The sequence below is a fragment of the Variovorax sp. GW821-FHT10D07 genome, assembly GCF_059415325.1.
In genome coordinates, this window is the sequence record NZ_JBWKMZ010000003.1 from 229493 (window position 1) to 284950 (window position 55458).

The 55458-nt window shown below is 69.4% G+C and carries 51 protein-coding genes and 1 tRNA gene (2 of these 52 only partly in view); 25 read left to right on the forward strand and 27 right to left on the reverse strand.

Annotated elements, in window-relative coordinates; translation table 11 throughout:
- Together AC07PU_RS11460 and AC07PU_RS11465 are read left to right on the forward strand one after the other, a co-directional pair.
- Positions 1-433, forward strand: the 3' end of a protein-coding gene (locus AC07PU_RS11460; RefSeq protein WP_208510735.1) for an MFS transporter. The gene continues 797 nt to the left of window position 1, outside the view; the window shows 433 of its 1230 coding nt (coding positions 798-1230); the start codon falls outside the window, past its left edge; its stop codon occupies positions 431-433.
- A 51-nt stretch (positions 434-484) separates the two neighbouring features.
- Positions 485-1786, forward strand: a complete 1302-nt coding sequence (locus AC07PU_RS11465) for a UDP-N-acetylglucosamine 1-carboxyvinyltransferase (protein ID WP_093344681.1) — start codon at positions 485-487, stop codon at positions 1784-1786.
- A 143-nt stretch (positions 1787-1929) separates the two neighbouring features.
- Here the strand turns inward: AC07PU_RS11465 and AC07PU_RS11470 are convergent, their stop codons facing one another.
- The 4 genes from AC07PU_RS11470 to AC07PU_RS11485 form a co-directional block, all read right to left on the reverse strand.
- Positions 1930-2373 carry an ester cyclase gene (locus AC07PU_RS11470; protein WP_495317564.1) on the reverse strand — a complete coding sequence of 148 codons (444 nt, stop codon included), beginning with the start codon at positions 2371-2373 and terminating at the stop codon, positions 1930-1932.
- 107 nt (positions 2374-2480) lie between these two features.
- Entirely contained in the window at positions 2481-3101 is a 621-nt protein-coding gene (gene trhA / locus AC07PU_RS11475) for a PAQR family membrane homeostasis protein TrhA (RefSeq protein WP_208510737.1), read from the reverse strand.
- A gap of 43 nt (positions 3102-3144) precedes the next feature.
- Positions 3145-4578: a glycerophosphodiester phosphodiesterase family protein gene (locus AC07PU_RS11480; protein ID WP_495317566.1), complete on the reverse strand. Its 1434-nt coding sequence runs from the start codon at positions 4576-4578 to the stop codon at positions 3145-3147.
- Between the two features lie 167 nt (positions 4579-4745).
- Positions 4746-5120: a winged helix-turn-helix transcriptional regulator gene (locus AC07PU_RS11485; RefSeq protein WP_093344671.1), complete on the reverse strand. Its 375-nt coding sequence runs from the start codon at positions 5118-5120 to the stop codon at positions 4746-4748.
- Positions 5121-5170: 50 nt separating this feature from the next.
- On the opposite strand from AC07PU_RS11485, the gene AC07PU_RS11490 reads away from it, so the two are divergent.
- On the forward strand, positions 5171-5995 hold the full coding sequence (locus AC07PU_RS11490; RefSeq protein WP_495317569.1) for an SDR family oxidoreductase: 825 nt from the start codon (positions 5171-5173) through the stop codon (positions 5993-5995).
- Positions 5996-6011: 16 nt separating this feature from the next.
- Here AC07PU_RS11490 and AC07PU_RS11495 read toward each other — a convergent pair whose 3' ends face one another.
- Positions 6012-6926 carry a LysR family transcriptional regulator gene (locus AC07PU_RS11495; RefSeq protein WP_296798490.1) on the reverse strand — a complete coding sequence of 305 codons (915 nt, stop codon included), beginning with the start codon at positions 6924-6926 and terminating at the stop codon, positions 6012-6014.
- A gap of 145 nt (positions 6927-7071) precedes the next feature.
- Between AC07PU_RS11495 and AC07PU_RS11500 the strand changes: the two genes are divergently transcribed.
- From AC07PU_RS11500 to AC07PU_RS11515, 4 genes are read left to right on the forward strand one after another with little or no spacing between them, the layout of a single operon-like run.
- Positions 7072-7527 carry a DoxX family protein gene (locus AC07PU_RS11500; protein WP_495317571.1) on the forward strand — a complete coding sequence of 152 codons (456 nt, stop codon included), beginning with the start codon at positions 7072-7074 and terminating at the stop codon, positions 7525-7527.
- 30 nt (positions 7528-7557) lie between these two features.
- Entirely contained in the window at positions 7558-8199 is a 642-nt protein-coding gene (locus AC07PU_RS11505; protein WP_495317573.1) for a (2Fe-2S)-binding protein, read from the forward strand.
- Entirely contained in the window at positions 8192-9187 is a 996-nt protein-coding gene (locus tag AC07PU_RS11510; protein WP_495317575.1) for an FAD binding domain-containing protein, read from the forward strand. The genes AC07PU_RS11505 and AC07PU_RS11510 overlap by 8 nt, the downstream gene beginning before the upstream one ends.
- A gap of 3 nt (positions 9188-9190) precedes the next feature.
- Entirely contained in the window at positions 9191-11413 is a 2223-nt protein-coding gene (locus AC07PU_RS11515; RefSeq protein WP_495317577.1) for a xanthine dehydrogenase family protein molybdopterin-binding subunit, read from the forward strand.
- On the opposite strand, the gene AC07PU_RS11520 is transcribed toward AC07PU_RS11515, so the two are convergent.
- The 4 genes from AC07PU_RS11520 to AC07PU_RS11535 form a co-directional block, all read right to left on the reverse strand.
- Complete coding sequence (locus tag AC07PU_RS11520; RefSeq protein ID WP_495317579.1) at positions 11410-11766, reverse strand: hypothetical protein; 357 nt, start codon at positions 11764-11766, stop codon at positions 11410-11412. The two genes, AC07PU_RS11515 and AC07PU_RS11520, sit on opposite strands and share 4 nt — an antisense overlap.
- Positions 11767-11858: 92 nt before the next feature.
- Positions 11859-13286 carry a GTPase/DUF3482 domain-containing protein gene (locus AC07PU_RS11525; protein ID WP_495317581.1) on the reverse strand — a complete coding sequence of 476 codons (1428 nt, stop codon included), beginning with the start codon at positions 13284-13286 and terminating at the stop codon, positions 11859-11861.
- The gene (locus AC07PU_RS11530) at positions 13283-14683 is read right to left on the reverse strand and encodes a DUF2868 domain-containing protein (protein ID WP_495317583.1); all 1401 of its coding nucleotides are present in this window, start codon (positions 14681-14683) and stop codon (positions 13283-13285) included. Before AC07PU_RS11530 ends, AC07PU_RS11525 begins: the two co-directional genes overlap by 4 nt.
- A gap of 379 nt (positions 14684-15062) precedes the next feature.
- Entirely contained in the window at positions 15063-15683 is a 621-nt protein-coding gene (locus tag AC07PU_RS11535) for a TetR/AcrR family transcriptional regulator (RefSeq protein ID WP_431509309.1), read from the reverse strand.
- A gap of 79 nt (positions 15684-15762) precedes the next feature.
- On the opposite strand from AC07PU_RS11535, the gene AC07PU_RS11540 reads away from it, so the two are divergent.
- Positions 15763-16191, forward strand: coding sequence for a VOC family protein (locus AC07PU_RS11540; RefSeq protein ID WP_296798507.1), 429 nt, complete (start codon positions 15763-15765; stop codon positions 16189-16191).
- 26 nt (positions 16192-16217) lie between these two features.
- Here AC07PU_RS11540 and AC07PU_RS11545 read toward each other — a convergent pair whose 3' ends face one another.
- A complete protein-coding gene (locus AC07PU_RS11545; RefSeq protein ID WP_093344647.1) occupies positions 16218-18077 on the reverse strand; it encodes an ABC transporter ATP-binding protein in 1860 nt (619 codons plus the stop codon).
- 72 nt (positions 18078-18149) lie between these two features.
- Positions 18150-19094, reverse strand: coding sequence for a LysR family transcriptional regulator (locus AC07PU_RS11550; protein ID WP_495317586.1), 945 nt, complete (start codon positions 19092-19094; stop codon positions 18150-18152).
- Positions 19095-19195: 101 nt separating this feature from the next.
- Here AC07PU_RS11550 and AC07PU_RS11555 point away from each other — a divergent pair, with 101 nt between their 5' ends.
- Complete coding sequence (locus AC07PU_RS11555; protein WP_495317588.1) at positions 19196-20026, forward strand: DODA-type extradiol aromatic ring-opening family dioxygenase; 831 nt, start codon at positions 19196-19198, stop codon at positions 20024-20026.
- Here the strand turns inward: AC07PU_RS11555 and AC07PU_RS11560 are convergent.
- The gene (locus AC07PU_RS11560) at positions 20017-21507 is read right to left on the reverse strand and encodes a glycosyltransferase family 2 protein (RefSeq protein ID WP_495317590.1); all 1491 of its coding nucleotides are present in this window, start codon (positions 21505-21507) and stop codon (positions 20017-20019) included. The two genes, AC07PU_RS11555 and AC07PU_RS11560, sit on opposite strands and share 10 nt — an antisense overlap.
- Before the next feature lie 128 nt (positions 21508-21635).
- On the opposite strand from AC07PU_RS11560, the gene AC07PU_RS11565 reads away from it, so the two are divergent.
- Together AC07PU_RS11565 and AC07PU_RS11570 are read left to right on the forward strand one after the other, a co-directional pair.
- Positions 21636-22196: a cytochrome b gene (locus AC07PU_RS11565; protein ID WP_495317592.1), complete on the forward strand. Its 561-nt coding sequence runs from the start codon at positions 21636-21638 to the stop codon at positions 22194-22196.
- Entirely contained in the window at positions 22193-23083 is an 891-nt protein-coding gene (locus AC07PU_RS11570) for an alpha/beta fold hydrolase (protein WP_495317594.1), read from the forward strand. Before AC07PU_RS11565 ends, AC07PU_RS11570 begins: the two co-directional genes overlap by 4 nt.
- 6 nt (positions 23084-23089) lie before the next feature.
- On the opposite strand, the gene AC07PU_RS11575 is transcribed toward AC07PU_RS11570, so the two are convergent.
- Positions 23090-24022 carry an aldo/keto reductase gene (locus tag AC07PU_RS11575; RefSeq protein WP_495318282.1) on the reverse strand — a complete coding sequence of 311 codons (933 nt, stop codon included), beginning with the start codon at positions 24020-24022 and terminating at the stop codon, positions 23090-23092.
- Between the two features lie 272 nt (positions 24023-24294).
- Between AC07PU_RS11575 and AC07PU_RS11580 the strand changes: the two genes are divergently transcribed.
- Positions 24295-25833 (forward strand): WD40/YVTN/BNR-like repeat-containing protein, encoded by a 1539-nt coding sequence (locus AC07PU_RS11580; protein ID WP_495317596.1) that lies wholly within the window; start codon positions 24295-24297, stop codon positions 25831-25833.
- A 15-nt stretch (positions 25834-25848) separates the two neighbouring features.
- On the opposite strand, the gene AC07PU_RS11585 is transcribed toward AC07PU_RS11580, so the two are convergent.
- Entirely contained in the window at positions 25849-27216 is a 1368-nt protein-coding gene (locus AC07PU_RS11585) for a M20 metallopeptidase family protein (protein WP_398493761.1), read from the reverse strand.
- 134 nt (positions 27217-27350) lie between these two features.
- Here AC07PU_RS11585 and AC07PU_RS11590 point away from each other — a divergent pair, with 134 nt between their 5' ends.
- Both AC07PU_RS11590 and AC07PU_RS11595 read left to right on the forward strand, forming a co-directional pair.
- Positions 27351-28250: a LysR family transcriptional regulator gene (locus AC07PU_RS11590; protein WP_296782006.1), complete on the forward strand. Its 900-nt coding sequence runs from the start codon at positions 27351-27353 to the stop codon at positions 28248-28250.
- A 90-nt stretch (positions 28251-28340) separates the two neighbouring features.
- Positions 28341-29255, forward strand: coding sequence for a LysR substrate-binding domain-containing protein (locus tag AC07PU_RS11595; RefSeq protein ID WP_495318284.1), 915 nt, complete (start codon positions 28341-28343; stop codon positions 29253-29255).
- Between the two features lie 10 nt (positions 29256-29265).
- On the opposite strand, the gene AC07PU_RS11600 is transcribed toward AC07PU_RS11595, so the two are convergent.
- Together AC07PU_RS11600 and AC07PU_RS11605 are read right to left on the reverse strand one after the other, a co-directional pair.
- Positions 29266-29874 (reverse strand): 2-hydroxychromene-2-carboxylate isomerase, encoded by a 609-nt coding sequence (locus tag AC07PU_RS11600; protein ID WP_495317599.1) that lies wholly within the window; start codon positions 29872-29874, stop codon positions 29266-29268.
- Positions 29875-29888: 14 nt separating this feature from the next.
- Entirely contained in the window at positions 29889-30776 is an 888-nt protein-coding gene (locus AC07PU_RS11605) for a CmcJ/NvfI family oxidoreductase (protein ID WP_495317602.1), read from the reverse strand.
- 232 nt (positions 30777-31008) lie between these two features.
- Here AC07PU_RS11605 and imuA point away from each other — a divergent pair, with 232 nt between their 5' ends.
- From imuA to AC07PU_RS11625, 4 genes are all read left to right on the forward strand, one after another.
- On the forward strand, positions 31009-31827 hold the full coding sequence (gene imuA, locus AC07PU_RS11610) for a translesion DNA synthesis-associated protein ImuA (RefSeq protein ID WP_495317604.1): 819 nt from the start codon (positions 31009-31011) through the stop codon (positions 31825-31827).
- Positions 31796-33175 (forward strand): Y-family DNA polymerase, encoded by a 1380-nt coding sequence (locus AC07PU_RS11615; RefSeq protein WP_495317606.1) that lies wholly within the window; start codon positions 31796-31798, stop codon positions 33173-33175. Before imuA ends, AC07PU_RS11615 begins: the two co-directional genes overlap by 32 nt.
- Positions 33168-36524, forward strand: coding sequence for an error-prone DNA polymerase (locus tag AC07PU_RS11620; protein ID WP_495317608.1), 3357 nt, complete (start codon positions 33168-33170; stop codon positions 36522-36524). Before AC07PU_RS11615 ends, AC07PU_RS11620 begins: the two co-directional genes overlap by 8 nt.
- Before the next feature lie 104 nt (positions 36525-36628).
- Positions 36629-37585 (forward strand): hypothetical protein, encoded by a 957-nt coding sequence (locus AC07PU_RS11625; RefSeq protein WP_495317610.1) that lies wholly within the window; start codon positions 36629-36631, stop codon positions 37583-37585.
- Positions 37586-37616: 31 nt separating this feature from the next.
- Here the strand turns inward: AC07PU_RS11625 and AC07PU_RS11630 are convergent, their stop codons facing one another.
- The 3 genes from AC07PU_RS11630 to AC07PU_RS11640 all read right to left on the reverse strand — a co-directional run bounded on the left by AC07PU_RS11630 (position 37617) and on the right by AC07PU_RS11640 (position 40868).
- Entirely contained in the window at positions 37617-38195 is a 579-nt protein-coding gene (locus AC07PU_RS11630) for a 2'-5' RNA ligase family protein (protein WP_431509296.1), read from the reverse strand.
- Between the two features lie 25 nt (positions 38196-38220).
- The gene (locus AC07PU_RS11635; RefSeq protein WP_296781998.1) at positions 38221-38442 is read right to left on the reverse strand and encodes a hypothetical protein; all 222 of its coding nucleotides are present in this window, start codon (positions 38440-38442) and stop codon (positions 38221-38223) included.
- A gap of 179 nt (positions 38443-38621) precedes the next feature.
- On the reverse strand, positions 38622-40868 hold the full coding sequence (locus AC07PU_RS11640) for a DUF6351 family protein (RefSeq protein WP_495317613.1): 2247 nt from the start codon (positions 40866-40868) through the stop codon (positions 38622-38624).
- Between the two features lie 139 nt (positions 40869-41007).
- Here AC07PU_RS11640 and AC07PU_RS11645 point away from each other — a divergent pair, with 139 nt between their 5' ends.
- Both AC07PU_RS11645 and AC07PU_RS11650 read left to right on the forward strand, forming a co-directional pair.
- A complete protein-coding gene (locus AC07PU_RS11645) occupies positions 41008-41715 on the forward strand; it encodes a Crp/Fnr family transcriptional regulator (RefSeq protein WP_281078366.1) in 708 nt (235 codons plus the stop codon).
- A 69-nt stretch (positions 41716-41784) separates the two neighbouring features.
- On the forward strand, positions 41785-42279 hold the full coding sequence (locus AC07PU_RS11650) for a guanylate cyclase (RefSeq protein WP_398493777.1): 495 nt from the start codon (positions 41785-41787) through the stop codon (positions 42277-42279).
- A 46-nt stretch (positions 42280-42325) separates the two neighbouring features.
- Here the strand turns inward: AC07PU_RS11650 and AC07PU_RS11655 are convergent, their stop codons facing one another.
- Positions 42326-44521 (reverse strand): DUF6351 family protein, encoded by a 2196-nt coding sequence (locus tag AC07PU_RS11655; RefSeq protein ID WP_495317616.1) that lies wholly within the window; start codon positions 44519-44521, stop codon positions 42326-42328.
- Between the two features lie 152 nt (positions 44522-44673).
- On the opposite strand from AC07PU_RS11655, the gene AC07PU_RS11660 reads away from it, so the two are divergent.
- The gene (locus AC07PU_RS11660; RefSeq protein WP_495317618.1) at positions 44674-45795 is read left to right on the forward strand and encodes an AraC family transcriptional regulator; all 1122 of its coding nucleotides are present in this window, start codon (positions 44674-44676) and stop codon (positions 45793-45795) included.
- Between the two features lie 24 nt (positions 45796-45819).
- Here AC07PU_RS11660 and AC07PU_RS11665 read toward each other — a convergent pair whose 3' ends face one another.
- The 4 genes from AC07PU_RS11665 to AC07PU_RS11680 form a co-directional block, all read right to left on the reverse strand.
- Positions 45820-48171 carry a hypothetical protein gene (locus AC07PU_RS11665; RefSeq protein ID WP_495317620.1) on the reverse strand — a complete coding sequence of 784 codons (2352 nt, stop codon included), beginning with the start codon at positions 48169-48171 and terminating at the stop codon, positions 45820-45822.
- Positions 48172-48336: 165 nt separating this feature from the next.
- On the reverse strand, positions 48337-49620 hold the full coding sequence (locus AC07PU_RS11670; RefSeq protein WP_093344594.1) for a PucR family transcriptional regulator: 1284 nt from the start codon (positions 49618-49620) through the stop codon (positions 48337-48339).
- Between the two features lie 144 nt (positions 49621-49764).
- Positions 49765-49838: transfer RNA gene (locus tag AC07PU_RS11675), tRNA-Gly, on the reverse strand.
- Positions 49839-50579: 741 nt separating this feature from the next.
- Entirely contained in the window at positions 50580-51089 is a 510-nt protein-coding gene (locus AC07PU_RS11680) for a hypothetical protein (protein WP_495317623.1), read from the reverse strand.
- Positions 51090-51094: 5 nt separating this feature from the next.
- On the opposite strand from AC07PU_RS11680, the gene AC07PU_RS11685 reads away from it, so the two are divergent.
- Both AC07PU_RS11685 and AC07PU_RS11690 read left to right on the forward strand, forming a co-directional pair.
- Positions 51095-51745 carry a hypothetical protein gene (locus AC07PU_RS11685; RefSeq protein ID WP_495317625.1) on the forward strand — a complete coding sequence of 217 codons (651 nt, stop codon included), beginning with the start codon at positions 51095-51097 and terminating at the stop codon, positions 51743-51745.
- A 16-nt stretch (positions 51746-51761) separates the two neighbouring features.
- Positions 51762-52394 carry a hypothetical protein gene (locus AC07PU_RS11690; RefSeq protein ID WP_495317627.1) on the forward strand — a complete coding sequence of 211 codons (633 nt, stop codon included), beginning with the start codon at positions 51762-51764 and terminating at the stop codon, positions 52392-52394.
- A 433-nt stretch (positions 52395-52827) separates the two neighbouring features.
- Here AC07PU_RS11690 and AC07PU_RS11695 read toward each other — a convergent pair whose 3' ends face one another.
- Complete coding sequence (locus AC07PU_RS11695) at positions 52828-53451, reverse strand: FMN-binding negative transcriptional regulator (protein WP_296793304.1); 624 nt, start codon at positions 53449-53451, stop codon at positions 52828-52830.
- 8 nt (positions 53452-53459) lie between these two features.
- Positions 53460-54218 (reverse strand): hypothetical protein, encoded by a 759-nt coding sequence (locus AC07PU_RS11700; RefSeq protein ID WP_495317630.1) that lies wholly within the window; start codon positions 54216-54218, stop codon positions 53460-53462.
- Between the two features lie 138 nt (positions 54219-54356).
- Between AC07PU_RS11700 and AC07PU_RS11705 the strand changes: the two genes are divergently transcribed.
- Complete coding sequence (locus tag AC07PU_RS11705) at positions 54357-54734, forward strand: VanZ family protein (RefSeq protein ID WP_495317633.1); 378 nt, start codon at positions 54357-54359, stop codon at positions 54732-54734.
- A 298-nt stretch (positions 54735-55032) separates the two neighbouring features.
- Positions 55033-55317, forward strand: a complete 285-nt coding sequence (locus AC07PU_RS11710; protein ID WP_208511940.1) for a hypothetical protein — start codon at positions 55033-55035, stop codon at positions 55315-55317.
- Positions 55318-55381: 64 nt separating this feature from the next.
- Here the strand turns inward: AC07PU_RS11710 and oxlT are convergent, their stop codons facing one another.
- On the reverse strand, positions 55382-55458 hold the end of the coding sequence (gene oxlT / locus AC07PU_RS11715; RefSeq protein ID WP_495317636.1) for an oxalate/formate MFS antiporter. Its footprint extends 1249 nt past the window's final position; the window shows 77 of its 1326 coding nt (coding positions 1250-1326); its start codon lies beyond the right edge, outside the window; it ends in the stop codon at positions 55382-55384.

The window sequence follows — 55458 nt, forward strand, 5'->3', positions numbered from 1 at the left end:
CGGCATGGCCGGCGGCATCGACATGCTGGTGTTCTACCCGGCCGGCAAGGTGATGGACCAGAAGGGCCGGCGCTGGGTCGCGGTGCCCTCGATGCTGATCATGGGGCTCGCGATGCTGCTGATGCCGCTGACCACGGGTGCCGCCACGCTGCTGGTCGCGGCGCTGGCGATCGGCTTCGGCAACGGCATCGGCTCGGGAATGATCATGACCCTGGGCGCCGACCATTCGCCGCGCCATGGCCGTGCGCACTTCCTCGGCGTGTGGCGGCTGATGTCCGACATCGGCGCCTCCTGCGGGCCGGCGCTGCTGTCCTTCCTCGCGGGCAGCCTCTCGCTGGCCGCGGGCATTGCCGTCACGGGCGGCCTCGCCTTCGCCGCGGCCGGCGTGCTGGCCCACTGGATTCCGCGCCGCACGCCGGGCCACGAGGCCTAGCGAAGGCTGTCGCCGCCTATCATTCACCCCACACAGGGGTCCCACACACACATGTCCAATCTCATCGTCCACGGCGGCACGCCGCTGCGCGGCCGCATCACGCCGTCGGCCAACAAGAACGCGGTGCTGCCGATCCTCTGCGCCACCCTGCTCACGCGCGAGCCGCTGCGTCTGCACGGCGTGCCCGACATCACCGACGTGCGCAAGATCCTCGACATCTTCCGCACGCTGGGCAGCGAGGTGCAGCTCGACCACGCCACCGGCACGCTCGCGCTGCACCACCGCGACACCGTGTTCGACGCCGCCGCCCACCGGCTGCCCGAGGAGATGCGCTCCTCGATCATGCTGGTGCCGCCTCTGCTGGCGCGCTTCGGCGTGGCGCGGCTCGAGGACAACGTCAAGGGCTGCACCCTGGGCGTGCGCGAGATCGATCCGCACGTGGAGGTGTTCCGCAGCTTCGGCGGCCAGGTCGAGCGCGCCGAGGGCTCGCTGCTGGTGCGCACCGACGGGCGCCTGGTGCCCACCGACCACTGGCTCGACTACGCCTCGGTCACCACCACCGAGAACTTCGTGCTGTGCGCGGTCGGTGCCGAAGGCACCTCGACCCTGACCAACGCCGCCTCCGAGCCGCACGTGCAGGAGTTCTGCCGCTTCATGGCCATGATCGGCGCGCGTATCGACGGCATCGGCACCTCGCGCCTCACGGTGCATGGCGGTCATGCGCTGGGCGGTGGCGAGTTCCGCTTCGACGAGGATTTCCACGAGATCACCACCTTCCTCGCGCTCGGCGCCATCACCGGCGGCGACGTGGTGGTGCGCAACAGCGCGCCGGCCAACTTCCCGCTGATCGACCGCACCTTCGCCAAGTTCGGCGTGCAGATCGTGCACGAGGATGGCTGGTCGCGCGCCGTGCGCTCGGGGCCGCTCAAGGTGCAGACGCCGTTCACCGCCAACGTGCTGACCAAGGTCGAGGCCGCGCCCTGGCCGTACTTCCCGGTCGACCTGCTGCCGATCTTCATCGCGCTGGGCGTGCGCGCGCAGGGCAACGCGATGTTCTGGAACAAGGTCTACGACGGCGCGCTGGGCTGGACCGGCGAGCTCTCGAAGTTCGGCGCTCACGTGTTCTCGTCCGACCCGCACCGGCTCATCACCTTCGGCGGTGCCCCGCTGGTGCCCGCGGTGGTCGAGAGCCCCTACATCATCCGCGTGGCGATCGCGCTGTTCATGGTGGCCTCGAGCATCGAGGGCCGCTCCGAGATCCGCAACGCCACGCCGATCCGCCGCGCGCACCCGCGCTTCGTCGAGAACCTGCGCAGCCTCGGCGTGCAGGTGGAGTGGACCAGCGAGGAGTGACAAGGTGTGAATCAACCTACTGCGCGCCCCGATCTCGCACCTGCGGTCCTCACCGTACGTGAGTACGGCTGCGGTCCTCGGCGCGACCTCGGGGCGCTCGCTACGGTTTCTTCACACCTTGTGAGCGTTCCGGCCGCCGTGTTTCACGGCGCCGCGCGCCGCAGCAGCCCGGCCTCGATCGAGGCCTCGATCCGGTCGACCACGTCCCAGTGGCGCAGCAGCAGCCCGTCCTTCGTGTCATAGCGGTCCGCGGTCGCGAAGCGCAGCGCGCGGCCGGTGGGCGGCGCGCCGAGGAAGTTGCCGGTGTGGGTGCCGGCCCATCGGGTCATCGCCATCAATTGCGTGCCCTCGACCAGCACCACCTGCTCGAGCGGCCGCAGGTCGGGCAGGCCCGCGAGCAGCAGGCGCGCGAAGTCCGCGTACATCGCCGGGCCGCGGCCACGCAGCATCGGCGAGCTGCTGCTGAAGTCGGGATGCAGGAAGCGGGCGATCGCGTCGAATTCGTGGCGTTCGAACACCGTGTGGCGGAATGCGAGGAAGCTGGCGCGAAGGCCCTCGCTCGCCGAGGAAGGGGTGGTGGAGGTCATGCGGGCTCGTGAAGCGCAACGGCGGGCGACCAGTGTGTCGCCGCGAGCTCGCGCGGCGCGATGACCGCCGCGGTCATTGACGAAGCCGCGCGCGCCTCGCGACCGCGCTACAGCACGAACCAGCCCACCGCCACGTAATGGCTCACCGTGCCCGCGAGCACGAACAGGTGCCACACCGCATGCGCATGCCGGAAGCCGCGGCGGTTGCGGTAGAAGACCGTGCCCGCGGTGTAGAGCACGGCGCCGATCAAGAGCCATGCGAGGCCGCCGCCCTCGAGCTGCATCGCCAGCGGCACGGCCGCGGCGATCGCGAGCCAGCCCATGCCGATGTACAGCGGCAGCGAGGGCTTCACGGGCGCGCCGCGCGCGGCCATCAGCTCGCGCCGGATGCCGACCGCGGCCGCGCCCCACATCGCCAGCAGCGGCACCCAGGCCCAGGCGCCTTCGAGCATCACCAGCGCGAACGGGGTGTAGGTGCCGGCGATCAGCAGGTAGATCGCGCAGTGGTCGGCGCATTCCCACAGACGTTTGAGCCGGCCGCGCGTGCTGTGGAACAGGGTGGAGGCCGCGTAGAGCGCGACCGCCGAAAGCGAGAACACGAGCGAGCCGGCGATCTTCGCCGGGTCGCCCGTGGGCAGGGTCTTGGCCAGCAGCAGCACGGCCGCCGGCAAGGCGAGCAGCAGGCCGAGCAGGTGGCTGTACCCGTTGAGTCGTTCGCCCGGGTACATGGTGTGCCGCCTGCCTGCTTCGGTCAGTCTGCCGCGTGCCGGCTCAGCGGCCGGTTTCCTTCAGGTAGTCCTGGCGCGCGGCGAAGGCCGTGTTCGCGAAGTCCGAGAACACGCCGTCGATGCCGGCGCGGAAGTACGCGAGGTACTCGGCCTTCGGGTCGCCCTTGTAGACGGCGGCCAGGTAGCGCGACTCGTTGCGGAATGTGTAGCTGTGAACGAACAGGCCGGCCTTGTGGGCGTCGGCGATCAGGCTGGTGGGCTTGATCGTGTTGGCTTCGACCATGCCCTTGTTGGGCGTCTTGAACGGAACGATCGTGTGCGCCATCACCTGCGGCTTCCACGGGCCGATGCCGTCGGCATAGGTCTTGACCTCGGCCAGGCCGGCCGGGGTGAGCATCGCGCCGAACCAGCGCGGGTCGCCCGCGAGGGTCCAGCTGTAGGGACGGCCGTCGACGAAGGTGTAGTCGTCGGTGGTGACGTAGATCATCTCGCCGGTCTTGAAGTCGATGTCGTTGCCGTCGACCAGCTGCACCGCGCGCGCCTTCAGGCCGGCCGAGCGCAGGTACTTCAGGCTCACCGGGTCGAAGCTCTGCACGAAGATCGGTGCGTCCTTGCGGTTCAGGTCGTTGGCGTTCATCGCCTTGAGCAGCGCGTCTTCGAGCGGGTGGCTGCCGGCCGGGCCGCAGCCGTTGGCGATCGCCTGGGCGTTGTTCCAGATCGGGTTCTTGGTTTCCGGATACACGGTGATCGTGCGGCCGGTGGCCTTGGCCTTGGCGCGCATGATGTCGATCACTTCCTGGAAGCTCAGGATCGGCAGCTTGCCGTTGAGATCGGTCGGGCGCTCGTCCTTCGCGTCGAAGGTGGTGCCATGGATCCACTGCTTGAGCTCGGCCAGCGTGAAGTCGGTGATCGACCAGTCGCCGGTGTGGTCCTCGCCGTCGACGACCAGCGACTTGAGCACCGACTTCGGATCCTTGGGATCGGTCAGGTCGCTCAGGTACTTCGCCGGGCCGTTGGCGGGAATCGCCGGGTAGGTCACGTCGACACGCACGCCGGGCACGGTGCGCTTGCGCGCGGCCACGGTGGCGTTGGTCTTGGCGACCTCGGTGATGTCGGTGTTGTCGCTGAGCCAGGGGTTGTGGCGCGCGACCAGCACGCAGTCCTTGGTCAGGTGCAGGTCGGTCTCGAGCGAATCGGCGCCGGCATCGGCGGCCGCTTCGTAGGCCTTCTGGGTTTCCTCCGGGAACAGGCCGGGCAGGCCGCGGTGGCCGATCACCAGGGGCACCGAGCCGTCGAGCGTGCCCAGCGGGGTCGGTGCCGGGGCGGGTGCCGGCGCCGGAGCGGGCGGAATGACGGGAACGAAGGCGCTGCCGCCACCACCACCGCCGCAGGCGGCGATGACGAGGCTGCCGCCGAGCGCGACGAAGGCGGCACGCAGGGGACGGGGTGCGGGTGCAGGAACGGCTGTTTTCTTCATGTTGGAGTTTCGCGTTGCGTTGCGTTGAGGGGTGCCGAAGGCCGGCGGATGCTAGGTTTGGCGGATGACGGTACGGTGACCGTGGGCGCGCAAGCAACACGGGCGTCCATGCGCCCGAAGCGCGGTGACATCGAGCGTCACCGCGGCGTCATCGAAGACTTTGTGTCCTAGTCGAAGCGCGGTCGCGCCTCGGACCACTGGAGCAGCCCGTCGAGCACCGGGCACAGCGACTGGCCCCAGTCGCTCAGGCGGTATTCGACCTTCGGCGGCACCTGCGAATGCACGGTGCGCAGCACCAGGCCGTCGGCCTCGAGCTGGCGCAGCTGCTGCGTCAGCATCTTCTGCGACACGGCCGGTATCGCCTGCTCGAGTTCGGAGAAGCGCAGCACCTTGCCGCCGAAGAGCTGGAACAGGATCACCAGCTTCCAGCGGCCCTCGATCCAGCCCAAGGTGCGCTCGACCTGCGCGGCCGCGCTGGCCGGCGTGTAGGCGACGGGGTTACCTGCGAGTACGGGCCTTACTTCTTCGTGCGTTCTTGTCATGGCCCGAGGGTATCCCTAGCCTCGATGCATCGCCAACAAGGACCTTTCCCATGACCGACATGCATCAGCCTTCCTCCCTGCCTTTCTCGTTCGACCCCGCGGAGTTCGCGGGCCGCCGCGTGCTCGTCACGGGCGGCACCAAGGGCATGGGCCAGGCCATCGTGCGCCGTCTCGCCGCGAGCGGCGCGCGCGTCGCCGCCACCGCGCGCAGCGCCCCCGATGCGGCCGACAGCGACGGCGCCGAGCTCTTCGTCGCGGCCGACATCGCCACGCCCGCGGGCGTGGCGCGGGTCGCCGAGCGCACGCTCGCGGCCTTCGGCGGGCTCGACATCCTCGTCAACAACGTCGGCGGCTCGGGCGCCTCGCCCGGCGGCGCGCTCGCGCTCGACGATGCGCAATGGCAGGCGGCGCTCGACACCAACCTGCTCGCGGCCGTGCGGCTCGACCGCGCCTTCCTGCCTTCGATGCTCGCGCAGGGCGAGGGCAGCATCGTGCACATCTCCTCGATCCAGCGCCGGCTGCCGCTGTACGAATCCACGCTCGCCTATGCCGCGGCCAAGGCGGCGCTCACCACCTACAGCAAGGGCCTGTCGAAGGAGTTCGGCCCGCGCGGCGTGCGCGTGAACACGGTGGCACCGGGCTACATCGAGACCGGTGCCGCGCGCGCCTTCGTCGAGCGGCTCGCGGCGGGCGCGGGCAGCGACTACACGAGCGCGCGCCAGGGCGTGATGGATGCGCTCGGCGGCATCCCGATCGGCCGGCCCGGCCTGCCCGAGGAGGTGGCCGAGCTCGTGGCCTTCCTGGTGTCGCGGCGCGCGGCCTCGATCCATGGCAGCGAGTACGTGATCGACGGCGGCACGGTGCCGGTCGTGTAGGCGCGCGAGGGCGCCGCTACCTGAGCGCGCCGAAGCGCTCGGCATAGAGCGCCGTCACCCAGTCCACGAACACGCGCACCCGCGGCGACAGCAGCCGGTGCTGCGGGTAGAGCACCGAATAGACCATCGGCGGGCAGGGCGTGCCGGCGAGGATCTCGACCAGCGTGCCGGCGCGCAGCTGGCGCTCGATGTGATAGCGCGGCACCTGGATGATCCCGCAGCCCTGCTCGGCGCAGGTCTTGTAGCTGTCGGCGTTGTTCACGCTGATCCAGTCGGGCAGCACGACCTGCTCGACGCGCCCGTTGACCTCGAACAGATAGGGGAAGTGGTCGGGCCGCGAGGACGAGAAGAAGTTCACCGCCAGGTGCTGCTGGCTCAGCAGGTCGGCCGGTGTCAGCGGCGTGCCGCGTTCGGCCAGGTAGGCTGGGCTCGCGCAGGTCACTTGCGGCAGCAGCGCGAGCCGGCGCGTGACCAGCGAGGAGTCCTTGGGCTCGCCCGCGCGCACCACGCAATCCACGCCTTCGCGCACCAGCTCCACGAGCCGGTCGCCGCTGCCCACGGCGAGCACGATGTTCGGATAGCGCGCATGGAAGTCGCCGATGCGCGGCAGCACGATGTCGTTGGCGGCCGCGCCATGGATGTCGATGCGCAGCCGCCCGCGCGGATTGACCGCGAGCTGCGCGAGCGAGGACTCGGCGTCCTCGAGTTCGAGCAGCAGGTGGCGGCAGCGCTCGTAGTAGGCCTGGCCATCGACCGTGGTGCGCACCTGGCGCGTGGTGCGCTCGAGCAGGCGCACCTGCAGCCGGGCCTCGAGTTCCTTGATCGCATGGGTGGCCGTGGCGCGCGGCAGCTCGAGCGCGGCCGCGGCCTGCGTGAAGCTGCCGAGCTCCACGATGCGGGTGAACAGGCGCATGGCATCGAAGCGGTCCATGGAATGAGCTCGGCGAATTGTTGGCCTGTGTTGAATTGTATTGACGAAATTCGCATATTTATTCGCCAATGCAGAACAGAGAGACTGCTAGCGCGCGGCCATCCCGCCGCGCCTCGTCACCTTTTCCCCCCGAGGAGCGACCCCCATGCAGTTGATCTTTCCGCGCCTGCGCGGCACCTATGACCGCTTCGAGCCGCTGAGCTACGCGCTGCTGCGCCTGGCTTTCGGCCTGATGCTCGTGACCCACGGCCTGCCCAAGCTGCTGGGCCGCAGCCACGGCAGCATGGCCGACTCGATGAAGGGCTCGGTCAACCTGATCGCCAACGTGCTGCACCTGCCGGGCGCCGAGCTGCTCGGCTGGTTCGTCGCCATCCTCGAGGGCGTGGGCGGGCTGATGCTCGCGGCCGGCCTGTTCACGCGCGTGGTCGCCGCGATGGTCGCGGTGCAGATGCTCGTCATCTGCTACGTGATGGGCCCGACCTTCCCGTGGATCGACCGCGGCTTCGAATACCCGCTGATGCTGTTCTTCATCGCGCTGTGCCTGCTGGCGCGCGGCGGTGGCCGGCTGTCGCTCGATGCGCGCATCGGGCGCGAGGTCTGAACAGAAGAACAAGAAAGAAAGGACGCCACGATGAACCCCACCCCATCCCCCGGCATCGGCGCGCCCGCGCTGAGCCGCCGCACCTTCATGATGAGCACCGCGGCCGGCGCCGCTGGTGCCGCGAGCACTGGCCTCGCGAACGCGCAGGAACCCGCGCCCGCGCCGCCGCGCATCGACACCCGCGTCGTCATCAACGGCCAGCCGCATGCGCTGCAGCTCGAGCCGCGCGCCTCGCTGCTCGACGTGCTGCGCGAGCAGCTCGGCCTCACGGGCGCCAAGAAGGGCTGCGACCACGGCCAGTGCGGCGCCTGCACCGTGCACCTCGACGGCCGGCGCGTCGCCTCCTGCCTCACGCTGGGCGTGAAGACCGACGGCTGCGCCGTCACCACCATCGAGGGCATCGCCGCGCCCGACGGCACGCTGCATCCGATGCAGCAGGCCTTCGTCGACCACGACGCGCTGCAGTGCGGCTACTGCACGCCGGGCCAGGTGATGGCCGCCATCGCCTGCGTGCGCGAGGGCCATGCCACCAGCGAGGCGCAGATCCGCGAGTACATGAGCGGCAACCTCTGTCGCTGCGGTGCCTACGCCGGCATCCTCGAGGCGATCCGCGATGCCGCTCCGCGCATGCGCGCCGAGACCGAAGGCATGGAGGGCCGCCGCCATGCATGACTTCGCCTACCACCGGCCGCGCAGCAGCGCCGAGGCCGTGCAACTGCTGGCACGCAGCCAGCCCGGCGCGCGCTACTTCGCGGGCGGCACCACCCTGTTCGACCTGATGAAGCTCGGCGTGGAAGCGCCGGCCACCGTCATCGACATCGGCCGCATCGAGGGCCTGCGCGAGATCGACGCCAGCGACCGGGCCGAGCTGCGCATCGGCGCGCTCGCCGCGATGAGCGACGTGGCCGAGCATCCCGTGGTGCAGCGCGAGTTCACCGCGCTGTCGGAGTCGCTGTGGAAGGCCGCCTCGCAGCAGCTGCGCAACATGGCGAGCGTGGGCGGCAACCTGCTGCAGCGCACGCGCTGCGCCTATTTCCGCGGCGGCCCCGAGTTCGCCTGCAACAAGCGCGTGCCCGGCAGCGGCTGCGCGGCGCTGGCGGGCGTGAACCGCGGCCATGCGGTGCTCGGCGGCAGCGAGGCCTGCGTGGCAGTCTATCCGGGCGACTGGGCGGTGGCGCTCGCGGCCTTCGATGCGCAGGTCGACACGCTGAGCCCGCGCGGCGAACGCACGGTGGCCGTGCGCGAGCTGCACCGCGCGCCCGGTGCCACGCCGCACCTCGAGACCGTGCTCGCGGCCGACGAGCTGATCGTGCGCATCCGCGTGCCGCGCACGCCGGCGGGCAGGGCCTCCACGTACCACAAGATCCGCGACCGCGAGTCCTATGCCTTCGCGCTGGCCTCGGCGGCCGTGGGCCTGCACCTGCGTGCCAACCGCGTGGTCGATGCGCGCATCGCGCTCGGCGGCGTGGCCACGCACCCGTGGCGCGCGCTCGAGGCCGAGCGCAGCCTGATCGGGCGGCCTTTCACGCAGGCCGCGGCGCGGCGCGCGGCCGAGATCGCGTTCGCGCAGGCCAGGCCGCTCGAACACAACGGCTTCAAGGTGGCGCTCGGCATCGAGACGGTGACCGACGCGCTGATGCTGGCCCGGGACAGGAGCTGAACGATGGCAACCACGATCCAGAACCCCCAACGCGGCGCGCGGCCCGGCGCCGAGCGCGTCGATGCGCACGACAAGGTGCGCGGCGTCACCCGCTATGCGGCCGACGATGCGCGCGCCGGCCTGCTGCATGCCGCGCTGGTGCCGTCGCGCATCGCGCGCGGCAGCGTGGCGCGCATCGACACCGGCGCCGCCGAGCGCGTGCGCGGCGTGCGCAAGGTCTACACGCACCAGAACATCGGCGCCTTCGAATCGGGCGGCTTCCTGATGGGTGGCGGCTTCGGCTTCCAGAGCTTCTATCCGCTGCGCTCGGCGCAGATCGCCTACCGCGGCCAGACCGTCGCGATGGTGGTCGCCGACACGCTCGAGGCCGCGCGCGAGGCGGCGGCGCTGGTGGAGGTGCGCTACGAGGCCCAGCCCTTCGTCGCGGGCATCGACGCGCCCGACGCGCAGCCGCAGGCCCAGTCCGCGCTGCTGCCGCAGCCGATGTTCGCCGACCGCCGCGTGGGCGATGCCGAGGCCGCGCTGGCCGAGGCGGCCTTCACCGTGGAGGCGCGCTACGAGCTGCCGATCCAGCACCAGAACCCGATGGAGATGATCGCGACCGTGGCCGAATGGAACGAGGGCGTGCTGACCGTGCGCGAGCCGACGCAGAACGCCGAGGGCGTGCGCCACGGCCTCGCGAAGCAGCTCGGCATCGAGCCGGCGCGCGTGCGCGTGCTCTCGCCCACGCTGGGCGGCGGCTTCGGCCAGAAGAACTCGCTGCAGTCGCACACCGCGGCGGTGGCGATCGCCGCGCGCGAGCTCGGCCGGCCGGTCAAGCTGGTGCTGACGCGCGCGCAGCTGTTCCACAACGCTAGCTTCCGGCCCGCGAGCCGGCACCACGTGCGCCTGGGCGCGGACCGCGAGGGCCGGCTGGTCGCGGCGGTGCACGACATCGACCAGCAGACCTCGCGCCACGACCTCTTTCCCTCGAGCGGCAGCGAGATCACCTCGCGGCTGTACGGCGTCAGGCACTTCCTCGGCCGCGACCGGCTGGTGCGCACCGACGTGCAGACGCCGGGCTACATGCGCGCGCCCTTCGAGCATCCGGCGGCCTTCGCCTTCGAGAGCGCGGTCGACGAGATGGCCTACCTGCTGGGCCGCGACCCGGTGGCCTTCCGGCTCGCCAACGACACCGCGGTCGATCCGCTGAGCGGCAAGCCCTTCTCCTCGCGCCACCTGGCCGAGTGCCTGGTGCAGGGCAGCGAGGCCTTCGGCTGGGCGCGGCGCGACATGGCGCCGGGCTCGATGCGCGTGAGCGACGGCAGCCGCATCGGCTGGGGCGTGGCCGTGGGCGCCTACAAGGCCGCGATGGCGCCGGCCTTCGCCACCGTGCGTCTGGCCGGCGACGGCCGCGTGCGCGTGGCCGTGGGCGGGCACGAGATGGGGCAGGGCATGCGCACCGCGATCGCGCTCACCGTGTCGCGCGTGCTCGGCGCGCCGGTGGCCGCGGTGGAGATCGCGCTCGGCGACACCGGCGCCGCGCCGCAGCACCTGACCGCCGGCTCCTGGGGCACCGCGACCGCGCTGCCGCCGGTGCAGGAGGCGGCGCAGCGGCTGATGGAAGACCTGCGCATCCACGCCCCCGGCGCGGGTGCGAACGCCACCGCGCTCGAGCTGCTGCGCGCCTCGGGCCGCGCGCAGGCCGAGGCCGAGAGCCGGCGTCGCGCGCCCGGCCAGCCCGAGCAGGTCTACGGCCGGCTCACGGGCGGGCTGCCGGCCGCGGCCGGGCCGGTCTATCCCGACTACGTGGGCTTCAGCTTCATCGCGCACTTCGTGGAGGTGCGCATCGAGCCGACCACGCGCCGAATCCGCGTGCCGCGCGTGGTGAGCGTGGCCGACTGCGGCGCGGTCGCGAGTCCGCGCACCGCGCGCAGCCAGGTCGAGGGCGGCGTGGTCTGGGGCATCGGCGCCGCGCTGCGCGAGGCCAGCGAGGTCGATCCGCGCCATGGCGGCTTCCTCAACGCCGACCTGGCCGAGTACCTGCTGCCGGTGGCGGCCGACATCGGCCGCATCGAGGTCGGCTTCGTCGGCAAGCCCGACACGCGCTTCAACGCGCTCGGCGTGAAGGGGCTCGGCGAGGTCGCGATGGTGGGCGTGGCACCCGCGATCGTGAACGCGGTGTTCCATGCCACGGGCAAGCGGCTGCGGCGGTTGCCGCTGCGGCTGGAGGACCTGCTCGATTAGCGTCGGTCGAAGCTGTTGACGTGGACCTCGACCAGGTCCACGAACTCCGGCAGCTCGAGCAGGAACTCGGGGTCGCGCGCCAGCGGTGCCACACGCAGCGGATCGCCGCGCTTGTCGTGCATGGTGTGCATGTCCTCGACCGAGCGCCAGAACGACACGGTGCGGAACTCCGCCACGTTGCCGCGCAGGCGCCGGAAGTACTGCACGCCGAGGCAGTCGGGCTTGCGCGCGATCTCGCGGATGCCGTGCTCCATGCTGTAGTGCAGGTAGTCGTCGGCCCGCGCGATCGGCGTGCGGCCTTCCCAGATGCGCCCGATCAGCGGGGTTTCGAGCAGCTTGCATTCGACGGTCATGGGTTCTCCTTTCGTGTCATCGATCGGAAACCCTGGACCGGCCGCGCGGCGCCCCGCGTAGGAAGGAGGCGACGGCGCGTGCCGGGCGAGGCTCAGACGTCGAAGCCGGCCTGCAGCAGCCCGGCGAGCGTGGCCACCAGCGCCTCGCGCTGCGGCGCGGGCCGCCATAGCGCGCGCACCGCCTGCAGCGCGCCGGCCGCGCCCTGGCCGCTCTCCCATTCGGGATGGCTGCGCGCCGGCTGCGCGGCTCGCAGCGCGGCGGCGATGGCCTCGCCGGCCGCCTCGACGCCACCGTCCACCGCCTCGATGCGCTGCGTGGCCGCATGGCCGCGGCGCTCGAGCGCGCGCGCGAGCTGCAGCTGCCAGGCCGCGAGCGTGAACAGCACGCCGTCCTCCACCGTGAGCTCGTGCACGTCGCGCAGCTTGTTCGCGAGCTTGCGGCCCAGCGGACCCCAGCCCTGCGAGACCGCGCTGCCGATCGCGCCGCCCAGCGCCACGCCGGCGCCGAGCGAGAGGCCGGCCACCGCGAGATCGGCCACCGCGCCGACCGCGGCGCCGATGGCCGCGCCCTTGCCCAGGCGCAGGCCGGCGTCCTTCATCGCCTCGGGATTGAAGAAGTCGAGCGCCCAGCGGCCCTCGATCATCGGCAGCGGCGCCTCGGCCGCATCGCCCTGGCGGAAGCCGTAGAGCGCGAGCAGGTCGTCGGCGCAGCGCTGCGCCTTGTCGAACACGGTCTTGCGCAGCGCGGCGACCAGCGCATCGCGGCGCGCGGGATCGGCGAACTCGGTGGCCGGCACGCTGCGCCGCAGCGCGGTGGCGTCGACCAGCAACTCGGCCACGCGCGTGGCGGCCGCGCGGCGGCGCGCCGCGGCCTCGGCCTCGAGCGCATCGGCCACGCCGCGCAGCAGCTCGCGCCGGTCGCGCAGCAGCGTCGCGAGGTCGCCGTAGAGATCGCGCTCGGCGCCCACGAAGGGCGCAGCCGCGTCGAAGCGCACCTGCACGTGCAGGCCGTAGGCCGAGAGCAGTTCCTTCCACGCGGCTTCGCGGCTGGCCGCGTCGCGCACGAAGTTGAGCACCGGCAGCACCGGCCGCGCGCAGGCATTGAGCAGCTCGATCTCGTCGCGGAACTTGGGCAGCACCGGTTCGCGCACGTCGATCACGAGGAAGGCGGCATCGATGTCGAGCATGGCGCGCAATACCTTGGCCTCCTGCTCGAAGGCGCCGTGCGCCTCGGGGCCCTGCAGGAAGCGGCGGATGCGCTCGGGCGGCGTGGCCTGGCCCGCGGGATCGACGCGCGCGAGGTGCTCGCGCAAGGCCACCGCATCCTCGAGGCCCGGCGTGTCGTAGAAGCGCACGGCGGGGCGGCCGTCGCTCTCGAGGTCGACCGACTCGACATGGCGCGTGGTGCCGGGGCGGTCGGACACCGCGCCGAAATCGATGCGCCGCGTGAGCGTGCGCAGCAGCGAGGTCTTGCCGGCATTGGTGTGGCCGACGACGGCGATGCGGATCGGTTCGCTCATGGCGCAACGGTGTCGGTGGAGCCCAGCAGCTCGGCGAGCACGGTGCTCGCGGCCACGCGTTCGAGGCCGGCGTCGCGCAGCCATGCGAACCAGCGCGCGATCGCCGGGCCCTCGTTGCCGCCCTCGGCGATCAGCCACAGGCGGCATTCGCCACTGTGCGCGAGCAGGTCGCGCACGAAGCGCTCGGTGCCGCGGTCGGGGCTGGCGGCCGCGCGGCAGGCCAGCACCACGCTGCACGGCCGCGCGAGCGCGAGCCGGTCGAGCAGCGCGCGGCGCTCGGGCGCGCTGCCGTCGATGCGCTCGAGCTGCAGGTCCGCGGGCAGGCCCTCGGGCGGCCAGCCGATGTCGGGCGGCAGTTCGAAGCCGACCAGCACGCGCAGGTCGCGCAGGTCCGCGGGCGCGAGGCCCACGGGCGCCTCGCGCGCGCGGCGGCCCGGATCGGCATCGACGATGGCGCTGGGTGCGAGCGCCGCGAAGCGGGCCGCGAGCTGGCGGTAGTAGGGCGCGTCGAGCGCGGGCTGCAGCGCCTGGCGCCGATGGCGCCACACGGCGGTGCTCCAGAGCAGCAGCACGAGGCGCGGCAGCAGCCCGTAGGTGAGGATGCAGCCCGTGAGCCACAGCGCCCAGGTGCGCTGGCCCGAGGCCGGTGGCGTGGCGGCCAGCACGGTGGCGGCGTCGGGCACCGGGAAGCCCAGACGCGACGGCGCCCAGCCCAGCGCATCGACCGCGCGCACGAAGAAGGCGGGATCGAGGATGGTGGTTTCCCAGCTCAGCGTGTAGCTGCGAAAGGCCAGCGCGAACAGCATCGCCGCGAGCACCACCGCGAAGGACAGCGACCAGATGCCGTGGCTCACGATGCCGAAGGCCCAGGGCAGCAGCTTCGCGCGGCCCAGCAGGCCGGTGGTGGCGCGCACGAGCAGCGGCGCCTGGCCATGCCGGCCGCCGGCCACGCGCGCGGTCAGCGAGAGCCAGATCCAGCCCAGCGAGGCCGCGCTGAACGACGCCAGCGGCAGCCACAGCCCGAGCAGCCACAGCAGCAGCGTCAGCAGGTGCACGCCGAGCAGGCTCACGAGCGCGACGATCACGTTGATGTGACGCTCGCCGCCGCCCACCACGTTGCCCGCGAGCCCGAGGCCGGCCATGACGATGAGGGCCACGAGCCCGAGCAGCACCCAGGGCGACCATTGGCGCGCGCGCCGCAGTTCGGCCTGCAATCCGAGTCGTTCGCCGAGCTGGCGCGCGCGTTCGGCGATGCGTGCCGGCGTGTGCGGCGCCTGCGCGGCGATGCGCATGGCCTGCGCGTCGTCGAGCGGACCGTTCTGCTCGGCCCATCGGATCGCCTCGGTGATCACCGCATCGGAAAAGTCGGGGTTCTCGCGCAGTGCGGTGGTGGTCAACAGCGTCCCTTCGCGAACAGAGGCAGGGCCGGCGGAAAGCCGACGATGAGCCCTCGGCCGAGGGCGGCTCAGCGCGCGGATTATGCCCGGCGCCCCCAAAGCAAAACGGGGCCGCAGCGCGGCCCCGTTCCTCTCTGGCGTGTGGATGGTTCGAGGGGGACTGACGTCTTTCAGCGCAGGCCGAAGAACGAAAGCACGGCCACGACCACGACGACCAGACCGACGATGTAAATGATGGAATTCACCGCGAGCACTCCACGTTGTTGACGATGGTCCCAGCATCACGGCGCAGGGGGTACCCAGGGTGTCGGCGGGGGGCGGCGGGTTCTGTAGGACTTGCAGGGCCGGTCGTGACATACCTTCCGCTGCCCGGGTCGGCCTAAGACTTCGTCTTGCGCGCCGGCTTCGAGGGCGCCTCGGGCCCGAGCGCCTGCTGCAGCAGCCAGCGCATCGCGGCACGCACCTCGGCGGCATCGGCGCCCGCCTCGATCTCGAGCGCGGCGCGGTCGAAGGCGGCCGACAGCAGCTGCGAGAGCGCATCGAGCGAGACCTCGCCGCGGCCCATGCCGGCCTCGGCCAGTCCCTGGCGCAGCGAACGGGCGGCGTTCGCATCGTCCATCGCCATGATCTCCGCCATGCCGAGCACGGCCGGCCCGTCGATCAGCAGCAGCCGGGTGCGGCCCGGCACCGTCATCGCGCGCAGGTAGGCATCGCTGCCGATCAGCAGCGCCTCGCGCGGCGCCAGCGCCTCGGGCGTGGCGGCCGCGATCTCGGCGGCCACCGCGCGCGACTCCTGCTCGAGCACATGGCGGAACAGGTCGCGCTTGTCGGCGTAGTGGTGATAGAGCGCACCGCGCGTGATGCCGGCCGCGGCCACGATGTCGGGCGTGGAGGTCTGGCCATAGCCCTGGTCGACGAAGAGGGCGCGCGCCGCCTCGGTCAGCGCCTGCCGCGTGGTCTCGGTGCGCTCCTTGTTGGTCCGGATGATCTTGGAGGTCATTTACATGCAGACTGTATGTATGTATATTCAATCAAACATACAGACTGTATGTCAGTTTCAGCCATCCCAAGGAGCCCTCATGAAAGTCACGAGCTACTACCCGGTCATCATGACCAACGACGTCGCCGGCACGGCGGACTTCTACCAGCGCCACTTCGGCTTTGCGCCGCTGTTCACGAGCGACTGGTACGTGCACCTGCAACTGGAAGGCGAGCCCTCGGTCAACCTCGCGGTGCTCGACGGCCGGCACGAGACCATTCCCGCCGCGGGCCGCGGCAAGGTGGCGGGCGGGCTGCTGTTGAACTTCGAGGTGGACGATCCCGACGCGGTGCACGACCGCCTGGCCGCGGCCGGCCTGCCGGTGCTGCTGCCGCTGCGCGACGAGGCCTTCGGCCAGCGCCACTTCATCACCAGCGACCCGAATGGGGTGCTGATCGACATCATCAAGCCGATCCCGCCGAGCGGGGAGTTCGTGGCGCAGTACGAGGCGGGCGCGCTGCCGACCTGATCGGTCAGGCCGGGCGGTTGCGAGGCTCAGGCCAGCGCCGCCTCTTCCTCGTCGAGCGCGTCGCCCAGGAAGCCGCCACTCTGGTGCGCCCACAGCCGCGCATAGAGCCCGCCCTTGGCCATCAGCGTGCGGTGGTCGCCTTCCTCCACCACGCGGCCCTCGTCGAGCACGATCAGCCGGTCCATCGCCGCGATGGTCGACAGCCGGTGCGCGATCGCGATCACGGTCTTGCCTTCCATCAGCGTGTAGAGGCTCTGCTGGATCGCGGCCTCGACCTCGGAGTCGAGCGCGCTGGTGGCCTCGTCGAGCAGCAGGATCGGCGCGTCCTTGAGCATCACGCGCGCGATCGCGATGCGCTGGCGCTGGCCGCCCGAGAGCTTCACGCCGCGCTCGCCCACGTGGGCCTCGTAGCCGTGGCGCCCGCTGGCGTCGCCCAGCGTGCCGATGAAGTCGTGCGCCTCGGCGCGGCGCGCGGCCGCCTCGATCTGCGCCGGCGTCGCGTCGGGACGGCCGTAGGCGATGTTGTCGGCCACCGAGCGGTGCATCAGCGAGGTGTCCTGCGTCACCATGCCGATGTGGCTGCGCAGCGAATCCTGCGTGGCCAGCGCGATGTCCTGGCCGTCGATCAGGATGCGGCCGCTCTCCAGGTCGTGGAAGCGCAGCAGCAGGTTCACCAGCGTCGACTTGCCGGCGCCCGAGCGGCCCACCAGGCCGATCTTCTCGCCGGGCGCCACCGTCAGCGTGAGGTCCTCGATCACGCGCCGGCCGCCGGCCGCGCCGTAGCGGAAGCTCGCATGTTCGAAGCGCACCTCGCCGCGCGGCACCTCGAGCGGCTTGGCGCCCGGCGCATCGAGCACGGCGCGCGGGCGCGACAGCGTCTTCATGCCGTCCTGCACCGTGCCGATGTTCTCGAACAGGCTGGTCATCTCCCACATGATCCAGTGCGACATGCCCTGCAGCCGCAGCGCCATGGCGGTGGCCGCGGCCACCGCGCCCACGCCGACCGCGCCGGTGGACCACAGCCACAGCGCCGTGCCCGCCATGCCGGCGGTCAGGCCCATGCTCAGCGTGTGGTTGACGATCTCGAAGGCGCTCACCAGCCGCATCTGGCCGTAGCCCGTGTGCATGAACTCGCGCATCGCGTCGCGCGCGAAACCGGCCTCGCGCTGCGTGTGCGAGAACAGCTTCACCGTCGCGATGTTGGTGTAGGCATCGGTCACGCGGCCGGTCATCAGCGCGCGCGCATCGGCCTGGGCCTTGCCGACCGCGCCCAGGCGCGGCACGAAGTAGATCAGCGCGCCGATGTAGAAGGCCAGCCAGATCACGAACGGCCAGATCAGCTGCGCGTCGAGCACGCCCACCAGCACGATCATGGTGGCGACATACACGCCCATCGCCACCAGCACGTCGGCCAGCACGAACACGGTCTCGCGCACCGCGAGCGCGGTCTGCATCACCTTGGCCGTGATGCGGCCCGCGAACTCGTCCTGGTAGAAGGCCATGCTCTGGCCCAGCATCAGGCGGTGGAAGTTCCAGCGCAGCCGCATCGGCAGGTTGATCGCGAGCGTCTGGTGCTTGACGATGGTCTGCAGCGCGACCACCGCGATGCTGGCGACCAGCAGTCCGGCCATCCACGCGAGCGTGGTGCCGCGGTCTTCCCACAGGCGCGAGGGCGCCTGGCCGCCGAGCCAGTCGACCACGCGTCCGAGCAGCGCGAACAGCAGCGCCTCGAAGGTCGACATCACGGCGGTGAGCACCGCCATCGCGAGGATCTTGCCGCGCACGCCCTGCGTGCAGGCCCAGAGGAAGGCGAAGAAGCCTTGCGGCGGAAGCGGAGGTTCGGCGGCGGGGTAGGGGTGTAGAAGTTTTTCGAAGAAACGGAACAAGGACTGACTCTCCCGAAGAGCCGAAGACTGTAGCCGCGAGCGCATGACCTTGCCCTGAAAAGGTGCGTTTCTTCAGCTTCTGCGTGGTTTGCGCGACGAACTGGCGGGAACGGGCGCGGTCTTTGGTTCGAGCGCCGCGAGCCGCTCGCCGAGGAAGTCGATGAAAGTACGCAGCTTGGGCGCCATGTACTGGCGGCTGGTGTAGACCGCGAACAGCGTCACCGGGTGCGGTTCGTGGTCGGGCAACAGGCGCACCAGCCGGCCCTGCGCGAGATCGTCCTCGAGCAGCCAGCCCGGCATGAACGCCACGCCCATGCCCGCGCGCACCGCATGCAGCGTGAGCGTGGTGTCGTCCGAGCGCATGACCGGCGTGAGCCGCAGCGGGAACAGGCGCCCGCCCGGCCCGGTGAGCGCCAGGTGGTCGAGCGCCACGTAGCTCGGCACGATCGCGCCGAGCCGCGCCACCTCGGCCGGCACCGCGGGGCTGCCGCCCATGCGCGCGAGGTACTCGGGCGTGCCCGCGAGGAAGAAGGGCACGCGGCACAGCGGCCGCGCGATCAGCGCGGGCGAGGGCTCCTGCGTGGCGCGCAGCGCGAGGTCGTAGCCATCGGCCGCGAGGTCGACCTTGCGGTTTTCGAGGTGGATGTCGAGCAGCACCTCGGGATAGCGCGCGCGGTAGTCGGCCAGCACCTGCGCGAAGCGCGCGGTGGCGCACCACACGGGCGCGCTGAGCTTGAGCTGGCCGCGCGGCGCCTCGCGGGTCTGGCCGATCGCGGCCTCGGCGGCGTCGAGCAGGTCGAGCGCGCGCCGGCTCTGCTCGTACCAGGCGGTGCCGGCCTCGGTCAGGCTCAGGTGGCGGCTCGAGCGGTGCAAGAGGCGCGCGCCCAGCGACTTCTCGAGCTGCGCCACGTGCTTGCTGGCCATCGGCGCCGACAGCCCGAGCCGCTCGGCGGCGGCCACGAAGCTGCCCGATTCGACGACCTCGCGGAACACGCGCAGGCTGGTCATGCGGTCCATCGATGATTTCCTCTGGAGAAACGATTCGATGAATCGTAGCCTGTCGATTTCCTCGCAGGAAATATCTACAGTCGACGCAACGCCTTCAAGGAAGCAACGACATGACCCACGACAACCCGAATCGCCTGCCCACCTACTTCATCTCGCACGGCGGCGGCCCCTGGCCCTGGATGAAGCGCGAGATGGGCGCCACCTACGACCGGCTCGCCGCCGCGCTGGCCGACATGCCGCGCCAGCTCGGCCGCACGCCCAAGGCCATCCTCATGGTGTCGGCCCACTGGGAGGCACCGGTGTTCACGGTGCAGGGCAATCCGCGTCCGCCGATGATCTACGACTACGGCGGCTTCCCGGCCCACACCTACGAGGTGCACTACGACGCGCCCGGCTCGCCCGAGCTCGCGCAGCGCGTGCAGGCGCTGATCGCCGCGGCCGGCCTGCCGGCGGCCGTCGATCCCGAGCGCGGCTACGACCACGGCATGTTCTCGCCGATGGCCGCGATCTATCCGCAGGCCGAGGTGCCGGTGGTGCAGCTGTCGCTGCGCCGCGGCCTCGATCCGGCCGAGCACATCGCGCTGGGCCGCGCGCTCGCGCCGCTGCGCGACGAGGACGTGCTGATCGTCGGCAGCGGCCTGAGCTATCACAACCTGCGCAACTTCGGGCCGCAGGCGCATGGCGTGTCGAAGGCCTTCGGCGACTGGCTCGACGCCACCTCGGTCGAGGCCGCGCCGGCGGAACGCGTGCAGCGCCTGCGGGACTGGGCCGCCGCGCCCTCGGCGCGCATGGCGCATCCGCGCGAGGAGCACCTGATTCCGCTGATGGTGGCGGTGGGCGCGGCCGAGCAGGAGGCGGGCGAGCGCGTTTATCACGAGGAGGCCTTCATGGGCGGCCTCGTGGTGTCGAGCTACCGTTTCGGCGGCGCCGGCTACTTCTGATCGACCCGGCGCTCGGTGCCGTCTGAATCGACCAGCCCGACGCGCTGCTGCCGGCCCCAGGTGCCGCGCCCGGTCAGGAAGGTCCACCAACCCCAGGCCGCGCCCGTGTGGCGCAGCAGCTGGAAGGTGAAGGGCTCGATCAGCGCCGCCGCGAAGGCCTGCAGCATGCCGGCCTCGCCGCCGTGGCCGACCCAGCGCCGGTACAGGTGCACCGACCACAGGTGGAAGACGAGGTCGAGCACGATCTTGGCGGCGATCACGCCGGCCGCGGGCAGCAGCACGCCGAAGTCGCCGCGCACCAGGTACATCACGAGCAGGCCGAAGGCCGCGAGGCCGTACAGCGGCTGCAGGGTGTCGATGGCCTTGACCGGCAGCATCGCGATGCCGAGCCAGCCGTAGCGGCGATCGCCCACCATCGCGCGGTACCAGTACTGGGTCTGCAGGAAGCCGCCGAACCAGCGCCGGCGCTGGCGCAGGAAGGCGCCCACGCTGCTGGGCGCATCGGTGCGCGCGTGCGCGTCGCCGAGCACGCGCACGCGCCAGTCGAGGCCGTGCGCCTGGGCATGGCGGTGCAGCCGGTGGATGAGCTCGTAGTCCTCGACCAGGCAGTCGGTGTCGAAGCCGCCCACCGCGCGCACCGCGTCGCGCCGGAAGCCCGCGAAGGCGCCCGAGATCAGCAGCAGGCCGTCGACCCGCATCCAGGCATAGCGCGAGAGGAAGTTGCGGATGTACTCGTAGGTCTGGAACCACTGCAGCAGGCGACCGCCCAGCGTGCGGCTGCACACCGGCGTGATGACGCCGGTGGCCGCCACCAGCGCGGGTTCGTCCGAGAAGGCGCGGCGTACCGCGGCGATGGCGTGTGCGTCGAGCAGGGTGTCGCCGTCGACGGTGAGCACGGTTTCGGTGTCTATGCACAGCACCGCGACGTTCAGCGCCACCGCCTTGCCGCCGTGCGGCAGCCGCAGCCAGTGCAGGTTGGGATGCAGGGTGCTCGCGGCGCTGAGCTGCCCCGGCTCGGGCGCCTCGAGCCCGTAGCGCGTGGTCAGCAGTTCGGCCGTGCCGTCGGTCGAGCCGTCGTCGGCGATCACGATGCGGTCGGGCGCATCGGTCTGGCCCAGCAGCGCGGCCAGCGTCACGGGCAGCACCGCGGCCTCGTCGTGCGCGGCGACGATCACGCCCAGCGTGGCGCGGTGCGGTGCCACGGCGGGATGCGGCAGCGGCGCCGAGGACAGCGCGATGCCGCGCGGGCGCAGGATCGCGAGCGTCTGCCAGCCGACGAACAGCAGCAGCACCGTGTCGTAGAGCACGTAGACCACGCCCACCGACCAGGCCTGCACGTTGCCCAGGCGGAAGGCCATGGCGAACAGCAGCCCCCACAGCAGCAGCACGCCGCCATGGATGAGCCAGCTTCGCAGCGGCGTGGCGGGGGGCGAGAGTCGCGGTGACGCGGCGACGAAGGCGGAGCGGAGCAGGTCGTTCAAGACAGGGGCGCCAGGGCGATGGGAAGGTGTACGCACGGAACGGGCCGGCGGTTTCGAATGTCCGAGGCCGAAGACCGGACAATCGCGCGCCTGACAGGCTGAGTCGGACTCCCGCCGAAAATTCCCGCATGCCCCCTCACCATCGCTACACACGCACCGCCATCGCGCTGCACTGGATCATCGCACTGCTGATGATCGTCAACATCGCGCTGATCCTCTCGATCGACCGCTTTCCCGACGACTGGGTGCGCCCGGCCATCGACACCCACAAGTCGATCGGCATCACCGTGCTGGGGCTGGTGATCCTGCGCATCCTGTGGCGCGCCACCCACCGGCCGCCGGCCATGCCCGGCAGCTACGGCCGGCTCGAACGCATCGGCGCGCATGCGGCCCACGGCGCGCTGTACCTCGTGATGATCGCGCTGCCGCTCTCGGGCTGGATGCACGACTCGGCCTGGAAGGACGCGGCCACGCACCCGATGCAGCTGTTCGGTCTGTTCGAATGGCCGCGCATCGGCTGGATCATGGACATCGAGGCCGCCGCCAAGGAGAACCTCCACACCGTGCTGGGCGGCGTGCACACCTGGGCCGGCTACGTGCTCTACGTGCTGTTCGCGCTGCACCTGATCGGTGCGCTCAAGCACCAGTTCCTCGATGGCGAGGCCGAGTTGCAGAGGATGCTGCCATGAGCGCGGGCCTGTCTGGACTCTCGGCCGCGACCGAGGACGAAGCCCGCGCCGTCATCGCGCGCGTCGATGCGCTGTCCACCCATCACGACATCGAGCAGGCCGGCGTGCGCGTCCGCTGGCGCCGCTTCGGTCCCGCCGACGGCGGCGCCCATCCGCCGCTGGTGCTGCTGCATGGCGGCCACGGCAGCTGGATGCACTGGCTGCGCAATGCCGAGGCCCTGTCGGCCGAGCGCGCGCTGTGGCTGCCCGACATGCCGGGCTTCAACGATTCGGGCACGCCGCCCCCGCCGGCGCCCGACGAGCATCCGCTCACGCCCTCGCTCGCGGCACTGGCCGGCTCGCTCGATGCGCTGATCGGCGCCGGCACGCCGATCGACCTCGGCGGCTTCTCCTTCGGCGGCGTGGTGGCCTCGCAGTTCGCGCTGCACCGGCGGGCGGTGCGCCGCATGCTGCTGGTGGGCAGCGGCGGCCACGGCACGATGCGGCGCATGGCGGTCGAGATGATCAACTGGCGCCTTGCGCAGGACCGCGAGGCGGAGCGCGCCGCGCTGCTTCACAACCTCGGCGCGCTGATGCTGCACGACATGTCGCGCGCCGATCCGCTGGCCTTCGAGATCCACGACATCGCCTGCCACGGCACGCGCTTTCGCAGCAAGGAGGTGTCGCGCCGCGGCGGCCTGCAGGCGGCGCTGGCCGAGATCCCCGGGCCCAAGCTCTTTCTCTGGGGCGAGTTCGACGTGACCGCCGATTCGCGCGCGCTGGTGGCGCGGCTCGTGGCCGAGGGACCGCAGCGCGAAGGCGCCGTGGTCGATGGCGCGGGGCATTGGGTGCAGTACGAGCGCGCCGAGGAATTCAATCGGCGCGTGGCCGACTTCCTCGACCGCTGAGCGGATTCAGCTCAGCACCTCGGCCGCGTGCCGCTTCCAGAACGCCGCGTCGGGCACCGGGCCCGCGCCGGCCGCGGCGTTCTCGGCCATGTGGGCCGCGCGGCTGGTGCCGGGGATGGTGCAGGTCACGGCCGGATGGCTCAGCACGAACTTCAGCAGCACCTGGGCCCAGCTCGCGCAGCCGATCTCCGCGGCCCAGCCCGGCAGCGCGCGCTCGCGCAGCCGGCGCAGCAGGCCGCCGCCGCCGAAGGGCATGTTGACGATCATCGCCACGCCGCGCTCGGCCGCCAGCGGCAGCAGCCGTTCGCCCGCGGCGCGCGCATCGAGCGAGTAGTTGATCTGCAGGAAGTCGAGCGGCTGCGCGCGCAGCACCGCCTCGACCTCGTCGTAGGCCGAGGCCGTGTAGTGCGTGATGCCCAGGTAGCGCACGCGGCCCTGCGTCTTCCATTCGCGCAAGGTCGCGAGCTGGGTGCGCCAGTCGACCAGGTTGTGGATCTGCATCAGGTCCACGCGCTCGGTGCGCAGCCGCGCGAAGGACTGCTCCATCTGCGCGATGCCGGCCTCGCGGCCCGAGGTCCAGACCTTGGTCGCGAGGAAGGGGCGCCGAGTACCGCGAGCCGCCGCCGTGGCGGCCAGCAGCTCGCCGGTGCTCTCCTCGGAGCGGCCGTACATCGGCGAGCTGTCGATCACCGTGCCGCCCGCGGCGAACAGCGCCTCGAGCACGCCCGCGAGGCGCTGGTATTCCTCGCTGCCGGGACGCTGGTCGAAACCGATCCAGGTGCCGCAGCCGATCACGGGCAGCGCTTCCTGGGTGGAGGGGATGGGGCGGGTGTTCATGGTCGGCGCAGGCGTGGACCCGGCCGGCCGCTGCACGAACGCGCTCAGCGCGGCGCTCGCGGGCAGGGCCGCTGCGAGCCGCAGGAACTGCGCGCGATGCATCGGCGCCGCAAGCGCGGGCCGGGAGGAGGGCGTCGGGCCGGGGGTCTTCATGGGAAGGGTGGAATCGACGATAGCACCGGCCCCTTCATCGCGCAGCGGCTCGCGGGGGCGGGCCGCGGGTTGGCGCCGATGCAACACCTTCGTCCGGTGGATTGCCCGCGGATGTTCCCGAATGTATCGTGCGCGTCCGCAGGCGGAGGGCCTGCCGTCCGGCCGTCGAGCGATCCGCCGGAGCCATCCCGCAAAACCATTCCAACAAGAGAGCCACGACCGTGACCCCGTTTCCCCGACCCATCGTCCGCCTGCTGCGCGGGTTCGCGCTGCTGCTGGCCGCGGCCCTGCTGGCCGCCTGCGTCGCGCCGCCGATCGCGCCAGAGCAGACCCTGACGGGCCATGAAGGCGCCGTGGTGATGAAGCTGATCACCAACAGCCCCGGTGAGAACGACCCGGCCGAAACGCTGTGGACCCTGCATCTCCAGCGCGTGCTCGGGCCCGGCGAGAAGCAGACCGGCCAGGACATGGTGGTGCTGCAGCGCACGCGCCGTTCCACCTACACCACGGCCGTCTTCAGCGGCATGGTCGCGCCGGGCCGCTACATCATCAAGCACGCGGCGGGCGGCTCGGGCAACATGAGCTACACCTTCCCCATCGATGCGAAGTTCGGCAGCTTCGACGTGGTGCGCGACGAGGTCACGCTGCTCGGCACCTTGCTGATCCAGCCGCGCGGGGGCTCGCGCTTCGTCGTCGCCTACGTGCGGCCGGAGGAAGAACTGCAGAAGACCTTCGAGACCCTCTATCCCGCGCTGGCGGCGCAGACGCGCGATCGTCCGCAGCACGGTTTCATCTTCACGCCCGACCTGCATCGCCGCGCCGCGCTGGCGCCGCAGCTCAAGCGGCTCGCTTCCGCCTGGCATGGCCTGGCACAGACCGCCGACGGCGAGTTCATGGCCGGCGCCAAGCTCGGCAAGGTGCTGTGGCGCAAGAGCGGCGAGAGCCGCTGGCGCGAGATCGACGCGAAGACCTGGCGCGAGGTGCTGTCGGTGCGGCCGTACCGCGGCGGCCTGCTGGTGGCCGGCGAGGAAGGCCTGCTGCGCCTGTCGACCGACGAGGGCGATACCTGGAAGGACCTGCTGCCGCCCGACGACGGCCTGATCCAGGTGGCGCAGCCGATGCGCGACGGCAGCCTGGTGGTGGTCTCGCGCAGCGACAGCCTCTGGAGCGTCTACGCGTCGGCCGATCCGGGCGTCGGGTGGCGCAAGCTCGGCGAGTTCTCCGACAGCCGTTCGATCAACATGCCGTGGATGCGCAGCATGGCCTTCGGCACGCCCGACCGGGTGGGCGTGATGATGCCGAACGGCGACCTCCACGCCACCGACGGCCGCACGCTGACGCGCTCGAGCAATGGCCAGTCCACCCTCGACGTGAACGCGCTGCCCGACGGCACCCTGGTGTCGCAGACGGCGATCTTCACCAAGTCCACCATGCTGTCGCCCGACTGGGGGCAGACCTGGACCGATCTCAACACCAGCCGCTTCGTCGTGACCATCGCCTTCAAGGACCGCCAGACGGCCTATGCGGTGGCGCCGATCGCACCGGGGCTGATGCCCGGAGCGATGGGGCTGATGACCACGCGCGACGGCGGCAAGAGCTGGACCCACACCGGCGGCTCGCCGAGCATCACGGGGCCGCAGGCCGTGCGCCAGATGATGGTGGACCGCTCCGACGGCTCCCTGATCGCCTTCCTGCCCGACAACCTGATCCTGCGTTCCGCGGACGAGGGCAAGAGCTGGAAGATCGTCAAGGACAACTGAAGCGCGGCGCAGTCCTCACTGCGCTTGCGAGACCTTGACCCCCGCGGCCCCGCCGGCCGGCCGGTTCATGTACGCCAGCGTGCTGCCCACCAGCGCGCGCACGCCCACGCGCAGCGCCGATTCGTCGATCACGAACTCGGACGAGTGGTTGGGCGCGCCGTTGCGGTCGGCGAAGGGCGAGGCATTGAGGTGCCAGAACACGATCGGGATGTTCTTGCCGAAGGAGCCGAAGTCCTCCGAGCCCATGCTCGGCTGCGACTCGCGCGCCTTGCCGGGGCCGGCCGCGGTCTCGAGCGCCTGCGTCACGGCCTGCGTGGCGGCCGGATCGCTGACCAGCACCTCGTAGCCCGTGTCGATCGTGACCTCGGCCGTGAGGCCGTGGCTCTCGGCGATCTTCTGCGCCTTGAGCCGGATGGCGTCGTGCGCGGTCTTCTGGTTCTTCTGCGACAGCGAGCGCACGGTGCCGGCGATCTCGGCCGTGTCGGGCAGGATGTTGACGCGGTTGCCGCTCTGCAGCAGGCCCACGGTCACCACGGTCGGGCCGTCGAGCGGATCGATCTGGTGGCTCACGATGTTCTGCAGCGCCAGCGCGATCTCGGCCGCGGCCAGCGTGGGGTCCTTCGCGGTCCAGGGCGAGGAGCCGTGGCCGCCCTTGCCCTTGAGCGCGATCTTGAACACGTCGCCGCTGGCCATCAGGCTGCCGCGCCGGTAGCTGATGGTGCCCGAGGGCGCGCGCGCACTGATGTGCTGGCCCATCACCACGTCGACCTTCGGGTTGTCGAGCACGCCGGCCTTGACCATCGCGGGCGCGCCGCTGGCCACCGGGCCCGGGCCCTGTTCCTCGGCGGGCTGGAACAGGAACACCACCGTGCCCGGCAGCTCGTCGCGCACCTTCGACAGCGCCTGCGCCGCGCCCAGCAGCATCGCCACGTGCGTGTCGTGGCCGCAGGCGTGCGAGACCGGCACGTCGCTGTTGAGCCAGGGCGCCTTCACGGTCGAGCGGAACGGCAGCTCGTTGCGTTCGGCCACCGGCAGCGCGTCCATGTCGGCGCGCAGCGCCACCACCGGACCCGGCTTGCCGCCGCGCAGCACCGCCTTGATGCCGGTCTTGGCGACGCCGGTCTGGACCTCGATGCCGGGCATCTTCGCGAGCGCCGCCGCGATATAGGCGGCCGTCTGCACCTCCTGGTACGACAGCTCCGGATGCTGGTGCACATGGCGGCGCCATTCGATCACCTGCGCCTCGGAAGCATCGGCGAGCGCCAGCGCGCGCGCCGTCAGCGCATTGCCGGCATCGGGCGCCGGCGCGGTCTGGGCCGAGGCCGCGACGTGGAAGAGGCTGCCGGAGAGCATCAGCAGGGCGAAGCGGGAGCGGAGTTTCATGGGTGGCTGAAAAAGGAGGGATGAAAGGGAGGTGTCGAGGCGGGTCGACCTTAGCGAAAGCCGGCGCATCGGAAAAGACTCGAAAAACTCCAGGGCGATCAAAATCCCTGATCACCCCATTTCCTCGTCCTCCCATGAACCTGCGCCATCTGAAGATCTTCGAAGCGATCGCCGAGGCCGGCAGCATCCGCGCCGCGGCGCGCGTGGCCGGCCTCACGCAGCCTGCCATGACCTATGCGATGCGCGAGCTCGAGCAGAGCGTGGGCGCGCAGCTGCTGGTGCGCAGCGCCCAGGGCGTGTCGCTCACCGTGATCGGCGAGGCCCTGCTCCAGCGCGCGCGGCTGCTGGCCAACGAGGTGCGCCGCGCCGAGGACGAGATCGCGCAGCTGCGCGACGGCGCCGGCGGCCTGCTGCGCGTCGCCTTCAGCTCGTTCGCGGTCGAGCGGCTGCTGCCCGACGCGCTGCAGGACTTCCGCCGCAAGTGGCCGGGCGTCGCGCTCGAGCTGCAGGAGCTCAGCGGCGCCGACGTGAAGGGCCTCTGGAGCCGCGGCGATTTCGACTTCGCGATCCTCGGCGAACTCGAGCCCGATGCCGGCGACGGCGTGCATCGCGAGACGCTGCTCGAGTTCCCGCTCGCGGTGGTGGCCGGCGCGAAGCATCCGCTGGCGCGCGTGCGTTCGATGGCGAAGCTGCACGAGGCCATGTGGGTGGTGCCCTGGTACGGCGTCGAGCTGCTGCGCCGCCACTTCGCCGCGGCCGGCCTGCCGCCGCCGCGCGACATCGTGATCTGCCATTCGTGGCAGCTCGGCATCACGCTGGTGAAGAAATCCGGCGCGCTGACCCTGGCCGCGGCCTCGCTGTTCAAGCACGCCGTGGCGGCGCGCGGGCTGGTCGCGCTGCAGGTCGCGGACAGGCTGCCCCAGGTGCGGGTGTCGCTGCTGATGCGCGATCCCGCGGCGCTCACGCCGGCGGCGCGGGCGTTCTCGCAGTCGTTGAAGGCGGTGGCGGACGGGGTGTCGGCGGCCGGGCGGTAGCCGGCCGGCTCATTCCGCGCGAAGACACGCGGCGGTGCCTGTGCTCCAATCCCATTCCACCCTCGCCATCCCGCCGCATCCGCCATGGGCTTGCCGCTCCCGCTCGTCCGCCTGTCCTCGCTCGACCTCGTGCGCGGCTTCGTCGCGGTGGGGCGGCGCATGAGCATCTCGCTGGCGGCGCAGGACCTGTGCGTGACGCAGTCGGCGGTCAGCAAGCAGGTGCATGCGCTCGAGGCGCAGCTCGGCGTGAAGCTGCTGGTGCGCGGCCATCGCTCGATCTCGTTCACGCCCGAGGGCGAGCGGCTGTTCCGCAGCGCCGATGCGGTGGTGCAGCAGCTGCAGGAGGTGATGGGCGAGATCGGCCGCACCGGCGCGCAGCGGCCGGTGACGCTGAGCGCGAGCATCGGCGTCACGGGGCTGTGGCTGCTGCCGCGGCTCAGCCGGGTGCAGGACATCCATCCGGGCGTGGACGTGCGGGTGTCGGCCAACAACCGCGTGGCCGACCTGCGCAACGAGGGCATCGACCTCGCGATCCGCTACACCACGCCCGCGCTGGCGCCGGCGGGCGCGGTGCGGCTGTTCGGCGAAACGGTGGCGCCGGTGGCGCATCCCTCGCTGGCGCTGCCGCCGCTGGCCTCGGCCGAGTCGATCGCGGTGCTGAACCTGCTCGAGTTCGACGATGCGCAGCGGCCCTGGCTGCAGTGGCGCGACTGGCTGGCCGCGGCCGGCTGGGCCGACGCGAAGCCGCGCGGCATGCTGCGCTTCAACCAGTACGACCAACTGATCCAGGCCGCGATGGCGGGGCAGGGCGTGGCGCTCGGGCGGCTCGAGCTGATCCAGCCGCTGCTCGACGACCGGCGGCTGGTGCGCGTGGAGGCCACGCTGCCGGCCCAGCCCTCGGGCCATGCCTACTGGCTGATCCAGGCCGAGCCGCAGCCGCGCGAGGAAGTGCGGCACGTGGCCGAGTGGCTGGTGGCCGAAGCGAAGGGTTCCGCGCCGCGCTGAGCCCGTGGGTTCAGGCGCCGGCCTGCGCGCGGGCGAACGCCAGCGCATCGTCGAGCCGGTCGTTGCCCCAGAACATCTCCTCGCCCACGAAGAAGGTGGGCGCGCCGAAGATGCCTTTCTCCATCGCGGTCTCGGTCTGGCGGCGCAGGCGCAGCTTGTTGGCGTCCGACAGCGCCTCGTCGATCACGCGGTGCGCGGGCAGGTCCATGCCGGCGAGCAGCCGGGCCATGGTCTCGGGCGCGTCGATGTCGCGGTCCTCGGCGAAGTTCAGCCGCATCGTGCGGCGGCAGAACTCGCCGATCCACGGCTGGCCGGCGCCGGCCAGCGCGATGCGCAGCGGCAGCACGGCGGCCCGCGGGAAATTGCTGGGCCGCTGCCAGGGCAGGCCGTATTTTCTGCACTGGCGCACCATGTCCTTCCAGACGTAGTCGCCCTTTTCCTTCTGCAGCACGAAAGGCGAGGTCTCCCAGCCCAGCGCGCGGAACACCGGCCCGAGCAGGAAGGGCTGCCAGCGCAGCGCGACGCCGTGCGCGGCGGCGGCTTCCTCGATGCGCATCGCGCTGAGGTAGCTGTAGTTGCTGCCGAAGTCGAACCAGAAATCGAGCGTGGGTGCGTTCATGGCCATGGCCTTTCTCACTCGAACACCACCAGGCAGCGCGCCTCGATGCTCTCGCGCAGCGGGGCATCGGCCGGCGCCCGCGGATGGTCGAAGGCCGCGTGCGGCGTGAAGCGCGCGACGCCGCCGAGCTGCGCGTCGTACTGCTTGAACACCAGCGCCTCGTGCCGGTCCATGCGCGAGAAGTACGACCAGCGGTGGGTGGCGGCATGGGTGGCGAGGTAGATCTCGCCGGTGCGCTTCGGATAGCGCACCTCGGCATTCACCAGGTCGCGCGCCATCACCGTGCGTGCATCGCAGACGGCCAGCGGGGTGTCGAGCACCGGACCGGCGATCGAGCGCCAGATGTTGACGATGCAGTAGCGCCGCACGGCCGCGGCCTCGGCCGCGCTCGCGAGCACCAGGGCCAGCCGGCGACGGCCCGATTCCTCGGTGTAGTCGTTGTGGATGCGGCCGTTGGCGGCGGCCTTGCCGTCGGTCTTGCCGCGGCCGAAGTTCAGCGCGGTGCGCTCGGGCTCGCGCTGTCGCACCAGGTGGTCGAACACGTGGGCGCGCGCGCCGCCGGTGACCGCGAGCGCGAGCGCGGCCAGCTCGGGGTAGTAGACGGCCCGGACCTCGGCATCGTCGAGGAAGTCGGCGACCGCCGTGGGCGCCTCGCGCAGCTCGAAGCCCTCGCGCTCGATATGGGTCGGCCGGCCGCGGGCATCGGCGATCGGCATCGCGATCCGCTCGTACTCGCCGCTTTCCCAGGGCAGGCCGGGCGGCGGCGTGAAGGCGTAGCTGTAGGGCCGCAGCGCGGTCGGCCGCAGATAGTTGAGGCCCGCCTCGATGTCGCCGCTGGCGGGCAGCGCCGCCGCGGCGATGGCCGAGCCGGCGGGTGGGGAATGGGAAAGGGTGGCGTGCATTCCTGGGGCTCCTGGGACATGGCCCGCTGCTGGCCGCGGCGGCCCATCCGCCGCGGCCACGAGGACCATTCTTCGTGGCCTCATTGAAGCGGCTTCGGCGCGGGGCTTCAAACGAGATCTTGGCGCCAACGCATGAGTGGTTGGAATGGGAGGGAGTGCCCCGCAAAGAAATTTGCCGCCCCGATTGCGAACCCTGGAAATACTGGATAAAAATACAGTTAACAGTTCCATCATGGGCCTTCCTTCCCTCGCCTCCCTCTCTCCCGCCGCCGGCCGCGGCGTCTGGCATGCCGACGAGCTCGGCAGCGCCGACGCGCAGGTCGTCGGCACCGGCCATGCCGCGCTCGACGCGCAGCTGCCGGGGGGAGGCTGGCCGGTCGGCGCCATGAGCGAGCTGCTGCAGGCCGCGCCCGAGGACCATGTCTGGCGGCTGCTGCTGCCCGCGCTGGTGCAGTCGGTGGCGGCGCGCGGCGGCCCCGTGGTGCTGATCGGTCCGCCGCGCGAACCCTTCGGCGCCTCGCTCGCGGCCCATGGCCTGCGGCCCGAGGCGCTGATGTGGGTGCGCAGCGAGGCCGCGGCTGCGCGGCTGTGGGCCTGCGAGCAGGCGCTGCGCTGCGCCGAGGTGGGCGCCGTGCTGGCCTGGTTGCCGCAGGCGCGCGTGGGCGAGCTGCGGCGGCTGCAGCTCGCGGCCGCGCAGCACGAGGCGCTGCTGTTCGTCTGCCGGCCCGAGTCGGTGGCGCAGTCGGCCTCGCCCGCGCGGCTGCGGCTGCGCATCGCGCGCTGCGAGGCCGACCCGGCGCAGATCGAGCTGCACATCCTCAAGCGCCGCGGCCCGCCGCTGGCCGCGCCGGTGCTGCTGCCGGCGCGCGGCGAACGCATGGCGGCGCTGCTCGCGGCCGCGCGGCTGCGGCGCAAGCTGCGCGCGCAGCAGCAGGGCGTGGTTGCGGTGGAGGCGGTCGTCGACGCACCGCCGGCCGCCAACGTGGTGCGCATCGACGCATGGAAGGCAGGAGGCGCCAATGCACTGGATCGCCTTGCAGTGGTCGCTTGAGGCGCAGGCCGAGGCCGGTGCCGCCGCGGCCGCCGCCGATGCCATGCCCACCCCCGAGGCGCTGGGCTGGTGGGCGCTGCGCTACACGCCGCACGTCTGCTGGCTCGACGAGGCGCTGATGCTCGAGGTCTCGGCCTGCGAGCGCCTGTGGGGCGGGCGTTCCTCGCTGATGCGTCAGTTGCTCAACGAAAACCCCGTGCCTGCCGCCGCCGTGCTGCGCGGCGCGCAGGGCGCCACCAGCCTCGAGGCGCTGGCGCGGCTGCGGCTGTTCGTGCGCGAGGAGAAGCGGCCGCCCGAGATTCCCGCCGGCCTGCCGCTCGACACCCTGAGCGCCGCGCGCGAGCACCTCGATGCGCTCGCGCGGCTGGGTTGCCGCAGCTGGGGCGAGGTGGCGGCGCTGCCGCGCGGCGGGCTCTCGCGGCGCTTCGGTGCCGAGCTGCGTGCCGCGCTCGACATCGCCTGGGGCCTGCGCCCCGAAAGCCATGCCTGGCTCACGCTGCCCGACGTGTTCGAGCAGAAGCTCGAGCTGCCCGCGCTGGCCGAGACCGCGCCCGAGCTGATGTGGTCGGCCAACCGGTTGTTGTCGGCGCTGCAGATCTGGCTGCGCGCACGCCAGCGCGGCGCGCGCGCGCTCGAGCTGGAATGGACGCTCGACCTCAAGCGCTTCAACGGCGTGAACCTGCCGCCGACCCAGCAGATCGCGGTGCGCACCGCCGAGCCCACGCAGGACCTCGCGCACCTGCGCCGCCTGCTGTCCGAAAAGCTCGCCCTGGCCACGCTCGCCGCGCCCGCGAGCTGGCTCAAGCTGCGCTCGCTCGAGACCGATCCGTGGGCCGGGGCGAGCACGAGTTTTCTGCCGGAGGACAACCGCAAGGGGGACAAGTTGCACGAGATGGTCGAGCGGCTGAGCGTGCGGCTGGGGGCGATGCAGGTGCTGGTGCCGCGGGCGCGGGCGGATCATCGTGCGGGACACACGCAAGCCTGGCAGCCGGCGCTGCGCACCGTGCAGCCTGACCGCGCCGCGCCGCCCAAGGCCCGCAAGGAAGCGCAGGCCGAGGCTTCCCAGCCCGATGCCATCTATCCGCCCTGGCTGCTGCCCCAGCCCCTGTTGCTCGAGATGGACGGCGAACGCCCCTGCTATGGCGGTCCGCTGAGCAGGCTGATCGGACCGCAGCGCGTCGAGGCGGGCTGGTGGGGCGGCAAGGAGGATGGCGGTCAGCCCGCGATGCGCGACTACTACGTGGCCGAAAGCGCCGAGGCCGGCTTGCTGTGGATCTTCCGCGAGCGGCCCCTGGCGCGCTTTTCCGCGGGCGAGGTGCGCTGGTACCTGCAGGGGTTCTATGCCTGAACTCAGCGACAGGCAGATGCGCAATCGCCAGCCGGCGAAGGTGCATGCGCTGCCGGCGCCCTCGAGAACCGCGCCGGTATCGGCGCTGCCGGGCTATGCCGAGCTGCACTGCCTCACGAACTTCAGCTTCCAGCGCGGGGCGTCGACGCCCGAGGAGGTGGTGGACCGGGCCTATCAGCTCGGCTATTCGGCATTGGCCATCACCGATGAATGCTCGGTGGCCGGCATCGTGCGGGCCTTCGTCTGCCTGCGCGACATGGAGCGCAAGCTCACCGAGTACGAGAAGAAGCATCCCGAAGAGCCGCCGATCCCGCGCAACCCCGATTTCCGGTTGCTGTACGGCAGCGAGTTCCACTTCGAGCGCTTCAAGCTCGTGGTGATCGCGAACGACACCGAAGGCTGGGGCAATCTCTGCGAATTCATCACCGCCGCGCGCAACACCGAACTGCCCAAGGGCGAGTACCGCGTGAGCTGGGAAGAGAGCGACGTGGCATCGCTGCAGCATTGCCAGATCCTGTTCGTGCCGCACCGTTATCCCGGCAAGGACCTGGATGCGGCCACGCTGCATGAAGACCTGATGGCCGCGAAGGCGCTCTATGCCGACAACCTCTGGCTGGCACTGGAGCTGTTCAACGAGCTCGACGATGACCTGTGGTTCGTCGGGCTGATCCAGGCGAGCGAGCAGGCCGGCGTGCCGCTGGTGGCTGCTGGCGACGTGCACATGCATGCGCGGTCGTGCAAGCCGTTGCATGACGTGCTGACGGCCGTGCGCGTAGGCAGGCCCGTGGCCGAGTGCGGCTTTGCGCTGCAGTCGAATGCCGAGCGGCACCTGAGGCAACGCATGCGGCTGGCGGAGATTTATCTGCGGGACATGCTGGCGAACACGCTGGTGGTGGCGGGGCGGTGCCGCTTCGATCCGGGAGTGATCAGGGACAACTACAAGTACCCGCTCGAGACCCTGGGCTCCAGCGAAACGCCCGTTCAAACGCTGAGGCGCAAGACCTGGGAAGGCGCCGCGCTGCGCTATCCCGATGGCGTTCCGGACAAGGTGCGTGAGCAGGTCGAAAAAGAGCTGGCACTGATCATCGAGCTGGAGTACGAGATGTTCTTCCTCACGGTGGAAGACATCGTGAAGTTCGCGAAGTCGCAGGAGATCCTCTGCCAGGGCCGCGGCTCGTCAGCCAACTCCGCGGTGTGCTTCTGCCTCGGCATCACCGCGATCAACCCCGAAAAGGGCACGCTGCTGTTCGAGCGCTTCCTGAGCCGGCACCGCAACGAGCCGCCCGACATCGATGTCGACTTCGAGCACCAGCGGCGCGAGGAAGTCATCCAGTACATCTACGAGAAGTACGGCCGCGAGCGCGCCGCCATCGCCGCTGTCGTCATCTGCTACCGCGCACGCAGCGCGCTGCGCGATGTGGGCAAGGCCATCGGCATCGACGAACGGCTGGTCGACGAATTCGCCAAGGACCACTACTGGTTCGATGAGACCGTGCTCGGCGAACAGTTGAATGCCGCCTGCGCGCGCGTGGGTGTGCAGGAAGACGAGTTGAAGCTCGTGCAGTGGATAGAGATGACGCGGCGCCTGCGAGGCTTTCCGCGCCATCTGAGCCAGCACGTCGGCGGTTTCGTGCTGACGCACACCAAGCTCACGCGGCTGGTGCCGGTCGAGAAAGCCTCGATGAAGGATCGCTCGGTGATCCAGTGGGAGAAGGATGACCTCGAGGCGATGGGCATGCTCAAGGTCGACGTGCTCGCGCTGGGCATGCTCAGCGCGATCAGGCGGGGGCTCGACCACATGAACCGCTGGCGGGGCTGTTCCACGCAGATGCATCAGGTCCCGAACGACGACCCGGACGTCTTCAACATGATCTGCGACGCCGACACCGTGGGCGTGTTCCAGATCGAGAGCCGCGCGCAGATGTCGATGCTGCCGCGCCTGAAGCCGCGCACTTACGAAGACCTGGTGATCGAGGTCGCGATCGTACGGCCCGGGCCGATCCAGGGGGGCATGGTGCATCCGTACCTCAAGCAACGTGAACGCGTCGCCAAAGGTCTGCCCATCGTCTACGAGAAAGAGGCGCTCAGGCCCGCGCTGGAGCGCACGCTGGGCATCCCGATCTTCCAGGAACAGGTGATGCAGATCGCGATGATCGCGGCCGACTTCTCCGCCGACGAAGCCGACCAGTTGCGCCGTGCCATGGCCGCGTGGAAGCGCAAAGGGGGACTCGAGGGCTTCCATGACAAGCTCGTGCAGGGCATGACTGGAAACGGATACAAGGCCGAGTTCGCCGAAGCCATCTTCAAGCAGATCCTTGGCTTCGGCGACTACGGCTTCCCCGAAAGCCACGCCGCCAGCTTCGCGCTGCTGGTCACGGTCAGCAGCTGGCTCAAGTGCCACGAGCCCGCCTGCTTCCTCGCCGCCTTGCTCGACTCGCAGCCGATGGGCTTCTACAGCCCCTCGCAGCTGGTGCAGGACGCGCGCCGGCATGGCGTGGAGGTGCGGCCGGTCGACGTGACCTGCAGCGAGATCGACACCACGCTCGAGCCGCGCGCGGCCGATGCGCCGCGCGTGCCGCCGGGCACCGACGCACGCTATGCCGAGCGCCTGGGCCATGACGACCAGCCCGCGGTGCGCCTGGGCCTGAACCGCATCGCGAGCCTCAGCAAGGGCGGCGCGAAGCGCCTGCTCGAGGCCCGCGCGCAGTCGCCCTTCACCAGCACCGAAGACCTCGCGCTGCGCGCCGAGCTCGACGGCAAGGACATGGCGGCGCTGGCCGCGGCCGATGCGCTGATCTCGCTGTCGGGCCATCGGCGCCAGCAGATGTGGGATGCGACGGCGCAGCGGCGCGCGCCGGGGCTGCTCAAGGGCGTGCCGATCCACGAGGAGGCGCTGGCGCTGCCCGCGGCGCCCGAGGGCGAGGAGATCGTCGGCGACTATGCGTCGATGCGCCTCACGCTGCGGCGCCATCCGCTCGCGCTGCTGCGCCCGCGGCTGGCGCGCATGAACCTGCTGAGCGCCGAGCAGCTGCGCGGCATGCCCAGCGGCCGCGTGGTGCGCGCCTGCGGCATCGTCAAGGGCCGGCAGCGGCCGCAGACCGCCAACGGCACCATCTTCGTCACGCTCGAGGACGAGACCGGCAACGTCAACGTGATCGTCTGGAACCACGTGATCGAGGCCTGGCGCGAGCCGCTGCTGAAATCGCACCTGCTCGCGGTGCAGGGCACCTGGCAGCGCGACGACGACAGCGGCGGCAAGGTGCAGCACCTGATCGCCACCGGCTTCAAGGACCTGACGCCGCTGATGGGCCGGCTCGCGCAGAGCAACAGCAGCCGGGATTTCCACTGACGCGATGACGGCCTCCGCGCGTTCTGTCCGTCTGTGCAACCGATCGCAACCGTTCGTTCGAGTCCTCGCCTCATCCACCGGATTTCGCTAACCTGTTCCTCACCATGTCCGCACTCGCCCTCGATCCCATCGTCGATATGCCCATCGGCCCGCCGCCACCCGCGCCCGACGTGCCCGTGGTGCCGCCACCGCCCGTCATGCCGCCGGGGCCATTGCCCGAGGGCGACCCGCCGCCCGCGATGCCGCCGGTGACCGACCCCGGCTTTCCGCCGCCGGTGCAGGAACCGCCGATGCAGACCGCGGTGTCGCTCGCGGCCTCGCTGGCCATCGCATCGGCGTCGGGCGGCGTGCCCTTCGGCAAGTTGCATGCGCGGCGCCTGCGCGAGATGTACCGATCGGCCGGCTGGCCCTGCTGCGACGCGATCGAGGTCGAGCTGCTCGCGGGCGGCTTCCTCGAGCGCGTGCGGTCGGCGCAGGGCCACGAGACCCTGCGCGTGACCGATGCCGGCCTCGCGCGCATCGCCACCACGCTCACGATCAACCGCGCCGCGCTGTCGCCGCACGAGGCGCTGGTGGAACGCGTGGCGCGCGAGATGACGCGCGGCGGCCGCATCGCCTGGCGCGGCCTGAGCCTGCGCGCGAAGCTGCCGCCGGCGGAAGAGGGCGGCAAGGCACGCTGGTGCATGGCCAGGCCCGATGTCTTCTCGATCCGCAACACCAGCGTCGAGGCCTATGCGCACCCGATCGTGCACGAGGTGAAGGTGAGCCGCGCCGACCTGCTGGGCGACCTGCGCAAGCCCGACAAGCGCGCGGCCTACCTCGACCTCGGCGGCGAGTGCTGGTACGTGCTGGGCAACGACGCGCGCGGCCGCTGCATCGCCACGCCCGAGGAGGTGCCGGCCGAATGCGGCGTGATGGTGCTCGAGGGCGAACGCCTCGTGGTCGCGCGTGCCGCGGTGCATCGCAGCTTCGAGCGGATTCCGTTCGCGGTGTGGCTCGCGCTCGCGAAGGCGCAGCCGATGGCGGGGTTCGATGAGGACGTGCAGGACTTGCTGGTGTGAGGCCTGCGGGGCCGTCGCGATGGTTGCCGGTTCAGTGGAGTGAAGCAGTCAGGCGGCGCAGCCCGTGGCGTGCGGAGATCGATGCCAGGTGCTCGTGACGGAACGGTGTCGTGAAGTGCGAGCGGACGACGCGGATTTCGCTCACGGCCCATGGAATGGGCGACATCGTCGGGCAGGCGGCGCGTTCGGAAGCGCGGGCGATCGTGATGTGGGGTTTCCATCCCGAGGTCTTGGCGAGATCCATCAGGTCCGCCTGTTGGAGAGCCGACCAGATTCTTTCTCGCAATTCGAACAACTGTCCGTGTGGAGCAGGCTGAATCACGGAGACACCGTTGGACCATGTGCCGGACTGATCGAGCATCAGACCGAATGCCTTCATCCGCACTTGCGACAGTGCCTCGAGCAGTCGTTCCTCGCAGCGCTCTTCGTGCTCGTCGAGATAGCCCAACGTGAGATGCAATCGGCTCAGCGGCGGAAAGTGGCAGCCCTTCGGCCACCACCATTGCCTGCGGTGCAATTCGATGGCCGTTGACACGGCTCCGTTCGGAAACAGTCCGACCAGCAGTCGGTTGTCGCTCGTTGCGTGATCCTGGGTCATGTCGAATGTCATCTGGCACTTTCGAACGATGAGTGATTCAGTCCACCTTCGGCCACCACTGCTGCGCCGTCGTCCGCAACACCCGCGCAGCCTGCGCCTTGATGTCGTGCGGATCGCCCTGTTCGTTGTGCCGCAGCACGCGGAACGGCCAGGTCGAGAGGCGTCCCGTGGCACGCAGCCGCGGGGCGGGCTGCGGCTGCGTGGGGCGTGAGAAGAAGAGGATGCGCGCAGCGGCTGCGGGCGGATTGGCGGTGGTCATGCGGTCGCCTCGAAGTTGTTCTTGGAGACGATGCATTCTAGAGGAGTGCTGTATGGACGTACAGTTAAAAGTCCTTGCCCGAACCCGTCGCGGATGGGGATTTCCTATCGCGCGAAAGCTTCGGGCCGCACCACGAAAAAGGGGCTCCGAAGAGCCCCGAAATCCCCATCACCCAACCCTCAGCCCAGCGGCAGGCGCAGGTAGCTTCCCTTCAGCGGCTGCTGCCCCGCGCCCGGCTTGCTCCAGTCGCACACGCCGGCCGGGAAGATGGTCTTGAGCCGCGTCTCCTCGGCACCGCTGAAGGTCGCCGTGTAGTCGGCCATCGCGACCGGCTTGAGCTGGCACTTGAGCACGTCGTTCACGAGCGGCGAACCGGCCACGATGCGCGGCGTGCTGAAGCGCGGATAGACCACGTTGCACTTCGCGGCCGGGTCTTGCGACGCGACCTCGTCGATGCGCTTGTTGCTCTTGTCCCAGCAGGCGTCGTTGGCGCCCGGGGGCTTGTTGCGCACCACCTTGTCGGTCGAGGCCGCGGCGCTGTCGGCCGCCATGTTGTCGAGCCACTTGTTCATCAGGTCGATGGAATCGCCCACGTAGCTGAGGATCGAGGTCGACGAGCCCAGCGTCCAGATGATCTGGTTGTCGCTGCGGCCGTTGGCGCGCTGCAGCCGCGCGCGGATGATCAGGTCCTGCAGCGTGTCGTGGATGTCGCCGGTCGCATCGGCATTGCCGCGCTGCGTGATGATCGGGATGTTCGCGAGGCCCGGGCCGGTGAAGCTGTTCTTGAAGCCGCCCGAATAGGTCGCCTCGAGCGCCCCGGCATCGGCCTGCGAGCGTGCCGCCTGAACGTTGCCGTCGCGGTCGTAGCCGCCGACCTTCTCGTTGAGGTCGAGGAACTCCTTCACCGAGATCGTGCCCTTGTTGAGCGCGGCCAGGCCGTACTGCACGCCGATGTTGTCGATCGGGCGGCGCGCTTCCTGCGTGCCGGGACGCTTGCCCAGCAGGTTGACGTTGGTCTGGAACAGGTCGCAGCGCACGCCGTTCGGGTTGGTCGCGCGGTTGAACACGTTGGCGGCATTGCCGGGCTCGAGGAAGCCGCAGCCCACCGCGTTGTCGGACTTGATGATGCTTGCGAAAGACGCGTCCCAGGCCCCACAGGTGCCCTGGTTGAAGCCATTGACCGCGACCTGCTTGGCCGGCGTCCAGGTCGCCATGTCGAGTCCGTAGACGTTGTTGAGCAGCCGGCACTCCATCACCTCGGGCATCAGCGTCTCGGGGAACGAGACGATCGGCTGGATGCCGTCGAGCAGGCCCGGGTAGAGCTGCGCGATCAGGTACTGCTGGATCGCGCCGCCCGAGCCGCCGATGCCCGCGGTCCACTTCGGCACCTCGCCGAATTCCTCGATCACGTGCTCCTTGATCATCATCAGCGTCTCGCCCTGTAGGTGCGGGTTCGCGTGCTGGTTGTTCCACAGCTCGGTCGAGTTGAAGAAGGCGAAGCCGCGCGACAGGTAGATGTCGGCGATCGGGTCGAGGATCGACTCGATCGGGTGCACGCCCTGGTTGTATTGGGCCGAGCCGCAGCAGTCGAAGTAGGGCACCAGCTTCCTGTTCCAGCCCTTGCCGGGCTTCCAGGTGGCGGGCGCGTCCTTCGCCGGGTTGTCGAGCACCGCGAGGCGGTACACGCCACGGTTGATGGTGCCCGACTCCACGCGCACGATGTAGGGCACGGTGACGCCGTCGTTGGTGGTGGTGTCGGCCAGGTCGGCCGGGCGCGTGCCGGTCGGGTCGGCCAGCGGCTTGAAACTGCCGGCCTTGCTGCGGTAGTACCAGACCACCTGCGTGGTGGCCGAGCAGTTGGCGTCGAGCGCCACGCCCAGGCCGTTCTGCACCGTGCGGCATTCGTAGGGCGTGATGTGCGGGCCCGAGAGGATCGGGCCGGTGATCGGGTAGTTGACCAGCTTGAGCTCGGTGCGCTGCTTGGGCTTGTCGGCGTTGGTCACGACGATCAGGTTCTCCTTGCCGGTGGCCGAGGCCGGGTCTTCGGCGAGGCCCGTGACCAGGCCGCGCAGCGTGCGCGTGGCGGTATCGCGCGTGCTCAGTTGCGCGCTCACGTCCTTGCCGTTGAGGCTCACGCGCACCTTGTCGGTGGCCACGCCCTCGGGCGCGCGCACCTCGAGCAGCGTGTCGCCGCCGCTCACCATCTCGGGCCTGGACGACAGCGTGCGCACGTCGAAGGCGGCCGGGGCGGGCGGCGGCGCGGGCGGTGGCGGCGCGACCGGCAGGAACACCGCGCCGCTGTCCGAGCTGCCACCGCAACTGGCGAGCAGCGCGGCCGCGGCGATGGCCAGTGCCGCGACGGAGCCGGCGCGAAGGGCCGGCCACGGAGAAACCCGCTTGCGCGGTGCGTGGGGGATGGCGAACATGATGTCTCCTGTGTTGGTGTCGATCTCCACAAAGATTAAGGAGCGGCACGCGGCACCACGGTCGTTGCGACGACAGATGAGGCGTGAATTGCTACAGGTAATCCCTGATACCCCGCAGCCCGCGGCGTGCCTCGAAGGCATGGTGCGGCGCTCCCGGTGGGCGGCCGGTCTTTCTTCTTCCGATCTCGAGCGCGTGCTGGGCGGCATGCAGGAGCGCCAGTACGCGCGCGGTGCCTGCATCGCGGGCGCGGGCCAGGTGGTCGAGCACTGGATGGCGCTGATCGACGGCTTCGCGAAGATGTCGGTGGCCTCCGAGGACGGCCGCGTGTCGACGCTCACGGGCGTGTCGGCGGGCGTGTGGTTCGGCGAGGGTTCGCTGTTCAAGCACGAGGCGCGCCGCTACGACGTGTTCGCGCTGCGGCCCACGCGCGTGGCGCTGATGCCGCGCCGCACCTTCGACTGGCTGCGCGAGACCAGCGTGCCCTTCAACCACTACCTGCAGGAGCTGCTCAACGCGCGGCTGAGCCTGTTCATCGGCGCGCTCGCGCACGAGCGCCTGCTCGACACCGACGCGCGCGTGGCCAACTGCCTCGCGAGCCTGTTCAACCCCGAGCTCTATCCCGATGCGCCGCGCCACCTGCAGGTGGGGCAGACCGAGATCGGCCTGCTCGCCAACGTCTCGCGCCAGCGCGTGAACGTCGCGCTGCAGCGGCTGCAGGCGCTGGGGCTGATCCGGCTCGAGAAGCGCGGGCTCACCGTGCTCGACCTCACGGGCCTGAGCAACTACCGCGTGTCCTACGACGGCCCCGCGCTGGCCGAGGACGCGGCCTCGGCACGCCGCGCCTGAAGCGCTTCCGGCGCCGCCCGACCCCTTGGTTGGCGGTTGAAAATGAATTCTTTTTGCTACAGTCCGTCGATGAATCTCACGACAGACGCCGCGGCCGCCCCGTACCAGGACCTGGGCGAGGTGCTTCGCCAGCGCGGCGTGCAGGAGGCGCTGCGCTGCCTCAACGCGGAGGTGCCGCACCGCTACACGGCGGTCTTCGTGCTCGACGGCGACCTGCTGCGCAACCTCTACATGGTCGACAAGCTCGGCGAGGCGCGCCCCGAACAGCTTGCCGTCGTGCCGCTGGGCAGCAGCTTCTGCCAGTTCGTGCTGCGCGACGGCCGCCTGTGCACCGAGGATTCGCGCGAGGAGCGGCTGCTCGACGGCAGTCCCTACCAGGGCATGGTGATCGCCTACCACGGCGTGCCGCTGACCCATGGCGACGGCCGGCTGGCCGGCACGCTGTGCCACTTCGACCTGGTGCGCCAGAGTCTCAGCGAGGCCCAGTTCGAGCGGCTGCAGCAGGCCGGGCGCCTGCTGTCGGACCCCGTGCTGCGCGCGGCGGCGCAGGGCGAGGGCGGCTGACCGGGCCCGCGGACCCGATCGACGCCGCCTCGTAGCTGCGGCCCGATCAGCCCGGCGCGACCGCGTAGCTCTGGAAGGTGCCCTTCAGCGGCACCTGCCCGACACCCGGCTTGGTCCAGTCGCACACGCCGCTGGAGAACACGGTCCGCAGCCGGGCGAGCTGCGTGGGCGTGAGGGTCTGGGTGTAGTCCGACGCCAGCACCGGCTTCAGCTGGCACTTGTTGATGTCGTTCGTCAGCGGCGCGCCGGCCTGCTGGCGCGGCTCGCCATGCAGCGGGTACATCGTGGCGCAGGTGCCGGTGGCGCCGTAGGCCGGCGATTCCTCGTACTTGGTGCCGCTGCCGTCGAAGCAGGCGTCCACCGCGGCCCGGGGCTTGTGCGCCACCACCTTGTCGGTGGTCAGCGGCGCCGGGTCGGCGGCGATGCCGTCGAGCCACTGCGTCATCACGTCGAGCGACAGCGCGGCCAGCGGATAGCCGGTGCGCGGGCCGACCCAGATCACCTGGTTGTCGATGCGGCCGTTGGCGCGCTGCAGCCGCGCGCGCACCACCAGGTCGCGCTCGTGCGAATGGATGTCGCCCGAGGCGTCGTTGTAGGTGCGCGAATGCAGGATCGGCACGAAGGCCAGGCCGCCGCCGCCCGAGTTGACCAGGCCGCTCGCGTAGGCGCGCTCGAGCGCGAGCGCATCGCCCACGGTGCGCTGCGCTACCGGCTTGCCGTCCTTGTCGTAGCCGCCGACCTTCTCGTTGAGCGTCACGAACTCCTCGGCGCTGATCGCCCCCTTGTTGAAGGCCTCGAGCCCGTACTGCACGCCGACGTTGTCGAGCGGGCTGCGCGCGAAGCCGGTGATCGGGTCGCGGCCCATGATGTTGGTGCGCATGTCGGAGGTGGTGCAGCGCGCGCCGGTCGGGTTGTTGATCGGGTCGTAGACCTTCGAGACGTCCTTGAGCGCGCAGCCGGCCGCGTTGGTCGCGACGATGGTGTTGACGAAGCTCAGGTCCCAGGCGCGGCAGGTGCCGTTGGTGAAGCCGTCCACGGCCGTGCGCTTGGCATTGGTCCAGGTCGCGGTGTCGGCCTTGTAGACGTTCTCCAGCAGGCGGCAGTCGGCCACGTGCAGGCTGCCGTCGGGGAAGGTCAGCGAGGGCTGCAGGCCGTCGAGCAGGCCCGGGTAGATCTGCGTGATCACCAGCTGCTGGATCGCGCCGCCCGAACCGCCTGAGCCGGCCGTCCAGCGCGGCACGCCGTAGGTCTCGATGAAGCGCTCCTTCAGCATCATCAGCGTCTCGCCCTGCAGCACCGCGTTGCCGCGCTGGCCGTTCACGAGTTCGGTCGAGATCATGTAGGCGAAGCCGCGCGACAGGTGCAGGTCGCTCAACGCATCGGTGGCCTGGTTCACGCCCTGGTTGTACTGCGTGCCCGCGCCGCCGCCGAAGCTCACCACCAGCCGGCCGTTCCAGCCCGCGGCGGGCTTGTAGCCGGTGGGTACCGCGGTCTCGGCCGTGGGATCGTCGAGCAGCGCGATGCGGTAGATCGTGCGGCCCACCGTGCCCGAGTCCACGCGCACGATGTAGGGCACCGTCTTGCCCTCGATGGTCGTGGTCTGCGCCAGGTCGGACGGACGCGCGAGCGGATCGGCCAGCGGCTTGAAGCTGCCGGCCGGCGTGCGGTAGAAGTAGTCGTTGCGCCGCGTCGCCGAGCAGTTCGCATCGAGCGGCGTGCCCATGTTCGATTCGACGGTGCGGCATTCGTAGGGCGTGAGCAGCGCGCCCGCGAGGATCGGGCCGGTGTCGGGGTAGTTGGTGAGCACCAGTTCGGCATTCGAGGACGCGCGGCCCTCGGCGCTCGCCTTCACCGCCAGCGTGTTGGCGCCCGTGGCCAGGCCCTTGACCATGCCGCGCAGGCTGCCGTTCGCATCGCGCGCGAACTGGGCCGTCACCGGCTTGCCGTTCAGCGTGAGCTCCAGTCCCGAGGCCGTCGCGCCCGCGGGCGCCTTCACCTCGACCAGCGCATCGCCCCCGCTCACGAACTGCGGCTTGGACGACAGCACCGTGATCGAGGCCTGGTCGAGCGCCGCCGGCGCCGAGGGCGGCGGCGAGGCCGGCACGACGGGGATGAAGCCCCCGCTGCCGCCATCGCCGCCGCAGGCGGCCAGCAGCGCCGCGCAGGCGATACCGAGGGAAAGGATGCGTGCCGGCCGCGCAAGCGGCGGCGCGGTTCGCGTCGAACCGAGCGTTTGTCTCATGGTGTTCTTCTTTCGTGGGACGGATGATGTCGACGCGCACGGCCTGATCGAGCCCTCGCCGCACGGCGTCGGCTTCACTCTATGCAGCGCATGCGGTCCCGTGTTCTCCGATCGCGCCAACTTCATTTGCCAATCACGCCATGTCTCACGCCATGCCCATGCCTTCCGCCGCGGGATCCGCTTCAACGGCCTTCGCGGGCCGGCCCACCTTGCCGATCTCCTACGTCAGGGATTTCCTCGCGGGACTGCCGATCGATGCGCCGACTCTGCACGGCATGCTGCACCTGGCCACGATCTCGCCCACCTTGCTCGCGCAGCGGCATGGCCGCGTCACCGAGGAACAGTTCGCCGAGCTGTTCCGCAGCGTGGCGCTGCACATGGACGACGAGATGCCCGGCCTCTATGCGCGGCCGCTGCGCTGCGGCACGCTCAAGGTGCTGAGCATCCTGATGCTCGATGCGCCCACCTTGCAGGTCGCCATCAAGCGATGGATGCAGTTCAACCGCGTGCTCGACGACGGCTCGGTGTTCACCCTGCACCGCGACGAACGCGAGGCCGTGATCCGCATCGATGCCTATCCGCGCCAGGCCCGCAGCGCGCGCCTGGTGCAGGAGCTGCACATGAAGCTGGTGCACGGCCTGTGCTCGTGGATCATCGGCGCGCGCATCGAACTCGAGCGCATCGACTTCGGCTTCGCGCGGCCCGACGATGCCGCCGACTATCTCTTCATGTTCCCCGGCCCCGCGCGCTTCGGGCAGCCCGTGACCGCCATGGTCTTCGACCCGAAGTACCTCGACCGACCGGTGCGCCGCCGCTCCGGCCTCGAGCTGCGCGACCTGCTGCACCGCGCACCGCTCGACTGGCTGTTCGTGCCGCCGAGCGCCGACAGCGCCGCGCACCGTGTGCGCGGCTGGCTGCAGGCACGGCTCGGCGAGGACTGCGACATCGCCCACGTGGCGGGTGCGTTCGGCCTGTCGGCGCGCACGCTCGTGCGGCATCTGCAGGCCGAGGGCGCGACCTTCCAGGACATCAAGGACGCGCTGCGCCGCGACGTCGCCATCGAGCGGCTCACGCGCGGTTCCGAGCCGCTGATCTCGATCGCCTCGGACCTCGGCTTCTCGAGCGTGGCCGCCTTCCATCGCGCGTTCCGGCGCTGGACCGGCGGCACGCCGGGCGACTACCGCGAAGGCGGCGAAGCGATGGAGCGCAGCTTCGCGCGCGAGGCGAGGCCCGCGAAGCTCGCGGGCGCGTACCGCGAGGGGGCGGCGGCCTGAGCGCGCCGCGTCCTCGCCACGAGCTCAGAGCGCGTAGGCCGCCGAGCGGCAGGGCGCGCCGCCGCAGACGTCGACCACCTTGCCGGTGCTGCGCAGGAACTCCGACTTCTGCTGCCGCGCGGCCGGCGTGGCGCGCGGATCCTCGTGCGGATCGCTGCCGGCCGTGGGCGCGAGGTTGTCCTGCGGCGGGGGCGGCAGGCGGCCCGGGCCGCTGTCCCACACCACCATCGCGGAACCGTCGTAGCCGCCGGCCGCCAGGTCCATGCACGAGAGCTGGAAGTAGGGCACTGCGTCGGGATGGCGGCCGCTGGCCGTGGCCGGGCAATAGAGCTTGGCGCCGATGGTGCGCGCCTCGACCTCGGCCGACCACATCGTGACCTGGTGGTCGCCGAAGGCCACGTGCATCAGCACCTTGTGCGCCGGCGTGCCGGGCAGCGGCTTGTCGGTCATCGCCTGTGCATAGCCGTTGGCCTCGGCGCGGTCCCACAGCGTCTGCCACAGCGAGAAGATGAACTGCTGGTCGAGGCTGTCGGGATAGGCGGCATAGACCATGGTCGCGAACTCGGGGAAGTCCGCGCTGCGCTCGAGCAGCAGCGAGTAGTTCATGCCGGGCACGCCGAGCACGCCGCGGTGGATGTCCTGCGCCACGCTCATCAGCATGCCGCCGAGGATGCCGCCCTGGCTGTTGCCGTCGTAGAACAGCTCGCTGGTGTCGAGCACGCTGCGCGGCGTGGTGCCCATCTGGAAGGCGGCATTGCTGCCGAAGCCCTTGGCGCTTTGCATCGCGCGGCCCAGCATCAGCATGTTGAGCACGCCCTGCTGCGTGGTGTCGAAGGGCACGCGCGCGTTCGAGAGGTCGAAGAAGCCGAACACCGAGGGCACGATCTCGGTCTGCGAGAAGCCGTACCAGTTGGTCGCGCAGAACACGAAGTTGTGCTCGTTGCTCATGTCCTTCACGTTGCTGGCGTTGACCTCGGTCGGCTTGCCGAACAGGCCGTGGCCGTACAGCGAGATGCGCGCGGGGTTGATGCTGCCGTCGGGGTTGAGCGCCGCGCGCGGGATGTTGCAGATGAAGGGCACGGTGAGCGTCGAGTGGCCGTCCCACACCGGCGTGTCGTACACGCCCGGCGTGGCCGAGGCGTAGCGGAAGGTCTCCAGCGGCAGCGGCTTGTCGCCCAGCGTGTCGAAGGCGGCCTTGACGGCCGGCACCGACAGCGCGCCGCCGCCCAGGTAGGGCGCCACCGCGGCGATCACCGGCGTGATGTCGGCCGTGCCGGCCGTGGGGGCCGCCACGAAGCTCGGCACCGTGAGCGTGCCCTCGATGTGGCGCGCGATGCGTGCGTCCTGCGCGGGCGTCAGGTCCTGCACCGTCGTCACCTTGAAGCTGGGCGTGTTGTCGGTGAGTGCCGCGAAGCCGGCATCGCGGATCGCGAGCATGCGGCCCGTGATGCTGCGCTGCGAACCGACCGTGAAGTCCCAGGCCAGGTACAGAGGCTCACGAGTCACGCCCGCGCGCTGCAGCGTCGAGAGGATGCTCTCCATGTGCGCTCGGCGATCGTTCACGAAGCCCAGCGTGCTCTCGTGGCGGTCGCGGTAGATGCGGAACGCGGGCCCGGCCTCGATGGTCTTGCCGGCGGCATCCTTCATGTTGCGCATCGCCACGATGTAGCGATGGCCCCACTCGAGGTTCTTCGCCACGCGGATGTTGAGGCTCTGGCGGTCGGGCGCGCTGACGTTGTTCTTGTCGAGCTCGACCCAGATCAGCTTCTGCTCGAGCGTGTCGGCATCGATCAGCACCACGGGCGCGTCGGCCTTGAGCGAGGCCGACAGATCGCCGATGCCCGGCGCGCCGGTGCGCGCGAGGTCCACGCCCGGCACGCGCGTCACGATCATCGCGCCCGGCGAGAAGCCGTCGTTGCGGTTCCATTCGGTGGTGTCGATCGGCTTGTTGCGCACCACCTCGCTGCGCGGCATCGAGGCCGTCTGCAGGTTCAGCCGGCGGCCGGTGTCGGTGCTGGCATCGGCCACCGTGTAGTAGTCGTTGGGAAACGGCAGCATGCAGTGCGCGGGATCGAGGAAGTCGCAGCGCTGCGCCGTGGTGGCCGTGTCGGCGGGCAACTGGCTGTCGATGCTCGCGAGCATCGGCGGGTCGCTAGGCGGCGGGTTGCCGGTGCCGGGGCCCGACGGAGGCGGGAAGCCGGCGAAGCCGAAGCTGGAGCCTCCACCGCCGCCGCCGCAGCCGGACAGCGCCGCCATCGTGGCCAGCAACGCCGTGCCGGCGAGCAGGCGCCAGCGGCGTGGCCGGCGGGAGGTCGTGGTCCTGATGTGAAGCAGGTCGGGGCGCGCAGGGGCCTGCGCGCGATCGGGCATCGGCATGGGTCGTTGTCTCCTGTTGTGTCTTCTCGAAGGCCCGGACCGCCACATGGCGCGGCCATCCGCGGGCTCCCGCACTCTACGGACGCGCTGCCGCGCGCGCCATTGGCAAGGTGCCCTGCCGGGCTGTGCATCTGCACAAGGGCGCGTGCCCTCGGCGCGATGGCCTCAGTGCAGCGCCGAGGTCCCGCCGCGGCCCAGGCGGCGCTGGCGCAGCGCGAGGTACATGCGCGAGAGCCAGGCCATGTCGTCCAGCCGCGCGCCGAGCAGCGACTCGATGTGCGCGAGCCGGTGCAGCAGCGTGTTGCGATGGATGCCGAGCGCGGCCGCGGTCGCCTTGTGGTTCTGCCGGTGGTCGAAATAGCTCTCGAGCGTCTCGAGCAGCGGCGGCTCGGCCGCGAGAGCCGCGATCATCTCGTTGCACAGCGCCGAGACCTCGGTCGACTGGCGCATCAGCGTGTCGAGCGCGAATTCGGAGTAGCAGAAGCTGGCGTCGTTGCGGCGCAGGCGCTGCCCCATCTCGATCGCGGCCAGCGCCTGTTCGGCACTGCCGCGCCAGCCCGCGGCGCCCTGCGACGGCAGCCCCAGGCCCGCCGCCTCGATGCTCGGGCGCAGCCGCATCGCCTGCTCGATGCTCGCGAGCAGGCGGCGCTCGCGGGCGTCGGCTGCTTCGCCGGGAGGTGCCGGCAGCCAAGCCACCCAGTGGCCGCGATGCAGCGCCAGCGCGACCGGCCCCAGGTCCTCGCGCACCGCCGCCGCCACTGCCTCGAGCACCCGCTCGCCGGCCTCGGGCGTGGTCGGTTCGAGCGGCATCGGCCGCAGCGCCAGCGCCACGTGCGGCTGGTCGGCCTGGATGCCCAGCGCTTGCGCCGCGTCGTCGAAGGCGCCGACCCAGGTCGGATCGAACACCGCCGCGGCTAGCCGCGCCTGCATCTGTGCCTTCCAGCGCATCTCGCGCGTGTGCTCGGCCAGGTAGGCATCGCTCACCGTGCGGCTCAGCAGGTCGCTGTAGTACAGCAGGAAGGGCGAGACGCGGAACAGCACCTCGTCGCACAGCGCGGGATGGGGCCGCACGTGCGCGAGCAGCGCGTCCATATAGACGCGCGTGCCGGTGCGGTAAGCCTGCAGCAGCGCCGACAGCGAGAGTGCCTGCGCATGGCGGCGCTGGCTGAAGCGGCCGATCCACTGCAGGTCGTCGTCGTGCGGCTTGTCGCGGATCAGCAGCGCGTCGTACCAGAGCTCCGCGTTGCGCAGGCCCACGCGGTAGACGTCATGCGCGAGCGCCTGGCCCAGCGCGCCGTATTCGGGAATGCTGCCGCGCAGCGTGTCGAGCATGTGCGTCGAGAGGTTCGGGCTGTCGCGGCGCAGTTCGCGGACCAGTCCGCGCAGCCCGGGCGACAGCGGTTCCATCGCGGGCAGGCTCATGCGCTCGGGCGTGGGCGAGTTCTCCATGCGGGATTTGTCTCCATCTCTTCGTGCAGTGGCGTGCCGCTCGTGTGGCGGCTGGCCGACAGTGTCGGGCGGGGAGGAGAGGGGGCGCAAGAGTGCTTGCCAGAAGCACGACGGGCCGCGTTGCGCGGCCCGTGGTCAGGTGTGTGGAGCGGGTGAAGGGAATCGAACCCTCGTATGAAGCTTGGGAAGCTGCCGTTCTACCATTGAACTACACCCGCGTTTGCCAACTCGTTGATAGCAACGAGTTCTTTCGCCAAATTGCTTGATCTATCGAGAGAGTCTCTCTCGACGGCGACCGGATTCTCTACATCAACCTAGCCGTCCTGCCTTAGCTCATCAGCGTAGGTTCCGGTGTAGCTCTTACAGGGAGAACTACGCCGGACCTCTCCCCGTCGAGCGCATGCCTGCGCGCCAACGAGAGTCCGAAGTATAGATCCTGCATCTTTGTTGATGCTCGCGATGCCAAGCCCCCAAGCTTGGCGAGCGCAACATTGTCGACGGCTGCGATGGCCTGCGCTTCGTGGCGACCGCCTCGAAGCAGCCTTAGCCTATCGCTACAAGTCGCTGGGTACGAGGGGAGATGCCATCGGCCGGCTATAGATGCAACTGTAGGGTCACGTCCGCGCCTTGATGCGACTCTTCTGTTGTCGAGTTCCTCCATCTCTTATCGAATTCACCCGTCGAATCATGTATGCCGTATGAATATGGTGTAAATTTATGCATCTTTTGGTATCGATGCGAAGCCGGCGGCGATACTTGTTTTCCTTTTTTTTGAGGGTGTTATGAAAAAACTTGCTGGAGTCCTAATTTTTCTTTTGGGAATGTGTTCTGCCAATGCGGCCGTTGTTACATTGATCGGCAATCCCGCCTCATGGCGAATTGAAAACTATATCGGAGGGAATCAGGTTACCGTATGGTATTCCGGTTCTTCGTGTGCGACTGGTCAACTGACTCTTCCGTCAACTGCGTCGTTGCTCGATCACAGTAGGCTTTACGCCACCATAGTGGCGGCAAAAAATGCAAATACGCGAGTATTCATTCTCTACGACAATGGTGACTCTCGTTGTCCAATTATCAGCTTCGGTGTTCCAGAGCAATAATTTAATATTTCTGATAATGGCTGAAAAATTGATGGTGATGCTGGGGTGGAGCGTTTTTCTTTTTGCTTGCTGATAATTGTGGAGGGGTATGGGGAATTTTTTTATTCGAGCTATTGTCGCTGGTGTTTTTTTGACCCAATGCGTGTGGACATTTGCGCAGACGATGACCGAGAATCTTCTTGAAGAAGAAACAATGCGCTCCATCGTGTTGGCGCGAAGAATTGTGGTCAGTAATCCAAATCCCTCGAATCCACCAAGCACACCAGCTCCACCCGGATCTTCTGGCGGGAAGCAGCCACTCGTTGTGCTTACGCCCCCCGGAGGCCCACCACCGAGAACGCTGCCGAACTCGACGTTCTTGACTTGCAATGCCTATGGATGCCGACAATAAAATGTTGAAAAGGATTGTGCTGATTGCGGGCGTGTCTTTATTGCAGCTATTTTCTGGAAATGCGTTTGCGCTTGGAATGTTTAGTCGCGCGTGTCCTATCGCTGACATTCCTTCGCCATTGAAATTGCCAGCCCTGATGTTGTTTGAAGCGATTGGGGATGCTGAGATGGGATCGCTGATAAAAATCAATAATTTTAACAATAACGAGCAGTACAACTGGTGGGTTTTAGAGTCTCTCACCGTAGACTGGGCGAGTCTTCGTTATTATTTATTTGCAGAGAATAAAATATACAGATATAACGACTACAAGAACGCATATTTTCTTGAGGGCGGCTACAAAAGCCCGGGTTGGGTGGCAATGTCCCTTAACGACGATACGCTATCTGACTCTAGGTTTCAGATTTTTTTCAAAAATCGAGGATTCATGTATAGCGGGCGGGCCGGACATAAAAATATCGTTCAGCGTTGGGAGCGTACACCTTTGGCCCCTGGTTCATCACCTCTTTATAAAGATTTTTGGAAGGTAATGGGGCAGCACTATTACTATGACCCTGTTTCTAAAGTGATTGCCTATTTAGGCTCAAGCATGGCCGAAGATTGCAATTTGCGGGAGTGGGGGCTTGAGGCGAGATAAGCGGATTTTTCTACTGGTGATCTTGCTGGGATGGATTTCAGCATTTGCTTCAGAGGTGGATGAAACGCTGAAGTACTCAATTTCACGAACGCCAGAAGCGGTTGCGGCACTTGACTTGCCTCTTTCGACGGAAGCTGAGCGCAAGCTGTATTGGGAGGGAACAGAAGTCAATTCGAATGGATTTTTGTCGGTTGAGGTGCCCGTCCAATATTTGAATACGATTTCTCTTTTTGCCTCAAAGCGAAAATTAGAAAGTGGATTAACATTTGAGGCCAAGAGTCGATTGTTTGCCGGTTTGAATTTTTATAATTTGTATCGTGGCGAAGTAGTTGAATCGGTAGATAGAGCAAATTTTTTCTTTTCATTCAATGCCGGTCTTGGAATGCTTACGGTTTGGGATTTGAAGTCCGCTGGGGTGCGCTTGGTTCGATTTCAAGAGTTTCTAAATGCTGACGTAAATGGGTTTAAAGGTGTTTTATCTATTGCGAAGAGTGTTGATGCCCCATCGAGAGCATTGTGGAAATTGAATTGGGTGCAAAAAGATATGCAGTTTGAGCTTTATCTGGAAGACGGTTTGGATAGTGGCGGGCGGCCATTTTTATTGCCGAATGACATTCTTGGGTTGGCTGAAAAGGTTACGAAAAAATGACCAGATGATGCGCCTAGATGCATTCGAAGTCGACGAAAAATGGAATGGCTAAAGTTGCTGGCTCTCTATGCGAGTCTTTATCCACTGGTGTCGTGTTCGAGCAAGATTGACTTCGATCAGAAGATCGGGCGAAGTGATCTTTGATGGCGATCTGTGCTGCCGCTCGAACAATAAGATTTCGATCGCTGACTGACGCGTACTCTGGATTGGGCGTGGCTGTGCTTGAACGCGACTGGAGATCGTGGTCGACGAATCGTCGATGCTTTCGTTCTGACAGCTTTGCAATCGAAGCGTTGTTTGGAGAGTTAGGGATATCAAGGAAATCTAGTTGGATGTTTCGGGAGAGTTGCGTCAATAACTGCTGCAGCAACTAGTCAATCCCGTACAGAGAGTGACGCCGATGAAAAGTCGCGGGCGTGGACGTTTCAAGAGATCATGGCCTGATGAGCCCACCCACCGCCCGCGCCCCCCACGACACCTCCCCTTCGAGGTTCCGCACCAGGCTCTCCCGATCCGCCTCGGTCCGCTGCTGGGAAAGAAAGCGCTTGCCGGTCAGGGCCTGGATCTCGATCTCGAAACCCACGAGCCGCCGTGCCGTCTCGCTGAGGAATTCGTGCGATGCATCCTCCACCGACCAGGGTTGCGGCCGGCCCGCCTCCTGCGCCGCGGTCAGCGCGGCAAGGTGGGCGCGCATCCAGTCGGCGTCGTCGATGAAGCGCAGCCGCCCTTGCGCCTGCACCACCACGTAGTTCCAGCTCGGCGCATTGCGGCCGCTGCGCTGTCCGTTGACGTACCAGCGCGGGGAAATGTAGGCGTTGGGGCTTTGGAAGACGGCGGTGACTTCGGTCTCTTTCGGATCCTCCGCCCACAGCGAATGGCTTCGCGCCACGTGGCCCGACAGCAGGCCATGCGCGCCGCGGTCCGCGAGGTGCAGGGGCAGCAGGTTCGCGTCCATCTTGCCCGACCGGGCGACGATGACGGTGGCGAGCGGGTAGTCGCGCATGAGCCGGTGCAGCTCCTCGCGCCCGGTCATGGCGAACAGCGGTTGGACGTGCATGCGCCGCGCTACTTCGCGCCGCTGACCAGCGTCTGCACCGTCGCGCGCGAGATCGCGGCGATGTGCGCGTCAATCGCCGTCACCACCGGCTGGAACTCGGCCTTGCTCAACTGGTTGAAGTCCTTCGGTTCCGCGAAGTCCTTGAGCTGCCGCACGCGGCCCGCCTGCAGCGTCTTCAAGGGCTCGTAGGCCGAGAGCTCGATCGGCGGGGCGAGGGCGAAGACCTTGGCCTCCATCGCGGGCACGGCGGAATAGCGCGTCGAGCCGAACATGCTGCGGGTGAAGAGTCCCGAATTGGCCATGTAGCTCTCGGCGCAGGGACCGCCGCTGCACTCCATGCGCGTCAGGGTGCGCTTGCCCTCGATGACGACGACCGCCGCGATCTGCTCTTCCTTGAGCTTCTGCGTCGCCCAGGCCTGGGCCGGATTGGCGCGCCAGCCGTCGTTCTGCGAGACCGCGAGCGCGTTGACGGTGGTGGTGGCGTAGCTCGTGAGCCGCACGACCTGGAAGCCCGCCTTCTCGAGATCGGCCGTGAAGACGTCGTAGGTGCGCGACGTGGGGTTCCACGGAAACTGGTAGCCGGTCGAGAAGTTGTTGAAGACGGTGGTGCCCACGTGCATGTGCTGCGCGGGCGCCGGCATGTTGACGAGCAGGCCCACCTTCGCGCCCTTGGGCAGCTTGCCGGCATTGGGTGGAACGGGGGGCGCCGTGGTGCAGCCCGCGAGCGCGGCGGCGAGAACGGCAAGGGCCAGAAGGCGCTTCGGCATCGGTTGTCTCCTCGTATTTTTCTTGGGGGCGAATGCGCGCGGGTGCGGGCACGCGCCATTCTGCAAGTGCGTCGTGCGCGGCGGCAAGCCGCATCGGGCTCGGGCGGCACAATCGGAAGCTTTGCTACAGGAGATGGCGTGAGCCGACCGGAGATCTTTTCGCATGCGGCCCTCGCCGGCCCGCGCAAGTGGCGCTGGCTGCTGGCCATCACGATGGTCGCGGTGCTCGTGCTGAGCCTGCTGCCCCAGAACGTGCCGATGCCGAGCACCGGCTGGGACAAGTCCAACCACCTGCTGGCCTTCGCGACGCTCGGCGGGCTCGGGTGCTGGTCGTGGCCCGGGCGGCTGCGCCTCGTGCTGCCCGCGCTGCTGGCCTATGGCGGATTGATCGAGGTGCTGCAGTCCTTCACGCCCGATCGCTCGGCGGAATTCGAGGACCTGCTGGCGGACGCGATCGGGCTGCTGATCGGCGCGGCCGTCGCCGCCTTCCTGGCGAGCCGGGCGCGGCGCGCCTGAGGCGCGCGGAACGCGGATCGAAGGCCCCAAAAAAACACCCGCCGAAGCGGGTGAGGTGAGCATGTAGCTCAGGGGGAGGGAGGATTCGAGCGAAGTTTCCGATGAAAACAAAAGTTCAACGTCGGTACTTTCCCTGCCTTCGTGCCGCGTGGGCGACAGCGGCGATCCGGCCCGGATCCGGCCGCGATTCCGTGAACGATTTCCTCGTGTCTACGCCCGCGTGGCGCATGAGACTACAGACCGCCGCCGCCCATCGGCGAAGGATGGCTCCATCGCATCACATCCGAAAGGAGCATCCATGATGTTCGACTTCCTTCGTTCGAGCCCGACCGCCTACCTGAAGCGCGCAGCCACGCTGCTCGAGGAAGCGCAGATGGCGCGCATCGAGCATCAGGCCGCGGCCGAGCACCACAGCGCGCTGGCGCGCATGTACGCCGAGCGGGTGCGCCGCCTCGAGAGCGAGCTCTACCGGCCGCAGCAGCCCGTCGGCGCCGACGCGCCCAAGGTGTCCGACGAGCGTCCGCAGCCGCAGCTCTACTCGCTCGATGCCAGCCGGCGTGCCGGCGCGACCTCGGCGAGCTGACACTGCGCGTCGACGACAAAACGGCCGCTGATGCGGCCGTTTTTCTTGGGGGGCGGGAACGTCTTCAGTTGCGCGCCGCCGCCGCGTTCGCGGCCTCGATGGTGCGCCGGCGCAGCGGCGCCAGCACCAGCTTGGCCGCGA

What these genes read in the sequence shown, in the direction of transcription:
- AC07PU_RS11605 (WP_495317602.1), bottom strand. Translation starts at nt 30,776, where the DNA reads ATGCACGCCACCCTTTCCCATTCCCCACCCGCCGGCTCGGCCATCGCC.
- AC07PU_RS11695 (WP_296793304.1), bottom strand. Translation starts at nt 53,451, where the DNA reads ATGCACGTCCAACCGCTGTTCGCCATGACCGGGCGCGAGGAGCTGCAC.
- AC07PU_RS11650 (WP_398493777.1), top strand. Translation starts at nt 41,785, where the DNA reads ATGAATCTCACGACAGACGCCGCGGCCGCCCCGTACCAGGACCTGGGC.
- AC07PU_RS11590 (WP_296782006.1), top strand. Translation starts at nt 27,351, where the DNA reads ATGAACCTGCGCCATCTGAAGATCTTCGAAGCGATCGCCGAGGCCGGC.
- AC07PU_RS11480 (WP_495317566.1), bottom strand. Translation starts at nt 4,578, where the DNA reads ATGAAGAAAACAGCCGTTCCTGCACCCGCACCCCGTCCCCTGCGTGCC.
- AC07PU_RS11505 (WP_495317573.1), top strand. Translation starts at nt 7,558, where the DNA reads ATGAACCCCACCCCATCCCCCGGCATCGGCGCGCCCGCGCTGAGCCGC.
- AC07PU_RS11520 (WP_495317579.1), bottom strand. Translation starts at nt 11,766, where the DNA reads ATGACCGTCGAATGCAAGCTGCTCGAAACCCCGCTGATCGGGCGCATC.
- AC07PU_RS11645 (WP_281078366.1), top strand. Translation starts at nt 41,008, where the DNA reads ATGGTGCGGCGCTCCCGGTGGGCGGCCGGTCTTTCTTCTTCCGATCTC.
- AC07PU_RS11510 (WP_495317575.1), top strand. Translation starts at nt 8,192, where the DNA reads ATGCATGACTTCGCCTACCACCGGCCGCGCAGCAGCGCCGAGGCCGTG.
- AC07PU_RS11625 (WP_495317610.1), top strand. Translation starts at nt 36,629, where the DNA reads ATGTCCGCACTCGCCCTCGATCCCATCGTCGATATGCCCATCGGCCCG.
- AC07PU_RS11600 (WP_495317599.1), bottom strand. Translation starts at nt 29,874, where the DNA reads ATGAACGCACCCACGCTCGATTTCTGGTTCGACTTCGGCAGCAACTAC.
- AC07PU_RS11665 (WP_495317620.1), bottom strand. Translation starts at nt 48,171, where the DNA reads ATGCCGATGCCCGATCGCGCGCAGGCCCCTGCGCGCCCCGACCTGCTT.
- AC07PU_RS11620 (WP_495317608.1), top strand. Translation starts at nt 33,168, where the DNA reads ATGCCTGAACTCAGCGACAGGCAGATGCGCAATCGCCAGCCGGCGAAG.
- AC07PU_RS11470 (WP_495317564.1), bottom strand. Translation starts at nt 2,373, where the DNA reads ATGACCTCCACCACCCCTTCCTCGGCGAGCGAGGGCCTTCGCGCCAGC.
- AC07PU_RS11670 (WP_093344594.1), bottom strand. Translation starts at nt 49,620, where the DNA reads ATGGAGAACTCGCCCACGCCCGAGCGCATGAGCCTGCCCGCGATGGAA.
- trhA (WP_208510737.1), bottom strand. Translation starts at nt 3,101, where the DNA reads ATGTACCCGGGCGAACGACTCAACGGGTACAGCCACCTGCTCGGCCTG.
- AC07PU_RS11660 (WP_495317618.1), top strand. Translation starts at nt 44,674, where the DNA reads ATGCCCATGCCTTCCGCCGCGGGATCCGCTTCAACGGCCTTCGCGGGC.
- imuA (WP_495317604.1), top strand. Translation starts at nt 31,009, where the DNA reads ATGGGCCTTCCTTCCCTCGCCTCCCTCTCTCCCGCCGCCGGCCGCGGC.
- AC07PU_RS11710 (WP_208511940.1), top strand. Translation starts at nt 55,033, where the DNA reads ATGATGTTCGACTTCCTTCGTTCGAGCCCGACCGCCTACCTGAAGCGC.
- AC07PU_RS11465 (WP_093344681.1), top strand. Translation starts at nt 485, where the DNA reads ATGTCCAATCTCATCGTCCACGGCGGCACGCCGCTGCGCGGCCGCATC.
- AC07PU_RS11495 (WP_296798490.1), bottom strand. Translation starts at nt 6,926, where the DNA reads ATGGACCGCTTCGATGCCATGCGCCTGTTCACCCGCATCGTGGAGCTC.
- AC07PU_RS11615 (WP_495317606.1), top strand. Translation starts at nt 31,796, where the DNA reads ATGCACTGGATCGCCTTGCAGTGGTCGCTTGAGGCGCAGGCCGAGGCC.
- AC07PU_RS11490 (WP_495317569.1), top strand. Translation starts at nt 5,171, where the DNA reads ATGACCGACATGCATCAGCCTTCCTCCCTGCCTTTCTCGTTCGACCCC.
- AC07PU_RS11515 (WP_495317577.1), top strand. Translation starts at nt 9,191, where the DNA reads ATGGCAACCACGATCCAGAACCCCCAACGCGGCGCGCGGCCCGGCGCC.
- AC07PU_RS11640 (WP_495317613.1), bottom strand. Translation starts at nt 40,868, where the DNA reads ATGTTCGCCATCCCCCACGCACCGCGCAAGCGGGTTTCTCCGTGGCCG.
- AC07PU_RS11500 (WP_495317571.1), top strand. Translation starts at nt 7,072, where the DNA reads ATGCAGTTGATCTTTCCGCGCCTGCGCGGCACCTATGACCGCTTCGAG.
- AC07PU_RS11485 (WP_093344671.1), bottom strand. Translation starts at nt 5,120, where the DNA reads ATGACAAGAACGCACGAAGAAGTAAGGCCCGTACTCGCAGGTAACCCC.
- AC07PU_RS11575 (WP_495318282.1), bottom strand. Translation starts at nt 24,022, where the DNA reads ATGCATCGCGCGCAGTTCCTGCGGCTCGCAGCGGCCCTGCCCGCGAGC.
- AC07PU_RS11570 (WP_495317594.1), top strand. Translation starts at nt 22,193, where the DNA reads ATGAGCGCGGGCCTGTCTGGACTCTCGGCCGCGACCGAGGACGAAGCC.
- AC07PU_RS11635 (WP_296781998.1), bottom strand. Translation starts at nt 38,442, where the DNA reads ATGACCACCGCCAATCCGCCCGCAGCCGCTGCGCGCATCCTCTTCTTC.
- AC07PU_RS11535 (WP_431509309.1), bottom strand. Translation starts at nt 15,683, where the DNA reads ATGACCTCCAAGATCATCCGGACCAACAAGGAGCGCACCGAGACCACG.
- AC07PU_RS11630 (WP_431509296.1), bottom strand. Translation starts at nt 38,195, where the DNA reads ATGACATTCGACATGACCCAGGATCACGCAACGAGCGACAACCGACTG.
- AC07PU_RS11565 (WP_495317592.1), top strand. Translation starts at nt 21,636, where the DNA reads ATGCCCCCTCACCATCGCTACACACGCACCGCCATCGCGCTGCACTGG.
- AC07PU_RS11685 (WP_495317625.1), top strand. Translation starts at nt 51,095, where the DNA reads ATGGATGCCGACAATAAAATGTTGAAAAGGATTGTGCTGATTGCGGGC.
- AC07PU_RS11585 (WP_398493761.1), bottom strand. Translation starts at nt 27,216, where the DNA reads ATGAAACTCCGCTCCCGCTTCGCCCTGCTGATGCTCTCCGGCAGCCTC.
- AC07PU_RS11555 (WP_495317588.1), top strand. Translation starts at nt 19,196, where the DNA reads ATGACCCACGACAACCCGAATCGCCTGCCCACCTACTTCATCTCGCAC.
- AC07PU_RS11655 (WP_495317616.1), bottom strand. Translation starts at nt 44,521, where the DNA reads ATGAGACAAACGCTCGGTTCGACGCGAACCGCGCCGCCGCTTGCGCGG.
- AC07PU_RS11540 (WP_296798507.1), top strand. Translation starts at nt 15,763, where the DNA reads ATGAAAGTCACGAGCTACTACCCGGTCATCATGACCAACGACGTCGCC.
- AC07PU_RS11550 (WP_495317586.1), bottom strand. Translation starts at nt 19,094, where the DNA reads ATGGACCGCATGACCAGCCTGCGCGTGTTCCGCGAGGTCGTCGAATCG.
- AC07PU_RS11525 (WP_495317581.1), bottom strand. Translation starts at nt 13,286, where the DNA reads ATGAGCGAACCGATCCGCATCGCCGTCGTCGGCCACACCAATGCCGGC.
- AC07PU_RS11700 (WP_495317630.1), bottom strand. Translation starts at nt 54,218, where the DNA reads ATGCCGAAGCGCCTTCTGGCCCTTGCCGTTCTCGCCGCCGCGCTCGCG.